Here is a 57671-nt window from a genome sequence, read left to right on the forward strand (position 1 = left end):
GATCACCGCTTGCCCGAAACCGGACCAGTAGCTGCCGGTGTCGACGGTGACCAGCCCGGTGACGCAGACCGCAGAAGTCGCGGTGAACAGCGCGTCCACCAGGTCAGCCCGCTCACCCGCCCGGGTGGCCACCGGCAGGGACAGCAGACCGGTGCCGACACCAACCGCACTGCCGAAACCGACAGCGATCACCTACGCGGGGTGCCGCAGCCGGCCGCTACGCCGCTGCCATGTCGGTGTTCGGCCTAGCATGCGCCCGCCGCGCCGGGACGAGGGCGTCCTGCGGTCTGTGGCCTCGGCATGGCCGGCGGGCGGGTCAGAAACACAGGGCGCATGCCCTCACGGTGCCGTCACCGGCGATGCGGGGCGGGGCGACACCCTCCGGCGGGGACATAGCTGTCGGTTGCGTCGGGGAAGTACCGGCGTCGGCGGCGACGCCACGTCGCGCCGTCGGTGTTGAGGGCGGACCCTAGACCCGGCGCTGGTCGTCGTCGGGCTGTGGCGGCGGATCGTGGGGTGGGGCCGCAGGGGGTCCTGTTCAGCAGACCGGCGCCGGCGGCGCCGGTGCCGAAGATCGCTGCCACAGCGAGAACGATCAGGACTACGAGTTTGAGGGTTTCCCTGGTGTGTCCTGCCGTTTCAGGGCTGGTAGCGGTAGCCCATGCCGGGTTCGGTGATGAGGTGGCGGGGTCGGGTGGGGTCGGGTTCGAGCTTGCGGCGTAGCTGGGCCATGTACTGGCGCAGGTAGCCGGTCTCGGCCTGGTATTCCGGGCCCCAGACGTCGTGGAGAAGCTGCCGCTGGCTGATCAGCTTGCCCGGGTTGCGCAGCAGGGCCTCCAGCACGCCCCACTGGGTGGGGGTCAGTTTGATCTCGGTGCCGTCGTCGCGGGTGACGGTGTGGGCGGAGAGGTCGACGGTGTGCTGGCCGAGCCGCGCGGTGGGGCTGGCCAGGTCTGCTCCTGTTCCGTGTCGGCGGGTGACGGCGCGGATGCGGGCGAGGAGTTCGTCGACGCCGAAGGGTTTGGTGACGTAGTCGTCGGCGCCGGCGTCGAGGGCGGTGACCTTGTCGTCGCTGCCGGCGCGGCCGGAGAGCACGATGATGGGTACGGTGGTCCAGCCGCGTAGGCCGCGGATGACGTCGACGCCATCAAGGTCGGGCAGACCGAGGTCGAGCACGACGAGGTCGGGTGGGTGGCTGGCGGCGGTTTTGAGCGCGGCGGCGCCGGTGGCGGCGAGGTCGACGTCGTAGCCGCGGGCGCGCAGGTTGATGCGTAGGGCGCGCAGGATCTGGGGTTCGTCGTCGACGACGAGGATGCGTTTCATTCCTGCGGGCCCTCCGGGGGTGGGGTTGGGGTGGCGGCGGGTAGCCGCAGCACCATGGTGAGTCCTCCGCCGGGGGTGGTCTCGGGGGTGATGCTGCCGCCCATGGCTTCGGCGAGGCCGCGGGACAGGGCGAGGCCGAGGCCGACGCCGGTGGTGTTGTCGCGGTCGCCGAGGCGCTGGAATGGCAGAAACACGTGGTCCCACTGGTCCTGCGGGATGCCGGGGCCGGTGTCGATGACGCGGAGTTCGACCTGACCGGAGTGGGCGCTGGCGGTGATGGTGGGCGGTTGTCCGGGCGGGCTGTGGCGCAGGGCGTTCGCGGCGAGGTTGACCAGGACCCGTTCCAGCAGGCCCGGGTCGGCGGCGGCGGCCGGCAGGTCGGCGGGGATGTCGGTGCGTACGTCGGCCGCGGGTGGGCCGAGTTCGTCCAGGGCCCGGGGTACGGCGTCTTCCAGGCCGATGGGTACGGGGTGGACGCCGAGTGCGCCGGCCTGCAGCCGGCTCATGTCGAGCAGGTTCGCGACCAGCCGGCTGAGTCGGTCGAGGGACTCGTCGGCGGTGGCGAGCAGCTCGGCCTGGTCGTCGGAATCGAAGTCGACGTCGTGGCTGCGCAGGCTGGACACGGCGGCTTTGGCCGACGCGAGGGGGGTGCGCAGGTCGTGGCTGACGGCGGCGAGCAGCGCGGTGCGCATCCGGTCGGCCTTGGCCAGGGGTCGGGCGGTGGCGGCCTGTTCGGCGAGGCGTTCCTGGCGCAACGCGACAGCGGCCTGGGCGGCGAACGCCTCGACGATGCGCCGGTCGGCGGCCTCCAGCCGCCGACCGGACAGCACGATGGTGAGCCGGTCGTCGACGGGTACCGTCGTTTCGCCCGCACTCGGGCTGCCCGCCGGCGTGTCGCCGACGCTGGCGACGATCCGCCAGGCGGTGTCCTCGCGGGCGCGGTCCGGGCGTTTCTCCGCATCGGCGGCCAGTTCCAGGACGCTGACCGCGCGCAGCGCGAAGGTCTCCCGGAGCCGGTCGAGCAGCGCCGGTAGGGGGCGCTGCCCGCGCAGCACGCTGCCGGCGACGGTGGCCAGGGTTTGTGCGTCGGCGGAAGCGCGGGCGGCTTCCCGGGTGCGTCGGGCGGCGACGTCGACGACCCCGCTGACGGCGACGGCCACGGCGACGAAGACGCCGAGGGCGAGCAGGTTGTCCGTCTCGGCGATGGTCAGGGTGTAGTAGGGCGGGGTGAAGAACCAGTTGAGCAGCAGGGAGCCGCCGAGGGCGGCGACCAGCGCCGGCCACAGGCCGCCGACCAGGGCGACGCCGACGACGGCGGCGAGGAAGATCAGGATGTCGTTGGTGAGGGTGAGATCGGGTAGGGCCTTGAGCGCCGCGGTCAGGGCGGGCAACCCCAGGCCGGCGAAGGCGAAGCCGAGCAGCCGGCGGCGCCGCGACAGGGCGGCGGGCACCGCGGGGGCCCGCCGGCCGCGGCCGGCCTCGGGGTGGGTGACCAGATGCACGTCGATGGGGCCGGACAGTGCGGTGGTGGTGACGCCGACGCCACGGGAGAACAGGTGCGCGAACCGGCCGCGGCGGCTGGCCCCGAGCACGAGCTGGGTGGCGTTGACGCCCCGGGCGAAGTCGAGCAACGCGGCCGGCACGTCGGTGCCGAGGACGTGATGGTACGTGCCGTCGAGGCTTTCTGTCAGGACCCGCTGCCGGGCCAGTTGGGCGGGATCCGCGCCGGCGAGGCCGTCGCTGCGCGCCACGTGTACGGCCAGCAGGTCGGCGCCCTTGCTGCGGGCGGCGATCCGGGCGGCCCGGCGGACCAGCGTCTCCCCCTCCGGGCCGCCGGTGAGCGCGACGACGACCCGTTCGCGGGCCTCCCAGGTGTCGGAGATCCCCTGCTGGGCCCGGTAGGCGTCGAGTTGCGCGTCGACCTTGTCTGCCAGCCAGAGCAGCGCCAGTTCGCGCAGTGCGGTGAGGTTGCCGACGCGGAAGTAGTTGCCGAGCGCGGCGTCGATCCTGTCGGGGCGGTAGACGTTGCCGTGCGCCATCCGGCGACGCAGCGCCTCCGGCGTCATGTCGACCAGTTCGACCTGTTCGGCGGCGCGGACGACGGCATCGGGGACGGTCTCGCGTTGGATGGTGCCGGTGATCTGGGCGACGACGTCGTTGATCGACTCCAGGTGCTGGATGTTGACCGTGGTCAGCACGGTGATTCCGGCGTCGAGGAGTTCCTGGATGTCCTGCCAGCGTTTCTGGTGGCGGGAGCCGGGCACGTTGGTGTGCGCGAGTTCGTCGACGACGGCGACCTCAGGCCGCCGGGCGAGCACGGCGTCGAGGTCCATCTCGGTGAACTCGGCACCTCGGTAGTCGATCGTCCGGCGGGGCACGGTTTCCAGGTCGCCGATCATCGCGGCGGTATGCGGGCGGCTGTGGGTTTCGACGAAGCCGATGACCACCTCAGTGCCGCGTTCGGCGCGGCGGTGGGCCTCTTCGAGCATGGCGTAGGTCTTGCCGACGCCGGGTGCGGCACCGAGGTAGATGCGCAGTTCCCCTCGTGGCACAGCAGAAGTCCTCTCCACAGCGCGATCGGTGGCTCGGTGGCGGGCGCCGGGCCGGGACATGTCGGAGGTCCCAGACCCGGCGCCATGGTGTCAGCGTGCCGGGAACCTCTCGTCGAGGGCGAGGTTGAGCTCCAGCACGTTCACCCCGGGCGAGCCCATGAAGCCGAACGTCCGGCCGGTGGTGTGCGCCCCGACCAGCCTCCGGATCTCCGCCGGGTCCGTGCCCCGCTCCCGCGCCACCCGGGCCACCTGGATGCCGGCGTACGCCGGGGAGATGTGCGGATCGAGGCCGCTGCCGCTGGCGGTGACCGCGTCGGCGGGCACCGGCGGCTCGCCGGGGGCGTCACCGCGGATCGCAACGATGGTGGCTCCGGCGGCCCGGTAGTCCTGGCCGGGCTCGGCGAGCTCCACCGGCACGCCCCGGTACTCGGCGAGGAAGGGGGTGGCGGGTGCGGTCTGGTTGACGCTGACCACCCGGGTGACCGGTCCGGTCAGGCCGTCGGCCCGGAAGACCGCGAGCACCGCGCCGACGCCGTCGGCGGTGCAGTAGGGGCGGCGGCCGTCGACGCCGTCGAGTTCCCCGACGGCCTTGCTGCGGGCGCAGACCTGGGTGAGCAGGCTCTGCGTCGAACCGGCGGGGTCGGCGGCGGTGGTGTCCACGATGTCCTCCGGGCCCAGGTTGCTGGCGCTGGTGGAGGTGGGGTCGTAGCCGTCGCCGGCGGCCGACGGGCGGGACTGGAAGTAACGCGGGACGGGGTTGCCGTCGGCGTCGGCGAACGATTGGCCGATCAGGCTGCTGCCGACGGTCTTTCCGCCGGCGGTGACGAGCGAGCCGTCGGCCTTGCCGTCGAGACCGGGGATCCGGCCGACGGCGACCAGCGCGAGCGGGTAGGCGAGGCCGAGCAGGACGGTGAAAACGAGCAGCGCGCGTAGCGCGGCGAGGTGCTGGGCGAGCCAGGCGGGTAGGCGCATCACGAGACCCCTGGGATGAACTGGATGAGCAGGTCGATGAGTTTGATGCCGACGAACGGCACCACGATGCCGCCGAGGCCGTAGACCAGCAGGTTGCGGCTGAGCAGCTTCGACGCCGCCCCCGGCCGGTAGCGGACACCCCGCAGGGCCAGCGGGATCAACGCCACGATGACCAGGGCGTTGAAGATGACCGCGGCGAGGATCGCCGACTCGGGACTGGACAGCCGCATGACGTTCAACGTGTCCAGGCCCGGGTAGATGCCGGCGAACATCGCCGGGATGATCGCGAAGTATTTCGCGATGTCGTTCGAGATCGAGAAGGTCGTCAGGGCACCACGGGTGATCAGCAACTGCTTGCCGATCTCCACGATCTCGATCAGCTTGGTCGGGTCGGAGTCCAGGTCGACCATGTTGCCGGCCTCCTTCGCCGCCGACGTGCCGGTGTTCATCGCCACGCCGACGTCGGCCTGGGCCAGCGCCGGGGCGTCGTTGGTGCCGTCCCCGGTCATCGCGACCAGCCGGCCGCCCTCCTGCTCCTTGCGGATCAGGGCGAGCTTGTCCTCCGGGGTGGCCTCGGCGAGGAAGTCGTCCACCCCGGCCTCGTCGGCGATAGCCTTCGCGGTACGCGGATTGTCCCCGGTGATCATGACGGTGCGGATGCCCATCGCGCGCATCTCGTCGAACCGCTCCCGCATGCCGGCCTTGACCACGTCCTTGAGGTGGATCACTCCGAGGGCACGGGCCGGCTGGCCGTCGACGTGCTCGGCCACCACCAGCGGGGTGCCACCGAGGCCGCTAATCTCGTCGACGATCTGGCCGACCTGCTCGGTGGGGTGGCCGCCGTTGTCGCGTACCCACTTCATCACGGCGGCGGCGGCACCCTTGCGGATGCGGCGGGCACCGCCGGCGCCTCCCTGCGCGCCCTGGTCGACGCCGCTCATCCGGGTCTGCGCGGTGAACGGCACGAAGGTGGCGTGCGGCATCAACCCTGGCTCACGCTCGCGTAGTCCGAACTCGTTCTTGGCCAGCACCACGACCGAGCGGCCCTCCGGGGTCTCGTCGGCGAGGCTGGACAGTTGCGCGGCGTCGGCGACCCCGGCTGCGTCGAGGCCATCGACCGGCAGGAACTCGGCGGCCTGCCGGTTGCCCAGCGTGATGGTGCCGGTCTTGTCCAACAGCAGGGTGTTGACGTCACCGGCCGCTTCGACGGCCCGGCCGCTCATCGCCAGGACGTTGCGCTGCACGAGGCGGTCCATACCGGCGATGCCGATGGCCGACAGCAGCGCGCCGATGGTGGTCGGGATGAGGCAGACCAGCAACGAGACCAGCACGATCCCGGTCACCCCGCCGTCGGTGACCGCGTTGGAGTCCGGCGCGGCGGCCTGGAAGTTCTTGGAGAAGATGGCCAAGGGTTGGAGGGTGACCACCGCGAGCAGGAAAATGATCGTCAATGCGGATAGAAGGATGTTCAGCGCGATTTCGTTGGGGGTCTTCTGCCGGTTGGCGCCCTCCACCAGATTGATCATGCGGTCGATGAAGCTCTCCCCCGGCTTCTGGGTGATCATCACGACGATCCGATCGGAGAGCACCTTCGTGCCGCCGGTGACCGCGCTACGGTCGCCGCCGGACTCCCGGATCACCGGCGCGGACTCGCCGGTTATCGCGGACTCGTCGACGCTGGCGATGCCCTCGACCACGTCACCGTCGCCGGGGATGGTCTCGCCGGCCTCGACCACGACCACGTCGCCCTGCCGCAGTTGCGGCGCGGGGACGCTCTCGGTGCGGTAGGTGCCGGGGGCGGCGCCCCTGCTCCAGTCGAGGGCACGGGTGGCGACGGCGTCGGTCTTCGCCCGACGCAGGGCGGCGGCCTGGGCCTTGCCGCGTCCCTCCGCGACCGCCTCGGCGAGGTTGGCGAAGATGACGGTCAGCCACAGCCAGACGGTGATCGCGAGCGCGAACACCGACGGGTCGGCCACCGTAAGGACGGTGGTGAAGGCCGCGCCGATCTCGACGATCAGCATCACGGGGTTGCGCCACAGGGTGCGCGGGTCCAGCTTGCGCAACGCGTCGGGTAGCGCCCGGAGCAGCTGCCTCGGGTCGAGCAGGCCACCGCCCCGGTTGCCCTGGGTTGCCGGCGTGCCGGCGGTCGCCGCGTCGGCGGTGCCGTGCGGCGCCGGCGTGGAGGTGGTCATGGCCTTTTCTCTCATGGTGGTCACAGCCCCTCGGCCAGCGGGCCGAGCGCGAGCGCGGGCAGGAAGGTCAGCGCGACCAGGATCACCGTGACGCCGACGACCATCCCGACGAACAGCGGCCGGTGGGTCGGCAGGGTGCCCTCGGAGGCGGGGGTCGGTTGTTGGCGGGCCAGCGAGCCGGCCAGCGCGAGGACGAGAATGATCGGCAGGAACCGGCCGAGCAGCATGCACAGGCCCAGGGCGGTGTTCCACCACGGGGTGCTGACGGTGATGCCGGCGAGGGCGGAGCCGTTGTTGTTACTCGCCGAGGTGAACGTGTACAGCACCTCGGACATGCCGTGTGGGCCGACGTTGAGTGCGGTGGAGTTGTTGCCGGTGGCGAATGCCGCCGCCGTGCCGATCAGCACCAGGGCCGGGGTGACCAGGAAGTACAGCGAGGCGAACTTGATCTCCCGGGAGCCGATCTTCTTGCCCACGTACTCCGGGGTGCGGCCGACCATCAGACCGGCCACGAACACGGTGATCACCGCGAGGATCAGCAGGCCGTACAGGCCGGCGCCGACACCACCGGGGACCACCTCGCCGAGCATCATGTTGACCAGCAACGTGCCGCCACCGAGGGCGGTGTACGAGTCGTGGAACGAGTTGACCGCGCCGGTCGAGGTGAGCGTGGTGGCGGCGGCGAAGGTGGCCGAATTCGACACGTCGAACCGGACCTCCTTGCCTTCGAGGGCAGCGCCGACCGCCTGCGGAACGGTGCCGTTGCCGGTCAACTCGAAGACGTTGGTCAGGGTGATGCTGGCCAGCGCGAGGATCGCCATCACCGCGACGATCGCGTAGCCCTGCCGGTTCTGCCCGACCATCCGGCCGAAGACCCGGGGCAAACTGAACGGGATCAGCAGGATCAGGAAGATCTCGATCCAGTTGGTCCAGGTGGTCGGGTTCTCGAACGGGTGGGCGCTGTTGACGTTGTAGAAGCCGCCACCGTTGGTGCCCAGTTCCTTGATCACCTCCTGGCTGGCCACCGGCCCGCCGGTGATGGTCTGGGTGCCGCCGGTCAGCGTGGTCACGTCGGTGCCGCCAGAGAGGTTCTGCACCGCCCCGCCGACCATCAACACGACGGCGCCGAGCACCGCGATCGGAAGCAGGACCCGCAGCAGGATCCGGGTCAGGTCGACCCAGAAGTTGCCCAGTTCCCCGGTGCGGCTGCGGGCGAAACCCCGGACCAGCGCCACCGCGACCGCGATGCCCACCGCCGCCGAGACGAAGTTCTGCACCGCCAGCCCGGCCATTTGCACCAGGTGACCCATGGTCGACTCACCCGGATACCACTGCCAGTTCGTGTTGGTCACGAACGACACCGCGGTGTTCCACGCGCCGTGGGCGATCACCGGGTCGAAGCCGAGCGACAGCCACAGGTGGTTCTGCAGCCGCATGAACCCGTACAGGAACAGGATCGAGACGGCCGAGAAGGCCAGCACGCCGCGGGCGTACACGCCCCAGGACTGCTCGGCAGCCGGGTTCACCCCGACCAGGCGGTAGATGCCTTGCTCGACGCGGGAATGCCGGGTACCGGACACCACCCGGTACAGGTAGTCGCCGAACGGCTTGTGCACGGCGACCAGCGCCGCCAGCAGCGAAACAATGAACAGCACACCGGCTGTCGTCACGGTCATCAGAAGCGCTCCGGGAAGAGCAGGGCGACCACCAGGAACACGGCCAGGCCGATCGCCAGCACCAGACCGATCGCGTTGACGGCGCTCACAGCTTCTCCACACCCCTCACCACGAGGGCGAGCGCCGCGAACAGCGCCACCGTCAACACCACGAACACCACGTCAGACACGTCTGACTCCTCATGTTCCGCACTCGTCCGTCACGGCCGCCGACCGGCCGCACCGGGCAATCACAACGCCACCCGCCCCTCAACGGCAGGGGCTATAGCGCGACCATCACGGCGAACCGGCGATTCTTAACGCCCTTTTCACGCGTTCCCACGATCGGGTGACCCCGGCCACACGGTCGTGCGAATCAGGCGGGCCGTCCCCAGGACGGCAGCGGCGGCGGCAGGCGCGCGAGCATCGCCGTCGAGCCGCGTCCCCGGCATGCCTCGCGGGGCTCACCCGGCACGGTCCGGCCGTACTGGTCGGGCAGGCCCCCCCATCGCCGACCAGGCGAAGAGCCCGCGGCGGCGCGGGAACGGTGTCTGCGGCACGGGTGACGGTGCACAGATGCGTCCAGTCCTCACCGAGGTCGAATACGTAGGCGAACGACTGACCAGGGCGCAGCAGATCCAGCCGGCGGGACCGGCCGTCTCGGGTGCCCGGGAAGGCGGGACCGGCCGCCAGGCTGACCAGCTCACCTCCACCCCGCCGGGCAGGACGAGCATCCGCAGGTGGCCCAGGTCCAGCGGCCGTAGGCGACATCGACCGCCTCGGCGAACTCGGCGAACGTGTGCGCCGGGCTGGCCGCGAGAACCCGACCGGGGCCGCGGCCACAGTCCCGTCCCGGCCGCGCCCGGTCACCAGCTCCACCGCAATCGACAACCCTGCCGTCGATGCCTCCCCGCCGCGCGCGCCTGGCCCTACGTCAGCCGCCATCCGGCGCACCAAGACCTGCGGCCGGGCGGAGTCGCCACCGTGTTCGTCTCCGAGAGGCAGGGTCGAGGCGTCGGCGCAGGCCGCTGCTCATCGACAGACATCGTCGTGCGCCGGTAGCTGGCGCGCCGAGAACCGCGTCGGCGTTCGTCGGTTCCGGTTCCCGCCTGAGGTGATCGTGCTGGCGGTCCGTTGGTATCTGCGGTTCGACCTCTCGTACCGGGATGTGGAGGAGTTGCTGGTCGAGCGGGGTGTCGAGGTGGATCACGTAACGGTCTTCCGGTGGGTGCGGCGGTTCACCCCGCTGCTGGCCGACGCTGCCCGGTTCGCTCGTCACTGTCCTGGTGACCGTTGGTTCGTGGACGAGACCTACGTCAGAGTCAACGGGATCTGGCGGTACGTGTACCGGGCCGTCGACCAGCACGGGCAGGTCATCGACGTGCTCGTTTCAACGCGCCGGGACGCCGCTGCGGCCCGGCGGTTCTTCCACCGGGCGTTGACCACGCTGAAGGTCACACCCGGCGAGGTGGTCACCGACGCGAACCCGGTCTATCCGAGGGTGCTCGATGACCTGGTCCCGTCGGCGTGGCACCACGTCGGGCGGCACGCGAACAATCCGATCGAGGCTGATCACCGCCAGCTCAAGCACCGGCTCAGACCGATGCGCGGACTTCGTTCCGACCGCACCGCCCAGACGATCATCGCCGGTCATGCCTTCGTGCAGAACCTCCGACGCGGGCACGACGAACTCGCCACTGACGTCTGGCCCTCGCTGCGGGTGGCCGCCGCGTTCACCGAACTCGCCCGAGCGATCTGACCAATACCGCTGACGCGGCTCGGCGTGCCCGCCGATCCGCCAACGCAACAGCGCCGCGGCGTTGCCGCTAAGGCCGGCGGAGCCAGACAAGCGCCGCTGTCGTCAACGCCTGGATCCCGGTGGGCAGGGCGAGTGCGGCGTACGGGGCGTACCTCGACGAGTGGTTGGCCGGAATCTGCGCGATCTTGGCCGCGGCGGTGCCCTCGGCGGCACGCCACTGGGCCGGCCCGATCGTGCCCAGCATCCAGTAGCCGGCCGGCACCCCGTCGGTGGCGAACAGGGGGAAGTCCTCGGCGGCGAGCGACGGCGGCCAGCCGGCCACCCGAGCGGTGCCGAAAGCCTCGGTGTGTGCCGCCCGCAGTTCTGCGGTGACCTGCGGATCCGGGCGGTTGACCGGAGACTGGGCGACCACGGTAATTCGGGGCTCGCCCGGAGTGCCGGCGGCCGTGCACGCCGCCCGGACGACACGTTCGACAGCCTCTCGCATCCTGGTCAGGGTCGCGGCCGAGTACGCCCGCATCGTGACGCCGATGACCGCGCTCTCGGCGACCACGTTGGCGCGGGTGCCGGCGGAGATTCGGCCGACGGTGAGCACGGCCGGTTCGGCGGGGTCGACCTGCTGGGTGCGGATGGTCTGCAACTGCACCACGATGAGGGCGGCGGTGACGATCGGGTCGACGCACAGATGGGGCATCGCGGTGTGCCCGGCACTGCCCTCGATCGTGATGTCCAGGGTCAGGCAACCGGCGGTCATCAGGTCGCCGTGTGCCACCATCCCGGCGGGTAGCGGCGCACAGTGCTGGGCGAGGGCGACGTCGGGCCGACCCCACCGACGGTAGAGCCCGTCGTCGATCATGGCTGCTGCGCCCTTGAGGGTCTCCTCGGCCGGCTGACCGACCGCCAGAAGCGTTCCCTGCCAACCCCGCCGGTCGGCGGCGAACCCCTCGGCCGCACCGGCGAGTGCGGCCAGGTGCAGGTCGTGTCCACAGGCATGCATGACCGGGGTACGGAGACCGTCCCCGGTCTGAGCGACCACCTCGCTGGCGTACGGCAAACCGGTCCGCTCGGCGATCGGCAACGCGTCCAGTTCGGCACGCAACAGGACGGTCGGTCCGTCACCGTTGCCCAGCCGACCGACCACACCGTGTCCACCGACACCGGTGGTGACCTCGAAGCCGACGTCCCGCAGCTTGGCCGCGAACGCTGCGGCGGTCCGTTCCTCCGCCCCCGACAGCTCAGGATAGCGGTGTAGCTGCCGGTAGAGCTCCAGCGCCTTCCGGACGACGTCGTCGCGCACCGGCCCGGCTACCGACTGCTGCGCCGAGCGTGCATCCATCCCGGCAGCATGATGCGCCGCGCTCACAGATCGCTGACAGCGGCTGCCAGCGTCGTGTAGCCGATCCGTGAGCGGGACCGGCTGCACTGGGGTGGCCCGAACCGCCGGGCTCCCGGTCCAGCCCGGTCGGGATGACACGAAGGAGCACAACATGAGTGGTCAGGCAGATCTCGACCTCATCGCCCAGGAGATTCTGGAGCTGGAGACGGAGACCTTCGCGATCTCCGACTACACCGACGTCACCGAAGCGGTCCTCGCCTCGACGTCCAGCTCCGCCACCACCTCCACCACCAGCAGCACGACGTCGAGCACGAGCACGGCTTCCTCCACGTCGTGCTGCGGCTGACCTGCCTGCCGGCACGGTGATCGGCACGGTGACCGCTGCCGCTGGCCGGCGGCGGTCACCACCACCACCGCACCGCCGGGTGGCCTTTCGGGCGAAATTCACCAGACGGTACGGAAATTGGCGCAGCACGGGCAAGGGTAGACGGTTCTGCGTACTTGACCGTTGATCAATACGTCCAGAAGATGTTGTTCATGAATTGCTCGGTCGACACTTCGAGCTGGGCCACCGATTTTGGCGCTTCTTTAGGCTCGAATTACTCCCCCGGGGTCGCGGTGGTGAGCGGGCCTGCGGAAAATGCTCGACAGTGCCCTGCAGTGCGAATGTCGCGCACCGTTGTGATGGCCAGGGAAATTGACTGCGCCCGGTTCGCGAGCAGTTCCGCCAGAAGCGGAGGACGGCAGGTCATCCCGGCGGCGGCACCGATGGTCCCCGGCCGCGCCAGCCGTGCGGGCCGCCGAGGATCGACGCTTGGGACGGCCTGCCAGCCGCAGGGTTGCTCGAAGTGATCTTCCGGGTGCTCGGTCCGCTGGCGCTCGCGCAGGGCCAGGATTCCGTCGTGCTGCCGCCTTCCAGGGTGACCACGATGCTGGCGGCCCTGCTCGTGCGCTCCAACGAGGTCGTCTCGGTAGGTGCCCTGCAGGAGGCGATCTGGGGGGACGAACAGCCGCTGGCAGCCAAGGCGGCCCTGCACACCTGCGCGATGCGGCTACGTCAACTGTTCGTCCGCCATTCGATCATGGCATCGTCGATCGAGACCGTGCCGGGCGGCTACCGCTTCAACGCTTCCGGCCAGACGGTGGACCTGGTCCGGTTTCGCGAGATGGCCTCGGCGGCGGAGTCCGAACCGCAGGCCGACCGGCAGTTGGTGCTGATGGAGGGCGCGCTGTCGCTCTGGCGCGGCCCGGTGCTGGCCAACGTGCCGTCGGAGAGCCTGCACCGTGACGCCGTGCCCCGGCTCAACGAGGAGCGGTTGTGGGTGCTGGAGCGACTCTGCGAGCTGAAGATACGGCTGGGTTTCGCCGCGTCGGCCATCGTCCCGCTCTGGGAGGCCACCCGTTCGAACCTCGGCAACGAACGGCTGACCGAACTGCTCATCGAGGCGCTCTACCGGACCGGGCGGCAGCCCGAGGCGCTGGCCGAGTACCGCCGGGTGAAGGACTTCCTCGCCGACGAACTGGGGGTGGACCCCGGGCCGCGGCTGCGTCAGCTCGAACTGAGCATCCTCAACGGTGAGGGCCGGACGGAGCCGCCCCCGCTCGCCGGGGCGAGGGCGGTGGCCGCAGCACCGGCCGGCCTTGTCGCGCTGCCCGCGATAGCCTCGCCACAGGGGTTCGTGGGCCGTCGCGCACTGGTCGACGCCGTCGCCACCCGGCTGCGGGCCAACGCGGGTGTGCTGGTGCTCACCGGCCTGCCCGGCGTCGGCAAGACCGCGCTCGCCCGTCGGGTGGCGTCGCTGGTCCAGAGCGACTTCCCCGCCGGCCAGTTGCTGATCGGCATGCGAGACGCCGACGGCCACCCGTTGAGGGTGGCCGAGCTGGCCGGGCAACTCGAACGTTGGCCCCGCGCCGACCCGACCCGGCGCGGCCTGTTGATCCTCGACGACGTCGCCGACGTCCAGCAGGCGCTGGCCAGTGCGCCGCTGTGGACGCCGGGGGACGCCGTCCTGCTGACCAGCCAGTTCGGCCTGGGCGGGGTGGTCGCGCGGTTCGGTGGCTGGATCGAGCGGGTATCCGGGCTCAGCGCGGCGGAGGCGACGGCACTCCTGGGTGCCCTCATCGGAGCGGAACGGGTCGATGCCGAGCCGGCGGCGGCGACCGCTCTCGCCGAGCTCTGCGGTCATCTGCCGTTGGCTCTGCGTATCGCCGCTGCCCGGCTACTGACCAGGACGACGAGCCTGGCCGAGTCGGTCACCTGGCTGCGCGAGAACCCGATCGCCAGGCTGGCACTGCCGGGCGACCCGGACATGGCGCTGCTCGGCCGACTGGACACGGCGGTGAACCGGCTGGAGCCACCGCTCGTGGACGCCGTCCTGCGCCTCGGCGCCCAGGAACTGGATCCCCTCGACCTGTCCACGGTGGCCCGACGGCTACAGGTCGCCCCGCACGTGGCGGAGGTGATCCTCGACCAGCTCGCCGACGCGAGCCTGCTCGACGAGCACGCCGGGAAATACCGGATGCTCGATCTGTTGCGGCTCTATTCTCGTGGCGCCATCAACGGTCGCCGCCCGATTGTCGACGCCAGTACCACTCTTTCCGCATCCGGAACGGAGTTCTGATGAGCACTGTATTTGAATCGGTTGCCGCCGCCCGGCCACGGATCCACCGGGATGTGCTTTTCACCGCGGCCCACGACGGTGTGCTGTTCCACAATTCGGGGGGCGGCTTCAAAATCACATCGCCCAGCGCCTACCGGCTGGCCAGCCTGCTGGTGCCGGTCCTCGACGGGCGTCGGACGGTGGCCGAACTCTGCGCGAAACTGCCCGACCCGCAACGTGCCATGGTGGGTGAGCTGGTCAGCGCGCTACTGTCCCGCAGCTTCGCCCGGGACGTCCCAACCGACGAGGTGGATCCGGCGACCGTCCTCGGGGCGGCGGTGGCGAAGCGGTTCGCCAGCCAGATCGGTTACCTCGACCACTACGCGGCGGGTGCGCCGCGACGATTCGCCGCTTTCCGCGACAGCACCGCGGTGGTCGTCGGCAGCGGACCGATCGCCCACATGTGTGCGGTGAGCCTGATCCGCAACGGGATGGCCCGGGTTGCGATCGTCGGTGACAGCGACGGAGCAGCCGCCGCGGAGGCGGCCGAGTTGGACGCCACCGGCGTACCGTCCGCCGTACTCGACTGGCGGCCCGCCGGAGACGAGCCCACCTGGGCCGATCTGGCCGGTGCCGACATCGTGCTGGTCGCCGGCGGTGACGGCGCTGCCCGGCTGACTCACCGCCTGCTCGCCGCCGGCGTTCCCGAGGGAAAGACGCTGGTGCCGGCCTGGACGTTCGGCCGGTGGGCCATCGTCGGGCCGGCCGGCGGCACCGACCGCAGGGGGTGCTGGTACTGCGCCATGCTGCGGCTCAGCGCCAACGACTCCACTCCGGCGGCGGCAGAGGTGTGGCGGGGTGTCGCGGTCGCCGGTGCACCGCCGGCCGGTCCGGCCGGCCCGACGGGGCCGTTGGCCTCGATGATCGGCAACCTCCTGGCGTTCGAGGTGTTCCGGCTCACCACCGGCGCCCTGCCCGCCGAGACCGACGGCAAGGTGACCGTCCAGGACCTGGAATCGCTCGATGTGGTCAGCGAGCAGTTGTCCCCGCACCCCCGCTGTGTCTACTGCCGCCAGGAGCCGACCCCGATCGCACTGGACGCCGCCGCCCTGGACGCCGCACCGCAGCAACCGCCGGGGCCCGACGCGGCGACCGACGCGGCAGCGGCGCAACTGTCGGCCCGGGACGGGTTGGTGCAGCCGCACACCGGGATCTTCCGGCGCTACGACGACGAGGACTGGGACCAGACACCGGTCAAGATCGGCACGGTGTTGCTCACCGATCCGGCCGGACGGCGACGACGGGTCAGCGCTTTCGACGTACACCACGTGGTGGGGGCCCGGACGAGGGCGCTGGCGCGTGCCGCCGTCGCCTACGCCGACCAGCTCGGAGCCGGGGCCGGCAGCGTCGGGGCGGTCACCGGTACGTCGCTGGTCACCGGCCGTCCCGTCGAGGTGCGGAGGGCGGCGGTGGAGCCGTTCGGCACCGCCAACGCCGACCGCCTGGTCGAACCGACGGCGGCCGGGGCCGGAGCGGGTTTCGACCCGGCGGCGGCGGTCCGTGACGGGCTCGCCTCCGCCCTGGCGTTCGTCGCGTTGCGAGGTGCCATCGCGGGTGCGCTGCCCTCGCGGGTGCCGCTCGACACCTGCGACGACGATGCCGAGCTGCGGTTCCTGACCCGGTCGGCGGCGAACCTGGGGACCACCGTCGAGCTGCTGGACCTGGGTGCCAGCGTACCCGCGGGGGTGCACGCGCTGCTGGCCCGGTGCACCGAGCCCCGCAGTGGGGAGAAGCTCTGGACGATCGCCGCCGACCCGTCCTGGCGCACCGCCGCCGTGCGGGCGCTGTGCGATCTGGTCGGCCAGGTGCAACTGCGGCAGCAGTCCACCGATCCGCAGGCCACGGACGGCACCGACCCCGTGCTGGTGGACTACCACCCGGACACCCTCGCCGTGGCCGGCACCGCCGCCGCGCGGACCGCTGCCGACGGAAGGTGGCAACAGGTGCTGGCCGGGCTGGCCGAGGCCGGCACGGACGTCGTGCTGGTGCCGATCGGAGGCTCCGACCTGCCGGCTGGTGGCCTGTTCACGGTGCGCGTGGTGCTCCAGGAACGGTCGCGCGGATGAGCCTGCCGGTCATCGATCCGGGGCGTCGGATCACCGAGGCGCTCGGCGCGTTGCTGACCGCCCCGGACGAGCAGCCCCTCGCGGTGCATCCGCTCGGGGTGCGCGACGAACGGGCCGCCGACGTCGCGGCGCCACCCGCTCGGGTGCTGGTCTACGGCCGGCACGCGCTGCTCGCCCCGCAGCCGGGCCGGGCCGGGTGCGCCTGCTGCCTGGCCCGCCGGTGGCAGGCGGTGCGGCCGCCGGAGATGCGCGACGCGCTGGAGTTGGGCGGTGAGACGACGCCCGTCGGTGACTGGCCCTACGCCATCCCGTTCGTCGGCGACGCCCTGCGGGCGCTGACCGCCGCGGTCGACACCGCCGGACCCGACACCGGACCACCGGCCGTCTACCACCTCGACGTGGACACCCTCCAGGTGGGCCGGGTGCTGTTGCTCGCCGATGCCGACTGCCCGGTGTGCGGCCAGGTGGAATGGGACGCGGCCAGGGCACCGGAGTTGGCGGCCAGCCCCAAGCGGGCACCGGACTCGTTCCGAGCCCGGGACGCGACGGAGTACCCCCTGTCGCCGACCACCTTCGTCAACCCGGTCTGCGGCCCGCTCGGCGCAGCCCTCTGGCCGGACCTCACCTCGACCTCGACATCCCCGGTGCACGGCGTCTTCCAGCCGAGATCGGGGAAGTTCCTGCGCGAGATGCTCTTCGGCGGCCACGCCGACGGGTACGCGCGCAGCGTACGGCTGGGGCTGCTGGAGGGGTTGGAGCGGGCGGCCGGCCTGCGGCCCGTGCGCAGGCGTACCGCCGTGGTCGCGACCCTCGACGAGTTGGGTGCCGACGCTCTCGACCCCCGGGTGTGCGGTTCGTACACCGACGAGTTCTACCGGGTGAACCGCCACATCAGGCGATTCGCGCCGGACCGGGCGATCGCCTGGGTCTGGGGCTGGTCGATGCGCGACCAGCGGCCGATCCTCGTGCCCGAAGTCCTGGTCTATTACCACAGCGCGCCGCTGCAGGAGCGCTTCGTGCAGGAGAACTCCAGCGGCTGCGCCTCGGGCGGCAGCCTGGTGGAGGCGATCTACCACGGTCTGATGGAGGCGGTCGAGCGGGACGCCTTCATGCTCGCCTGGTACGGCAGACGCCCCCTGCCGGAGATCGACCCCGCCACCAGCAGCCGCCTCCAGACCCGGCTGATGGTGGACCGGCTGGCGATGTACGGCTACCGGGCCAGGTTCTTCGACACCAGGTGCACCTTCGACTTCCCCGTCGTCACCGGGGTGGCCGAGCGGGTCGACGGTGGCTTCGGCACGTTGGCGTTCGGTGGCGGGGCGAGCCTGGATCCGGAGACCGCCCTGGCCGCCGCGCTGTGCGAGATCGCGTCGGACTCGGTGCTGGCCGGAATCCGTGCCGCAGCGGACGAGCCACGGCTGCGCGAGATGGTCGACGACTACGACAAGGTGTGGCGGCTGCACGACCATCCGCTGCTGTACGGGCTGCCGGAGATGCGCCGGCACACGTCCTTCCTGCTGGACTCCGGCTCACCGGCGCGCCCGGTGAGCGAGGTCTACGCCGGTCTGCACGCTGTCCACCCGCTCGGCGACGACCTGCGCGACGACCTGGACCGCTGTGTGCGGACGGTCGCGGCGTGCGGCTTCGACGTGATCGTGGTCGACCAGACCACGCCCGAGCAGCATGCCCTGGGTCTGCACACGGCCAGCGTCACGGTGCCGGGACTGCTACCGATCGACTTCGGCTGGCAGCGGCAGCGGGCGCTGAACATGCCCCGGCTGCGGACCGCCCACCACCGGGCCGGGCTGGTCGACCACGACCTGCGCGACGACGAAATCCACCTGGTCCCACACCCGTACCCCTGAGGTGAGGCGATGAACACCACGACTGACAGCTACGCCCACGAGTACGCCTCGATGATCCTGCGACGCAACCGGGTGCCGCTGCCGCCGGCCGACTTCGTACCCAACTGGGCGGACAAGCCGCGGCCGACGAAGCACTATCCCGGTGCCCTGGCGTTCCCGCTGCCCGACGCCCCACCACCGCCGTCGGCGACGCTGGACGCCGGCATCGCTGCGGCGCGGCCCGGCGACGAGGCCGCCGGCACCGGTGTGGCGCAGCCCGGCGACGAGCCGTTCGACCTGCCGGTGCTGGGTGCCATGCTGCGCGACTCGTACGGGCTGGTCGGCCGGCGGCTCGCCATCCAGGCCAACACCGACGTGCACGGCTACCCGTGGTACGCGCGGGCCAACTGGCACCGGGGCACCGCCTCCGGTGGCGGCCTCTACCCGTGCAGCATCTACTGGGTCGCCGGGCCCGGGGCGGGCCTCTGCCCGGGGGTGTACCACTACGCCTGCCGGCCGCACGCGATGCAGCGACTGCTCGCCGGCGACGTCACGGGCCGGGTACGCGCGGCCCTGCGGCTGCCGACCGATGCGACCCAGTTCCTGGTCATCGGCGTCAAGTACTGGGCGAACGCATTCAAGTACAACAGCTTCGCCTACCACGCCGTGTCGATGGACGTGGGCACGCTGCTCCAGACCTGGCGGCTGTGGGCCGGCAGTCAACGGCGGCGGATCCAACCCCACTTCTGGTTCGACCAGGCAGCGCTCGGGCGGCTGCTCGGGCTGCCGGCCGACGAGGAGGGCCTGTTCGCGGTGGTGCCGCTGTCCTGGGCGCCACCCCCGGCGCACCACGCGCCACCCCCGCCGCAGGAGGTCCCGGACGATGACGCCGTCGCGGTGCGGCGACGTGACCAGGAGAAGTCACGGGTCGTGCTGACCTTCGAGACGACCCGACGCATCCATCGGTCGACAGCGCGGGCGGCCACCGACCGGCCGGCCGTCGGCGCGCTCGCCGACGCAGCGGCCAGCGCGACGCCGGAGGGTGGTGACCGGGTCGCCCTGCCGCCGCCGAGCCCGCTGGCGATGCCGGTCCGCGCCGCGTTGCGCCGCCGCCGCAGCAGCTTCGGCCGGTTCGACGGAAGCACCCCGCTCGGGACGGCCGACCTCGCGGCCCTGCTCGCGGCCACCCACGGCGCGCAACTGCCCACCGAGGTCGCGGACGTGGCCGACGGGGCGCTGACGAAGTTGTACGTCTTCGTCAACCACGTGCAGCAGACAGCTCCGGGCAGCTACGAGTACGACCCGGCCCGCCACCAACTGCGCGCCTGCCGGCCGGGGCCGCCGGGCATGTTCCTCCAGCGGAACTACTTCCTGCCCAACTACAACGTGGAGCAGGCGGCGGTGGTGGTGGTACCTGCCATCCGGGTCGGTGCGGTGTTGGACGCGGCCGGCCCCCGGGGCTACAACGTGGTGAACGCCACGATCGGTGCCGTGGCGCAGACCTTCTACACCGCTGCGGCGGCGCTCGACCTCGGCTGCGGGGTGGCACTCGGTTTCGACGGCGTCTCGTACGTCGAGGAACTTGAGCTGGCGGCGGCGGGTGAGGTCCCGCTGCTCATCATGCTCGCCGGCCACGAGCGGGCACTGCCCAGCGACTACCGGCACGAGTTGCGGTGAGGCGACGATGACCATCCTTCCCAGCACCGCCGAGCGGTCCAGCACCGCCGAGCGGCCCGCCACCACCCAGCGGTCCGGGTTGCCGGCGCGACGACTGGGCCGGTACTTCGCGGTCCGGGTTGGTGGCCTGCCGTACGACACCGTGACGGGGTTGCGGTGCGGACGGGCCGCCGAACGGGCCGACGAGGTCCTCGATCTGGAAGCCGCCCTCGCCGCGGAGGCCGCCACCCTCAGCGACCTATTGCACGACCTCGTCGGAGCCAACGAGGACGGCGACTCGCGCCGACGTCTGCTCGCGTTGCGGCGACAGGTCTTCAAGGGGTCGCTCCCGGCCGACCTTGATGCCGCGCTCGCCACGGTGGCCGAGGTGGCCCCGACCACGGTTGCCCCGCTCCGCGACTGGCTGACCCGGCGGCAGCAGTTGGCGCAGCGGCTGCGAGAGCTCGACCTGCTGCTCGGTGAGGAACTCGCCAGGTCCCGCACGGAGCTGTGGCGGCTGTCCGGCGATCCCCGGTTGCGGGCGGGCATGCAGGTCGCCTCACCGGCGCTGGACCAGCAGTTGGTGTCCTTCGCGGGACGCGACGGCGCCCCGCCGGCGAAGAAGCTGCGCCGGGTCGAGCGTTCCGTCCTGTCCTACCTCTACCGCACCGCGTGCAAGACGAGCCCGTTCAGTTCGTTCACCGGGATCGGGGTGGGCGAGTTCACGGCCGGCGCGACCGAGGCGGACCTGCCCGGGGCGGGGCCGTGGCACGGGTATGCCCGACTCAACGTGGTGGCGCTGACGAGGATCGTCGAGGCCGTCTGCGCTGACCTCGACCGGCGCGGCGACCTACCGGTGGCGCTGAGCCCCGGCCTGCGGCAGGACCCGGAGCGGGTGCGGTACGTGCGACGGTGGATCACCCCGGGTGACGACAGCGTCTCGGTCAGCTTCGACTCCATCCAGGACGGGCTGTTCTACCTGCGCCGCAGCGGACTGCTCGACCAGCTCACCGGCCTGCTGCAGGGCGGCACCCGGCGCTGCGCCGAACTCGCCGGCTGGCTCCATGAGCAGACGCAGGCGAGCCCGCAGCGGTGCGAGGAGTATCTGACCATCCTGCTCCGGCTGGGCATCCTGCAGATCGACGGTTTCGCCGTCGACGTGCACACCCCCGACCCGCTTCGGCAACTGCACGACTTCCTCACCACCCTGCACCGGGCCTGGGCCGACGACCTGGCCCTGCGACTGGCCGAGCCGATCGCCCTGGTGGAGACGTTCCGGCAGGGCGACCTCGCCGACCGACGCCGCGCCATCCAGCGGCTGCGGGAGTCACTCCACGACATCCAGGTGCACCTGGGCGTCGAGTCGGCGTCCCTGCCGCAGGCGTTGCTCTACGAGGACTGCCGGATCGACCAGCGGCTGACCGCACCGGAGGACCCCTGGCAACGGCTGGTCGGGCACGACCTCGCCGCCGTGGAGGCGATCCTCCCCGCCTTCGACCTGACTCTGCCGCACCGGATCACGTTCCACGGCTTCTTCCTGGCCCGCTACGGCGTCGGTGGGCGCTGCGACGATCTGCTGCGCCTGGTCGAGGACTTCCACGAGGACCTGTACGACCAGTACCTGGCCACCACCGCCGACCGGCGACCGTACGCCGACGACGGTTCCTACCAGCCGGAGGAGAACTGGCTCGGCCGGCCGGAGCTGTCCGAACTTGACGGCCTCCGGCAGGACCTCACCGCGAACCTGCGGGCGGCCGTGCACGCGGCACCCGATGCGGCAGAGATCCGGCTCGACGTCGAGGCACTGCACGGGATCGGGGACCGGCTGGGGGACCTGCTCGGCGGATTCCGGCCGCAGAGCCACCTCGTCCAGGTGGCGCAGAGCCCGGACGGGCCGCTGGTGGTCGTCAACCAGTCGTTGGGCGGGTTGTCGTTTCCGTTCAGCCGATTCACGCACTGCTTCGACGACACCGTGCCGCCGCTGTCCGGGCAGCTGCGTGGCCAGGCCACCGAGGTGTCACCGCCGGGTGCGGTGTTCGCGGAGGTCACCGGTGGCCCGGCTACCACCAACCTGAACCTGCACGCGCGGCTCACCGAATACGTCATCGTCTGCCCCGGTGAGACGAGCCTGGTGCCGGAGGAGAACCAGCTTCCGCTGGCCGACCTCTACCTGCACCACGATGTCGACACCGACCGGGTGGTGCTGCGCTCCACCCGGCTGGGGCGCGAGGTGATCCCGGTCTACCTGGGCTACCTGGTGCCGATGGCGCTGCCACAGCTGCACCGCGCGCTGCTGCTGCTGTCACCGACCTCGATGGCCGTGGTCGACGTGTGGCGCGGCGTGCCCGAGTCGCCGGACGCCGGCGGGGTCACCCGACGCCCACGGGTGCGGGTCGGTGACGTCGTGGTCAGCAGGCGGAGCTGGTCGATGACGGGCGTGGCTCTTCCGCGTCGCACCGAGGGCGACACCGATGCCGCCTGGTTCCTCGGCTGGCAGCGGTGGCGGCGGGCGCACGGGCTGCCCGCGCGGCTGTTCGCGACGGTGCACGCCGGTGCCGGCGGCCGGGTGGCGGGCCGACCCAAGCCGCAGTACGTCGACTGCGACAGCTACCTGTCGCTGCTCGCATTGGAGGCGCTGGTGACCGACGGTGACCAGCGGGTGGTGTTCCGCGAGATGTTGCCGTCCGGCGACGGGCTGACGGCGGGCTCGGACCACGGTCGGCACGTCACCGAGTTCGTCATCGAGACATTCCCCCCCACCCCGACGCTCGGAGCTGTCCATGACTGAGCAGTCCGCCACCGCCGAACCGGGTCAGTGGCTAGGTATCCACATCTTCTACGGCGCCAACGCCAGACCGATGGTGGTCGAGTGCATCCGACCGCTGGTCGACGAGCTGACCGCCCAGGGCCTGCTGGACTCCTACTTCTTCATGAACTACTGGATGGAGGGCCCGCACGTCCGACTGCGGCTCAAGCCGCGCACGCCCGCCGACGAGCCCGCCGTACGGGCCACCGCCGAGGCGGCGATCGGGCGTTTCCTGGCCGACCGGCCGGCGCTGTACGAAATGGATGCCGGTTTCCGTGGCGAACTGCACGAGCGGCTGTTCCAGTTGGAGTACCCGCAGGGCACGCCGGACGGGCTGACCGGCCCGGACGGCCGGGCGAAGATGCAGCCGAACAACTCCTTCAGCTATCGACCCTACGAGCCGGAGTACGGCAAGTACGGCGGGGCACGGGGGGTCGCCCTCGCCGAGTGGCACTTCCGCTACTCCAGCGACCTGGTCATCGCGATGGTGCGGACCATGAACCTTCACCTGCGGCCGGTGACCCTGGGCATCGCGGCCCAGCTCATGCTGGTGATGGCGGGCACGTTCCTGCCCGACCGCGACGCCCTGGTGGCGTTCTTCGACTCGTACCACCAGTTCTGGCACCGGGCGTTCGGCGGGGCCGGCTTCGTCGACAACATCGACTACGAGCGGATGTACGAGCGGATGTCCGGTGACCTGGATCGCCGGTTCCGGCCGATCCTGCACGCGCTCGACCACGGCGAGCAGCATCGGCTGCCGGTCTTCCTGCGTGGCTGGGCCGAGCACGCCGAGGAGCTGCGCGGCAGGGTGTCGGCCCTGGCCGAGTCGGCCGCGCTGACGTTCGCGTACCCGGAGGGCGCGGTGCCGGTCACGGTCACCGACGCGCACGAGGCTTCGGTACGACTGCTCTCGCCGTACCTGCACATGACCAACAACCGGCTGTACATCACCCTGCGTGACGAGGCGTACCTGGCGTACCTGGTGGCTCGGGCGCTGCGCGAGACGTTGGCAGCCCGGTGACCGACAGCACGACCACCGATGTCGCGTCGTACCTGTCGACCGTCTTCGGCGACCGGCCCCGGGTCCGGCCCGACCTGCTGATCTCCCGGGAACTGGGCCGTGGCCCGGACCGGATGCACCTGTTGAAGGCACCCGGCGGCAGGACGTTCGAGGTGACGGCGAAGGAGTGCTTCCTGATCCGAGGGCTCGACGGGAGTCGGTCGCTGACCGAGCTGGGCACGGCGTACGCGGCGCGGTTCGGCCGCCGGCTGGGGGCGGCGCAGTGGTCGCAGTTGCTCTGGCTGCTGCGCCAACGCGACCTGCTGGAGACGGCCTCCCCGGCGGGCACGGTGCCGGCGCCGGCCGCACCGGCCACCGGGCCGGCGGCCCTCCCCGCAGGCTCGCCGGCGGGCGGCTTCGGGGGCGGGATGCGGCGGCTGGCCGCCGCCTTCGGCTGGGCTTTCTCGCTTCCGGCCGGTGTCGCCGTCGGACTCGGCCTCGCAGCGATGTACGCCTGCGTCGCGGCGCAGTTCCCGACGCTGTGGCAGGACGCCCGTCCGGTGTTCGGCGACTGGCGCTGGCTCGCGGGGATCGTCGTGGTCAGCTACCTCAGCGCGATGCTGCACGAGTTGGCGCACGGCGTGGCGGCCGTCCACTTCGGCTGCGCCGGCGTCCGGATCAACCTGGTGGCGCTGAGCTGCCGGGTGGACGAGTACCAGTTCCTGCCCTCACGCGTCCGGCAGGTCGTCATCGCGGCGGTGGGCGGGGTGCTGAACAGTCTCGTCGTCGCGCCGTTCCTGCTCGCCTGGTTGCTCGTCACGCCCGGCTCGGCGGTGCACCGGTTCACCGCCGCCGTGGTCCTGGTGGGCACGGTGCAGAGCCTGGCCAACTACGTACCGATGGCGCCGCTGGACGGCTACAAGATGCTCAGCCACCTGCTCGGCATGGTGGCGCTCGCTGCGGAGAGCCGCCGGTACCTCTGGTCACGACCGCGCCGGTGGGTGTTGCGGCACGGCGCACCGTATCCCTGGCGGGCCCGGCTCGCGCTCGGGCTCTACGGCGTGGGGTGGCACGTGGCCACGGCGGCGACCGGGGTGGGTGTCGCCTACGCCGGTGGCCGGCTGCTCGAACCCTCGTGGGGTCGTGTCGCGTATGCCGCGTCGGCTGCCCTGGTCGTGCTGACGATCACCCTGTGGCTCGCCGGCCGCCCCCGCCGTCAGCTCCGGACCCCACCACATCAACCCACCACATGAGAGGCGAGGCGATGCAGGACAACGCAGAACCAGCTATTGAGGTCGATCGGCTGAGCAAGTCGTACGGGGCGGTGCGGGCCGTGGACGGGGTGACCCTGACGGTGCCGCGTGGCGAGTTCATCGGACTGCTCGGGCCCAACGGTGCGGGCAAGACCACCCTCATCGAGATCATCGAAGGACTGCGGACCCCCGACACGGGGACCGTGACCGTGCTCGGCCACCACCCGCATCCCCGTAACCGGGCGCTGCTGCCGCTCATCGGGGTGCAGACCCAGAAGTCGGCGTTCTTTCCGCACCTGACCGCCAGCGAGCACCTGGAGACGGTGGCCGCGTTCTACGGGCTCGACCGGCAGGCCGCACACCGGGCGTTGGCGCAGGTCGGGCTGACCGACTCCGCCGACGCCCGGGTGACGAAGGTCTCCGGCGGTCAGCGGCAGCGGCTGGCCATCGCCACGGCGCTGGTGCACCAGCCCGAGGTGATCTTCCTGGACGAGCCGACCGGAGCACTGGACCCACAGGCCCGGCGGGACCTCTGGGCCGTGCTGCGCCAGCTGAAGGGCGCCGGCAAGACCATCGTCTACACCACCCACCACCTCGAGGAAGCCGAGGCCCTCTGTGACCGGGTGGCCATTCTCCACCGGGGCCGGGTCGTGGCGCTGGACACGCCCCGTGAGCTCATCAGCCGCGCCGCGGTCGGCACCCAGGTGTTGCTTCCGGTCGGTCAGATCGCTCCGGAGCAGGCCAGCAGCCTCGACGGGGTCGACTCGGTGACCGTCGACAACGGCACGCTGACGCTGCACACCCAGCACCTGACCAGGGTCCTGGCTGCCCTCGGCGCCAGCACCGACCTGGACGGGGTGCAGACCAGAGCGGCCACCTTGGAAGACGTCTACCTGGAACTGATCGGAGCGCAGTCATGACCGTCTTCACCGCCCTGACCCGGGCCTCCTACAAGGCGAACACCCGCGACGCGGTCACGATCTTCTTCACCTTCGCCTTTCCGCTGGTCTTCCTGGTCATCTTCGGCCTGATCTTCAAAGGGCAGGAGGTGGTGGAGACCGGAAACGGATACATCGACTTCATCGCTCCCGGGGTGCTGGCCTGGGGGCTGGCCAACGCCGCCGCGTTCGGGGTCGCCTTCACGCTGATGCAGTGGCGCCGGGACGACCTGCTGCGCCTGATCCGGCTCACGCCGGCCCGGATCTCCGAGGTGGTGCTCGCCCGCCTCGCGGTGGCCGTCTGCATCGGCGTGGCCCAGTGCCTGCTCTTCATCGGGGTGGCGACGATCCCCCTGTTCGGCATGAACGTCGCCCCGCGCTGGCCGCTCGCCCTGCCGATCATGCTGCTGGGCATCGCCACCTTCCTGGGGGTCGGGCTGATCATCGGGGCGATCTCGAAGACCCCCGAGGCGGTGAGCGCCATCGGCAACTGCGTGGTGATCCCGATGGCGTTCCTGTCCGGCGCCTTCATTCCGGTGGAGCTCATGCCGGACTGGTTGCGCAGCGTCTCGTACGCGATGCCCCTGCGCTACATCCTCGACGGCCTGGTCTACGCGCTGGCCGGCGCGGGTGAGGTGGGTGACTACTGGCGCGCGTGCCTGGTGCTGGTCGGATTCGCCACGGTCTTCACCGCGATCGGTCTGCGGTTGTTCACGTGGAGCAACGACGAATGACCCGGTCAGCGGCAGCCGGTGCGGGTGTCCCCATGGGTGCCGCCGCCGGCCAGCTCCAGCGGGACCTCGACGCCCGCTGGTCGGCGGCCCCGCCGGCCGGTGGGCGACCGCCGGTCGTGGTGACGCTCGGCGCGGCCGACGTGATGGGGACCGCCGACCCGGCCCGACGCCGCGCCAACGTGCACCTCTCCGCCCGCGCCGTGTTCCTCGGACCGTGGGGCGCGGCCGAGGGCCGGAGCGAGCCGTGCGGACACTGCTTCGCCGTCCGGTGGCAGCGGCTACGGGGACGCACCGAGCGCGACGCGCTGGAGGTCGGCGGCGGGCTGACCGCGGTGAGCGGCTGGCCCGAGCTGCCGGAGTGGGTCGTCGACGCGGTGTGGTCGGCGTTCCGCGTCGTGGCGCAGGCACCGCCGACGGTCGGCGTCCTTCTCGACCCGGACAGCGCGGCGTTGAGCCGGATGACCTCGGTGGATCTGGGCAGTCTGCGTGCCCTGACCGTGCCGGTCATGCCCGAGCCGAGGTGCCCGAGCTGCGGGACTGTCGTACCGGACGAGCCGACAGTCTTCGAGGCACCCCGACCACGCCCCAAGCCGGCACCGGACCGCTACCGCCTGCACGGCGTGCACGACTACCGGTTACCGGTCGGCGCGCTGGTCAACCCGCTGTGCGGCGTCATCGGTGCCGGGGCCCTGTTGAATCCGACCCTGCCCACCACCGCGGCGGTGACCGGCGGGGTCTTCATCCGGGGCTACGCGGGTCTGCTCGACGTCGCCTGGAGCGGGCACGCCAACGGCTTCGCCGACAGCCTGCGGCTGGCCTACCTGGAAGGGCTCGAACGCTACGCGGGCACCCACCAGCGCCGCGCTCGCGCCCCCGTGGTCGCCGCCTATGCCGACATCGCCGACCAGGCCCTCGACCCGACCAGTTGCGGCAGCTATCCCGACGGAACCTACGACGCCGATCCGCTGGTGCAGCCCTTCGACCCCCACCAGCCGATCCCCTGGGTGTGGGGGCACGTGGTCGGCAGCGGCGAACCGATCCTGGTGCCCCGGCGGCTGTGCTTCTACAGCTCCGGGGCACCCGGCGACAATTTCGTGCTGTCCTCGTCCAACGGCTGCGCCACCGGTGGCTGCCTGGAGGAGGCGATCCTGTTCGGGCTGCTCGAACTCATCGAGCGGGACGCCTTCCTGCTCGGTTGGTACAGCCGGGACCGGCCGCGCCGCATCGACCTCGACTCGTGTGCCGACGCGGCGATCCGGATGATGGTGGACCGGGGCACCCTCGCCGGCTACGAGGTCCTGGCCTTCGACAGTCGTACCGACCTGTCCGTGCCGGTGGTGACCACGCTGGCGGTGCGCCACGACGGCGGGCCCGGCCTGCTGGCCTTCGCGGCCGGGGCGCACCTGGCCCCGGAACAGGCGGTCGCCGCCGCGCTCTCCGAGACCCTGTCCTACATTCCGCTCAAGGCCGGGAGGACCCGGCAGCGGTGGGACGAGCTGCGGGCGATGGCCGACGACTACTCACTGGTCCAGACGGTGCACGACCATGCCGACCTGTTCGGCCTTCCGCAGATGAGAGCGCACGTTGAGGAGTATCTCGCCGACCGGCCGCTGGAGTCGATGACCGAACTCTACGGTGCGCCGCCGCCCACCGAGGACCTCCGCCAGGACCTACAGGGTGTGCTGGACGAACTGCACGCCAAGGGTCACCGCGTCATCGTCGTCGACCAGACCACACCGGAGCAGCTCACGATGGGGCTGCGGACGGTGGCGACGATCGTGCCCGGCCTGGTGCCGATCGACTTCGGCTGGCTGCGCCAGCGTGCCCTGACGATGCCCCGGCTGCACGAGCGACTCCGCGCGCAGGGGCGGGCCGACGACGGGCCACGGCCGGTGCCCCATCCATTCCCGTAGCACGCCTGCGCTACTCGCCGACGGGTGGGTGGTTGCCCGGCCCGCGTAGCCGTTCCCGGCCGAGGGCGTCCTCCCGGATCCGTTCGCCGTACTGGCCCCGGTGTCGGATCGGCCGCCCGACGTCGGCGTACTTCTGCTTTGCCCGCTCCAGGTGGGTGCGGACCGTGCCGGCGGCGATGCCCAACTGCCGGCCCACCGCGTCCACGGTCATCCCCCGGCCGTACGCCACCAGCACCTCGTGCTCACGCGGCGTCAGCTCCGGCCGGTCCGGGCGGTTGTCGCGGCCCAGCCAGAAGGCGTGCTCGATGGTCAGCGGGGAATCGCCGCGCGCCACCGCTCGGATGACGTCGGCCAGCACGGTGAGGTTCGCGGTCTTCGAGACGTACGCCACCGCGCCGGCCTCGGTCGTCGCCAGGATGTACGACAGGTCCGGCACCACCGTGATCACGATGACGGTGAACCCGGTGTCGACCAGGGTCGCGACGTTCTCCACCGGGTCGGTGAAATCCTCGAGGTTGAGGTCGAGCAGCACGATCCGGGCGGTGACCGTCTGGCTGAGGAAATCGGCGACCGACCGCGCGGTCGCCGTCAGCCGGATGTCCGGCACCGAGGCGAGCCAGGTCGCCATACCCTCCAACAGCATCTGGTCGTTGTCTATCGCGGCGACCTCGATCAGTTGCTCCACGTTACCTCCACCACCGTGCCGTGGCCCGGACTGGATGTGACGTCCACGGTGCCACCTGTCTCGATCACGCTGTGGCGCAGTTCGCGTATCAGCCCCCGGCCGGTGGGCACCGCCTCCTGCTCGAAACCGACCCCCCGGTCCACCACCACGATCCGCACTCCGTCGCCCTCGCCCACCGCGGTCAGCCACGCCTCGTCGACGTTGGCATGCTTGGCCACGTTGGTGAGCGCCTCCCGGGTCGCCCCGAGCAGCATCGACGCCGCTGCCGGGGGCAACGTGGCCGGCAGGGCGTGGAACTGCGAGTTGACCCGGAGCCCGAGGGCCTGCTTGTCGCGGACCACCCCGGCCAGCGCCCCCACGAAGTCACTCGGCCCGGTCTCGGCGGCCCCGCTCATCAGACCGCGCAGGAACTCGGCGTCCCGGGCACACAGCGCGCGGACGGCCTCGTCCCGGTGGTCCAACCCGCCCCGCGCGATCTTGCTCAGCGTGCTGAGCACGGTGTGGTGCAACACGTCGTACTGCCGGGTCCGCTCGTCGTAACGGGCGCGGGCGGTGGCCTCGCGGGCGCGTGCCTCGATCGCCTCGGCGGTGGCCAGGTCGACCTGCCGGGCGGAGGAACGGAGCATCCAGGCGCACAGCCAGGCCAGCAACGCGAAGCCCAGCATGAAGAACACATTCACCGCCACCGAGCCGAGGGCGTCCGGCGCCGGCATCCCGGACCGGCTCACGTGCTCCCAGATACCCAGCACGTACGCCCCGACCACGACGAGCGTGCCGACGGCCGCGATGCCGATCTGGATGAAGACCATGGCCAGGATGATCGATCCGATGGCGGACGGCACGGTCCACAGTTGCCAGCCGCTGGCGCAGGAGGTGACACACATCTGTGGGACGGTGATCAACCACATCGCCGCGAGGGCCAGATCGACCAGCACCCAGGCCAGCGAGACCCGTCGCCGGCGCAGCATCACGGTGAACAGCACCGCCGACCAGACGACCGCCGACAGGTGGCTGCCGACGATCGCGGTGGTGGAGCGGAAGTCGTCGAGTCCGCCGAAGAGCAACACCGGCAGGCCCACGGAGAGCTGCACGGCACGGAGCGCGCCGGACGCCTGGATGAGTAGCAGCTCTGCCCGACCGCGTGCTCCGTGGACCGTCTCCGCTGGTGAAAGCACGTATAAAACCTCGCATATCGATGCAGGTCCAGGGTAGTACGCAGAAGTGACGACTAGCGCCAGCGGCAGACAGGCTTCCCCGGTCGAGGCCGGTTCACCTGCCAGGAGCCGCACGGTCGCGCCCACCGGACATCTTCCTGCCGGACAGTTGATTGATGGATACCGTTGCAGAGTTGACCGTTGTTCGTCACGGGCAGAGCGTCGCCGAGGCCACGCGCGTGGGCAGCACGGCTGGACCTGTGGATGCCGAAAACCCCATCCACCCTGGCCACAGCCACGTGATCACCAAGCATTGGAGCGGCCGGTCCTGGCGCGGAGCAGGCCGGGCTGAAGCGCGGCAGTGGTCGACGTCGTGTGCCGCATGACGATAGGGGTGTGCTGTTTCGACTGGCGTACCTCGGTGTGACCAACGCTCTGGCCCTGCTGCGGCTGTTGCCGATGAGCGACCGCGGCAAGGACGCCGAAATCCTGGCGCTGCGGCACCAGACCCTGGTGCTCGAACGGCACCTGCACGGCGACCGGCCCCGGCTCACGCGAGCCGACCGGGCCTGGCTCGCGGCCCTGCTGCACCCGCTGCCACGAACCACACTGAACCACCTACGGCTACTGGTCCACCCGGAGACCGTACTGCGCTGGCACCGCCACCTGATCGCCCGCCGACCCGCCCGGAGTTCCCGGCCACACCGGGCCGGACGGCCACGAACGATCCGGTCGATCCGCCGACTCGTCCTGCGCCTGGCCCGCGAGAACACCACCCGCCGGATCCGGATCCTCGGCGCCACCGCCCATCCCACCGCCGCCTGGGTGACCCACACCGCGCGCAACCTGGTCATGGACCTCGAAGACACCGGATGCCAGGTGAAATACCTGATCCGCGACCGAGATCGTCAGTGCCCGGCACTGTTCGACACCATCCTCACCGACGCCGGGATCGGCGTGATACTCACCGGGTACGGATACCCCGGATGAACGCGATCATGGAACGCTGGGTACGGACCCGCCGCCGCGACCGCCTCGGCGGTTTCCTCCACGAATACGAACATGCCGCCTGACCTGCCCGGATGACATTCTCGGCAGGTACAGGGCTGCGGCGGCGGGCGGCCCGTCGTTGACCAGACCCCCGCTTCCGCGATCGCGGCCCATCCTCCGAGGGTATCCCTGAACGCGTGGCACGCCGGGTCCCGCCGTGCCTCGGTGTCGGTCTCGGGACGACAGGGTGACGACGACCTGCGGGAGAGACGCCTGGCAGTCAGCTACCGGTGCGGGCCGGTCGAATGACGGTGAAGACGGCTCCCGCCGGGTCGGCGAGCGCGCAGACCCGACCGGTCACCACGTCGCGCGGCGGCACCAGCAGTCGGCCACCGCCGCGCTGGGCCCGCTCGGCGACGTCGTCCGGGTCCGCCACGGCCAGATAGACCATCCAGCCGGCGGGCAGCAGGGTATCCAGCGGCGGAGGCGTGGCGAGCCGGCCGGCGACCGGCGCGACGTCGCCGACGAGCAGGGCGTACGAGTCGTCGGGGGCGCCGGGTGGCACGCTGGACCGCAGGCCCAGGGCGGCGGTGTGGAACCGGTCCGCTCCGGCCGGGTCGGTCGTCATGTACTCGTACCAGCAGGGCCGACCGAGGCCAGGGAGCACCGGGGCCGGTACGGTGCGCAGCCGGAAGCTCCCGCCCAGCGGGTCGTGCACCTCGTCGCCGGTCAGCCGGGCGCCGGCCGCGCCGGCGGCGGCCCGGACGGTGGCCTCGTCAGCGGCGCCGAAGACAGTCCACCAGCGGGCCGGGGCAGGACCGAACCGCAGATCGGCGGCGGGAACCCCGTCGGCGGACGCGGTGCAGCCGTCGGCGGTGGCCTGGTACGTCCAGCCCAACAGGTCCTGGTAGAAGCTACGGGCAGCGTCGAGATCGCTCGTGACGAGTTCGGCGCCGGTGGGGAACGGCCTTGTCCGGGGTGCGTTCACCTGAGTCTCCAAACCGGGACGGTTGATCAGGGTTCAGGATGCCCCACGACTGTCCCGGCCGCCCCGCCGCCCTGCCGCGAGTCGAACGTTCGACCGAGTAGTTCGTCCAATGGGGCCGGTCGGCCCAGGTGGTAGCCCTGGCCGGCGTCCACGCCCAGCATCCGCAGCGCCGGCACCAGCGCGGCGCGCTCCACCGACTCGGCGACGGTTCGCATGCCCAGGCCGTGCGCGGCGCGGACGACCGCGTCGATGAGCACGGGATCGGCGCCGCCGTGATCCGCCTGGCGGACGAAGTCGCCCGCGATCTTGACCGTGCTGAAGGGCAGGTGCTTGAGATAGGCGAACGAGCCGAACCCGGCGCCGAAGTCGTCCAGGCTCAGCCGGCAACCGGCGTCGCGCAGGGTGCTGGCGAGGTGCCGCACCGCGGCGACATTGGTGATCGCCGCGGTCTCGGTGATCTCCAGGCCGAGCCGGCTCGCGTCGATACCGGCCGCGCGCAGGGTGCGCACCACCCAGTCACCGAAGCCCGGCGATTCCAGGGAACGAGCCGAGATGTTGACGTCGAAGCACATTCCCGCCGTCATGGCCTTGGGGTGGGCCAGCGCCTCCGTGGCGGTGGACACCACCCACCGGTCGAGCTCACCGATGAGGTCGTCACGTTCCACCGTCGGCAGGAACTCCGCCGGTGACAGGCTGGGCTCGCCGCCGTCCCGCAGCCGGATGAGCAGCTCGCGGCTGACCACTTCCCCGGTCGACAGGTCGATGATCGGCTGGGCGTCCAACCGCATCCGGTTCTCGTCGAGGGCCTTGCGGACCCGGGTCACCACGTTGACGCGCTGCACGGCGTGCCGGTACTGCTCCGGCAGGTAGAGCCTGGCCCGGTTGCGGCCGGCGTTCTTCGCCTCGTACAGGGCGAGGTCGGCGTGGGCGAGCACGGCGTCGCGGGTGTCGCCCGGTTCCAGCGAGGCGGCACCGATGCTCAGGGTCACCCGCAGTCCGGTGCCGGCCAACGGCACGGGCGTGCGGACACTGGCGTCGCAGAGCCCCTCGGCGACGGCGAGGGCGTCCTCGGCGTACGCCCCCGGCAGGACGACCGCGAACTCGTCGCCGCCCAGGCGGCCCAGCACCGTGCCGTCGGGCAGCTCATGCAGCAGCCGCCGCGCCAGGACGCGCAGCACGTCGTCGCCGACCGCGTGCCCGTGCACGTCGTTGATGTCCTTGAAGTTGTCGATGTCGATCAGCAGCAACGCCGCGGACCGTTCCCGCAGCTCGGCGATCAGGTCGTCGAGGCGGGACAGCAGGGCACGGCGGTTCGGCAGATCGGTCAGCGGGTCGCGTTCGGCCAGCTTGGTCAGCTCGTCCTGCACCCGCCGCATCGCGGTGATGTCGTGGGCGGTGCCCAGGACGCGCGCCGGCGCCCCAGCGGCATCGGGGAAGACCTCGCCGTAGCACTCGAAGACGCGCAGTGTCACGCCGTCGGCGAGGTACATCCGATGCGTGTAGGAGAACGAGCCGCCGTCGCGTAGGGCCTCCTCCAACGTCCCTTCGATCACCGCGACGTCGTCCGGGTACAACATCTGCCGGTAGGAGTCGTAGTCGAGGTGCGCATCAGCAGCCAGACCGAACATCTGCAGCAGCACGTCGCTCCAGACGACCTCACCGGTCAGTACGTTCCACTCCCAGGTGCCCACCTTGGCGAGTTGCTCGAGGTGGGCCAGCCGCCACCGGTAGTTGCGCCCACGGTCGCGTTCCTGCCGCTCGGCGCTGACGTCACGCAGCTCGTACAGGCGCAGCGGTTGCCCCTCGTGCTCCATGCCGTGACATCGCACCCGTAACCACCTGGTGGCCCCGTCGGCACCTCGCACCGGGTGGTCCACCGCGGGCCCGTCGGGCCCGATCTGCCCCAGCGGCAACTCTGCCAGCCCGACACCCAACCGGTGACCGGCCGGGTTGCACCAGAGAAAGCGGCCGTCCGGGGCCATTATCGCCAAGGCGGTGGAGGCGGTGTCCGCCGCGAGTCCCGGCAGCGTGCTCACCTGGGGCCACCACTTCCCTTCGCCGAGCAGGGCGCAGCACGGCCACGGCTGACAGACGGTCATCCTGTCGCGACGGGCAGTCTAGCGGCCGTCCGGACGGTCCGCTCAGGGCGTCGGCGGCGAGAGCGGCGGGACCGGTCGCGATGCTGGTCGATCGGGCTCGTGGTGACGGGTTGAAGCTGACCGGTGAGGGCGGGCTGTTGCCGCAGTTGACCGAGCCGGTCCCGGAGTCGGCGTTGGACGGACGGTCGCGTGACCGTGCCGCTGGTCGGTGCCGTACCGTGCCGGTGATCATGAGGGGGCACCCCATGGTGGTCGGCCGATGGCACGTCCGACGGTTGGCTCGCGCAGGAGCGGGCGTTCCGCGCCTTCCAGCAGCGCAACCGTGAGGATTGGGTGGTGGTCTGGACCCCCTGGCTGGTCCGCGTCCGGCTCACCATCGCGTTCGCGGGCACCGGCGACGGCGTCGCCGCAGGCAACCTGGACAGGGTCCTCGAACGGGCGCTGTTGCGTTGGCGGATCGGTGGGCACGCCGAGCCGCGTCAGCGGTATTGGTCAGATCGCTCGGGCGAGTTCGGTGAACACGGTGGCCACCCGCAGCGAGGGCCAGACGTCAGTGGCGCGTTCGTAGTGCCCGCGTCGGAGGTTCTACACGAAGGCATGGCCGGCGATGATCGTCTGGGCGGTGCGGTCGGAACGAAGTCCGCGCATCGGTCTGAGCCGGTGCTTGAGCTGGCGGTGATCAGCCTCGATCGGACTGTTCGCGTGCCGCTCGACGTGGTGCCACGCCGACGGGACCAGGCCGTCCAACACCCTGACGTAGACGGCGCGGCGTCGGTCACGACCTCGCACCGCCGGAGTCCCGAAACGTGTGCCACAGACGTGACTCACACGACCCCAGGAGAGATAGCCATCCGGCTGACTCCCCTGGTCAAGTTGGTGCACCCGAAGGGACTCGAACCCCTAACCTTCTGATCCGTAGGCCGGGCCGGCAAGCCGGACAGGGCGCGGGTGGCCTCGGTGTGCGCCCATGAACGATCAGCCCAGCACGCTCCTGGAACCGCCGATCGCCGATCCCGAACGCCTCACCCGTTCACTGTCTGTTGCAGTACCCGTGGGCCACGCAGCAGGCCGGCGACGCCACGGATGCTGTAGGTGCTCATGAAGTCGTAGACGTCGAGCGCTTCGCCGAACTCGTCCTCGATTTTCGAGAGGATCTCGACCGCCACCATCGAGTCGCCGCCGAGGTCCAGGAAGTCGTCGTGCACGCCGACCCACCTCAGGTTCATGGCGCTGCCCCAGATCGACAGGAGTCGCTCCTCGACATGATCGACCGGCCCTTCGAACAGGGTGCACGTGCCGGCGATGACGGCGGACCGGACGTACTCGATGTCGAGCGCGTCACCGGTGAGCGGCATGGCGTCGACGAGTAACACGCCGTCCAATCCGCAGTCCGCACCGAGCCGGTCCCACACATAGCTCCGAAGCTCCGGCCCACTCACGTACTGGGAGAACTCGACCACGCCGATCGTGACGTCCCGATCGTCGTGGCGTATCGCCGTCACCTGAGCGTGACGCACGGCCGAATGCCCCCGCAGGGTGGATGTGAGCTCTGCCAAGCCAACCATCAACCGCTCCTTCATCAACGGCGGCAGTCCGAGCCGTCGCACGGATCGACAACAGTCGCCAATGTGTCACGGAAGCCCGAGTGGTTGCAGAGACGGATCGGCAGAAATTCCGGAAGGGGCCGACCGCCGTTGCTTCTTCCCGCTCCCTCTTGCCCACTGCTCTCGAATATGACCACAATTCACGCCGACGGGTGGCGAGTCGGTGGCCGATCGCTATTCGACGTCACATTGTCGTCGGCCCAGGGGGTGGTGCACGATGAACGAAATCAGCCACGCACAGTCATCGCTCGTCGAGGAGGACGTGCCGAGCACCGCTACGGAGCGGACCATCGCCGAGGTGTGGACCGAGGTACTGAACCTCGACGAGGTCGGACGGCACGACAACTTCTTCGACCTCGGAGGTCATTCGGTGCTGGCGACGCAGGCCGTGGCCAGGTTGTGCGTCGCTCTGAGCCGGCAACTGCCGGAACGAGCCCTGTTCGACTGGCCGACCGTCGCGACCCTGGCCTCGGCGCTGCCCGACTATCCCGTCTCCGACCAGAACAGCCGCATCACGCGCAGGTGAGCGGCCGGCCCGGTGGGACGCCGGGGGCCGAAGAAGCACTGCTCCGCAGCCCGAACGGCACGCCTGTGAGCGCGTACGGGAATGCGCGGCGGGTACGCCTGACGCCCGGTTTCTCCCGGGCGCCGGCGGCGGCGTGCCCGCCGGTCGGTCGGTCACCACCGTCGCCGGCTGCGCCTGGACCAGGGTCACCGCGTTGTCGGACAGGTGCTGTTCACGGCGGTAATGAGGTGGTGTGGGCGGCGGTTGGCGCGTCGGATGGGGCGGGCGATGTTGACCGCCACCGTTGGTGTGGTGGTAGCCGATCGAGGTGTGGCGCAGGGTGGCCAGGACGGCGGGTCCGGTGCCGGTGCCGGTGCGGGGCCTGGTGGCAGGTCTTCACGGGTGGCGACCTGCTCGGCGTGGGCGGTGCGGGTGTGCCGCGCGTCGGCGATGAACAGCAGGCCGGTCCGCCCGGGAGGAGCCCGCTCACCCGCGACGCAGGACACCCGACCCGCACCTCGGCGGACAAAACGATCATGCCGGAATCTCACGACATCGATCGACAGGAAAGCATTCGATGCATTATCACGAGATTTCGCCCGCATGCCGTGGCAATAATGGTATTTATGTGTCGACACGCTATTACCTGACGAACTGAGGCTATGGCCCGACAGGCAAGCCGGCGCCCCCACTCGAGTCCGCCCGCTTGCCACCCGAACGACGGCCAAGCAAAATGGGATTGACGTCCGTCGTTCGCAAGATCCCGTATGCTACCAACATGGTACGAATCGAGTTCCGGGTTCTTGGAACATTGGAAGCCGTGGTCGATGGTTCCCCCGTGCCGATAACCTCACCGCGACAGCGTATAGTGCTGGCCAATTTGCTGATGGCCGCCAACCATGTCGTGACCGTCGAGAAGCTGATCGGTGCCGTATGGGACGCTTCCCCGCCGCCCAGCGCGCGTGGTCAGATCCAGATCTGCATCTCCGCGCTGCGCCGGGCTCTCGGCAGTCCGGAGAGCATCGACACCAACTCGCTCGGGTACTCCATCCGGGTGGCCCGCGAGCAGCTCGACCACCTCATGTTCGACGACGCCCTCGCCCAGGGCCGGTCCGCCGCGGCCAAGGGACAGCTGGACGAGGCGCTGGCATACCTGGACCGTGCGATCGGCATCTGGTCCGGCCCGGCGTTGGGCGGAGTGCCCGGCCGGGCCGCGGAGGTCGCCGCCCACCGTCTGGAGGAGCGACGGATCATGGCGCTGGAGGACCGCGCCGAGATCCGTCTGCGCCTGGGCGGTCACCGCGAGCTGGTCGAGGAACTGGTCGCGTTGACCACGGAGTATCCCCTGCGGGAACGCCTGTGGGGGTTCCGGATGCTCGCCCTCTATCGTTCGGGACGACAGGCTGAAGCGCTGGCGACGTACCGCACGGCCCGCACCAACCTCGTGGGCGAACTGGGCATCGAACCGAGCCAGTACCTGCGCACGCTGGAACGCGCGATCCTCAGCCAGGACAGCAGCATCAGCGGCGACGTGGACGACGGCGGCGCGGGGACGGCCACCAGCGTGCACCGGCCGCAGGAGTTGCCCGCCGATCTGCCGGACTTCGTCGGCCATGCCGCGCTGATCGACGCGCTGACCGCCACCCTGACCAGCGAAGACACCACGCAGGTACCGATCGCGGTCACCACTGGCGCACCGGGCTGCGGCAAGACCTCGCTGGCCCTGCACGTCGCCCACCTGTTGCGCGGCAAGTTCGTCAACGGCAGCCTCTACGCCTGCCTGTACGGGAGCACCGCGCAGCCACGTTCGACCGACGCGGTGCTCAGCGACCTCCTGCACGGACTCGGCGTTGCCCCGTCGGCGATTCCGGTCGCGCTCAGGCAGCGGATCAATCTGCTCCGCAGCCAACTGGCGGCCCGACGGCTACTGATCGTGCTCGACGATGTCGGTAACGAGGAGCAGATCGCCGACCTGCTCCCGGGCGTGCCCGGCCCGGCGGTGTTGATCACCAGCCGCCGCAGGCTCGCCGGCATCCCGGGTGCCCACGCCGTCGATGTCGACATGATGTCGGCCGACGAGAGCCTGACCCTGCTCGGTCGGATCTGCGGGGAGCAGCGGGTCGCTGCGGCACCCGACGCCGCAGTGGAGCTGACCCGGATGTGCGGCGGCCTGCCCCTGGCGGTGCGGATCGCCGCGGTGCGACTGGCTGCGCACCCGCACTGGGCGGTGGGCACGCTGGTGGACCGGCTACGCGACGAGCGGTCTCGGCTGGACGAGCTCTCGCACGGCGATGTCGCGGTCCGGTCGCTGCTCGCTGACGTGTACGAGTCACTCACCGCACCGGCGCAGACCCTGTTCTGGCTCCTCAGCTCCCTGGAGATACACGAGTTCAGCGCGTGGACCGCGGCGGCCCTGCTGGACTGCGAAACGAGACAGGCGGCGGCACTGCTCGACGAGCTGGCGGACGTCCGGCTGTTGGAGGCCCACCTCTCCGCGCTCACCAGTCAACCCCGCTACCGGTTCCACGAGCTGGTACGGGTGTTCGCGACCGAGCTCCGGCTGACGCATGGCGACCAGAGGGTATGCACGGAGGCGGTCACGCGGTCGATGGGTGCCCTGCTCGCCCTGGCCGAGGAGGCTCATCAACGGATCTACGGGGGGCGTTTCGCGGTGCTGCACGGGACGGCGCCCCGGTGGGCCGGCGCACGCGCCGAGTTCGACAGGTTCCTCAGCGATCCGACGGCCTGGTTCGACGAGGAGCGCATCACGCTGGAGGTGGCGATCCGGCAGGCGGCGGAACTGGAGTTGGACGAGCTGTGCTGGGAGCTGGCCATCGTGTCGGTCACCATGTACGAGAGACGCGGCCTGTTCGCCGAGTGGCGTACGACGCACACCATCGCGCTGGAGGCCACCAGCAGGGCCGGTAACCGCCGGGGCGAAGCCGCCATGCTGGCGTCGCTCGGTTCGCTGGGCGTCGCCCAACACGCCGAGGACGACGGCGAGAACCTGCTGCACGCCATGGAGTTGTTCGATGCGGCAGGCGACGAGGCCGGCTCGGCCCTGACGCTGCGCAACCTTGCTCACCTGGACCGGATCCAGGGGCGGCCCGCCCGGGCGGTGCGGCGTTACGAGCAGGCCCTGGAGAAGTTCCGAAAGGTGGGCGACCTTGGCGCACAGGCACACGTCCTGAGTGGACTCGCGCGCTGCCAGCTGGATCTCGGTTCCCCGGAACGGGCTGAGACGCTGGCGAAGGAGTCGCTCGCCCTGGGCGAGCAGCTCGGTAACCGGCGTCTTCAGGCACAGGCGCTGTACCGGCTCGGTGAGGTCTTCGCCGACTCCGGTCAGTCCTCGACTGCCAAGGCCGTCTTCCAGTCGGCGCTGGATCTGGCCCGGGCGCAGGACGACCGTGTCGGCCAGTCCTACGCCCTCAACGGCCTCGGCACGGCCATGTTGGAGCAGAACGAGTTCACCGCGGCCGAGATCCACTTCAGTGAGGCGGTCGAGCTCTGCCGGGTGACGCACGAGCGGAACGTGCACGCGCACGCCCTGTTCGGGCTCGGTCGGGTATACCTGGGCCGGGGTGAGTTCGACACCGCGGAACAGTTCTTCGTGCAGGCCGCGAACGCATTCGCCATGCAGGAGAACACCCCGTGGCACTCGCGTTCCATCGAAGAGCTGGGTGCGTTGCGTCAGGCTGCCGGCAGGCTACCTGCGCGGGGTGGCAACGAGCCGACGGCAGGGAGGTGAGAACCGGGCCGCGAGCTCAACCCCGTTGGCCGGCCAGCCGCCAACGTTCGAGCTTCCCGGCGGACGAGCGTGGTACCTGGTCGACGAACGTCACCCGGGTCGGCACCTTGTAGTTGACCAGACCGGCCCGGCAGTGCGCCATGAGCTCACCGCTGCTGACCGAGGCTCCCGGCCTGCGGACGACATAGGCGCCGACAGTGGACCCGAGCACCTGCTCCTCGGCTGCCACCACCACGGCGTCCAGCACTGCGGGGTGCTCCAGCAACTGGGCCTCGACCTCGTTGGGATAGACCTTCTCGCCGCCCACGTTGATCACGTCGTGCCGCCGGGGGGCGAGGAACAGGTAGCCGTCCTCGTCGAGCCAACCGAAGTCGCCGACGCTGGCGAAACCGTCGGTTGTCGTCTCCAGCAGTTGGCTGCCCAGGTATGCGTCTCCTCTGGAGACCCGACCGGCGCGCATGAACACCTTGCCGGTCTGTCCCGGGCCGAGCCGGTTCCCGGCGTCGTCCCTGATGCTGATCTTCGTGAAGAACCCGCGACCCACCGTCCCGGGTCGCTGTAGCCACTCGTCCCCGCGCACCAGGGTGCCGCCGATGTTCTCGGTCGAGCTGTACACCTCGTACAGATGCTGTGGCCCGACCAGCTCGATCCACCGCTGCTTGGTGAACGAGTCGCACGATGCGGCCGTGTGCATCACCGTGCGGACGCTGGCGAAGGACGCCGGGTCGGGCTGGAGAAGCAGCAGGATGGTGCGCATGTGCGCCGGGGTGAGCTGGATCCACTCCACTGCGTGGCGCTCGACCAGCTCCACCGTCCAGGCCGGCAGGAAGTACGGCGGCAGAATGGTGGTGTTGCCGTCGAGGAGCCCGTCCAGCAGCGTGGTGAACGGGGCCGCGTGGTGCAGGGGGCCGAGGATCAGTTGCCGCTGACCGGATCGCCAGCCCGCGCGGCGGCGCAACGGCAACGGCACCTGGTGCGGATCGTAGGTGAGCGGCCCGGGGCGGATCGCGATCTTCGGGTGGCCGGAACTGCCGCCGGTCGGCAGCAGATAGCCGATCCGGCTGGCCGGCGACGCCGACGACCACCCCGGCCGATCCGCGTCGGCATCGGCGTCGGCATCGGCATCGGCATCGGCATCGATGAGCCGAGCCCGGCCGAACGTCCGGCGGATGAAGGTGAGCAGCTTGTCCCGCTCGGGCCCGGGCGAGGCCGGGTTCAGCGGCAGCAGCGGCAGCTCCGCAGAGAGGACGGCCACGATGTCGACCACCGTCTGGATCGTGTTGTTCGCCTCCACCGCGACCACTTCCGGGTCGGTGCGCCGGGCGGCGGCGGCCACGAGTGCGGCCGCCCGCCGGCCGCTCCGCTCGGCCAGTTCCCGCCACGTCAGTACCTGCTCGACGCAGTTCTCATCGAAACCGACGACCGCGGGCTGGTCGCTGGACGTCGCCGCGATATCGGTGATCCGCTGGCGGATCGATACGCTCATTCGGGCCTCCCACGATCGAGTGCGTCGTCATCCATCCGGCGGTCGACGACCGGCCGGACAGGCCTGCCGGCCGGAACGCGGGCCCGCATGGCAGCCCTCGGGGCGCACACCTGATGGACGCCTGACGATGATGTCCGGTAGGGCCCGGGCAGCCGCAGGGAACAACAGGCAGAACAACGCACACGATCCGACCCGTGAGTCGCTGCCGGTCCTTCCCTACTGCCCGGCACGGGCGGCTCAATAATGTGGCGCACATGGTCTCACCAGGGCACGTCGACAGTGCCGCGTCGAGCAGTCGGACGATGCCGACCCGCCAGGCAACCCGTACCCGCGGTCTCCTCCGCCGGGGGCGGTCGGTGGGCCTGGTCCCACGACCATCGGTGACCGTGCGGTTCAGCGGGACGCGATCGGCCGAGGGGCCGCTCAACATCGGCCAGTACAACATCCTGCAGTGGCTGCGCGGCGAGTCGGAGCAGTTTTTCGCGGCCGTCGCGGGGGAACTCGACGTTCCTGCCGCAGCCGTGGTCGACGATGTCGCCGAGGCACTTGCGGTCCTGATCGGACGACACGAGGGACTGCGTACGACGTACGTCGACGGCGTCACGCCACGGCAGATCGTGCACGCCACCGGTGACCTTGTCGTGGAGGTCTACGCGATCGAGGCCGCGGAACCGCAACTCGTCGACCGGGCCGGCCTGTCCAGGGACCTCACCCGGCGGCTGCGTGCCGCGGGCGCCTACCGCATCGGCGAGTTGCCGGTCCGGGCCGCCCTCGCGGTGCTGCCGGGTGACGCGTCCACCAGCTCCGCCCCGGTGGTGCAGGCCGCGGTGCTCGGCTGCTCCCACCTCGCTGTCGACTACCAGGCGATGGAGATAGTCAAGCGGGAGTTCGCGGACCTGATCCGGGGTCGCACCGCACCGCCGGCGGGCGGACCTCCGATCCAGCCGTTGGACCTGGTCGCCCTGGAACGCACACCCAAGGCACTGCGGCACGAGGAATCGGTGCTGGGTTACTGGGGCGACCGGTTGTCCCGCATGCCACAGTGCCTGTACCCGGTCCCGCGACGCACAGCCAGCAACGAGCCGCCCCTGCGGGGCACGAACGACCCCGGATCGGTAGCCGTCGAGCTGACCTCCACCGCGGCCGGCATGGCGTTACGGGCGGTGACGGCACGCACCAGGACGAGCCGCGCCAGCGTCGTGCTGGCGGCGATCGGCGCAGTGCTCTCGCACCGGACCGGCACCCGGGATCTCGTGCTCCCCACCCTGTCCGCCAACCGCTTCGAGCCGTACCTCAGGCACCACGTCGGCAGCCTCGCGCAGCTCGCGTTGATCACGCTCACCATCGGTGACACCACCTTCGACCGGCTGGTCCGGCAGGCGTGGACCGCAGTGGTCGCCGCGAGCAGGCACGGACGCTACGACGTGGACAGGCAGCGTGCCGTCGCGGGCCGCGTCGAACACCAGCGCGGCATCGTGTTCGACTGCGAACCGTTGTTCAACAACCTCGTCATCGAGTCGGGTCCGGCGACCGGCAGGGCCACGGCACCGGTACCCACGCCGGGTGAACTGGAGGCCGCGCGGTGCGCGACGCAGGTCCGGCGGCAATCGATGCCGATCGGGACCACGCTGATCCGGTTCGATCTCTACGGGACCGACGGAGAGCTGCGTCTGGGCTGTTGGAGCAGCGACACCGACCGCATCTGCGACGACGAGGCCGAATCGCTGCTCCTGGCGGTCGAGAACCTGCTGATCGCGGCGGCATCCGGTGACCTCGACGCCCGGGGGATCCGCGGCTCGATCCCGCTCAGCCCGGTGGAGCGGGGCCCCGGCTGGCTGTTCGTGGACGGCTGCTGGGTCGAGGTGGCCGAGGTGCAACGGCTGCTCGACGACGCGCTGGCGTCCACCGGTGCCAGGGTCTTCACCGCCGTGCACGGCGTACCGCTGGCCGCTCATCTGGCACGGACCGGGGCCGTAGGCACACCCGGACAGGCCCATGCCGCCTGCATGGCGGCGCTGAAGGCGTATCCGACGGCAATGGCACCACAGCACTACGTCATCTGCGAGCGCATCCCGGGTGACCCCGACGACCCGGCGGCGTGGATCGACGTGTGTTGTCAGGGATCCGGCCGAGAGGGAGTCGACAGTTGACCACCAGCAAGATCACATCCCCACGCCCCGTTCCCACGACGACAGCCGACGAGTCGGCGCTGCCCGCCGTGCTGACCGCGCCCACCGCCGGCGAGCCGACTGCGAGCTATCTCGCCAGGGTCCGGGATTCGGTCCGTCGGCAGCTGCGCACCCACGGCGCGGTCCTGCTGCGCGGCTTCGACATCGGCGACGTCAGCGGCTTCGAAGGAGTTGTCCGGGCGATGTCCGGTGCACCGCTGTCCTACGCTGAGCGGTCGTCACCGCGCAGCACCATCGCGGGCCAGGTCTACACGTCGACGGACTACCCGCCGACCGAGGAGATCTTCCTACACAACGAGAACTCGTACCAGGCGACCTGGCCGTTGACGTTGTTCTTCTACTGCATCACCCCGCCCGACACGCGGGGTGCCACTCCGCTCGCCGACACCCGTCGGGTTCTACGGTCGATCGACCCGAGCGTACGGGAGGAATTCACCCGGCGCGGCTGGACCGTGGTCCGCAATTTCACCGAGGGCTTCGGCGTGCCGTGGCAGCAGGCGTTCGGCACCACCGACCGGGCCGAGGTCGAACGCTACTGTGCGCGCAGCGGTGTGGAGGTCACGTGGATCGGGCGCACCGGCCTGCGCACGACGGCCCGCCGACAGGCGGTGCATCAGCACCCGGTGACCGGCGAGTCCGTCTGGTTCAATCACCTCACGTTCTTCCACGTGACCACGCTGCCCGAAGAGGACTGCGAGGGCTTGCGGGAGATGTTCGACGAGGCGGACCTGCCCACCAACACGTACTACGGAGACGGCGCGCCGGTACCCGACGAGATCGTGGCGCACCTGCGCGACTGTTACCGCGCCGCCCAGCGACGATTCGACTGGCAGCGGGACGACGTGCTGATCGTCGACAATATGCTGTCCGCTCACGGCCGTGAGCCGTTCACCGGACCACGCAGAATCGCCGTGGCGATGGCCGAGCCGTTGCCGGGCGCGTAGCACCCGGTAGGTCGCGGAGGGTCACCTCCGTGGTGGCCCTCCGCGACCTACCGGGGAAGCGACTCTTCAGCCCCACGGAGTATCGCCGGGGACGGCGACCACCGAGGTCGACGGCATCGTGATCGGGTGCGAACCGGGAATCAGTGACGCTCGCAACTCGGTACCCCTTTCCTGCTTCGACTATCGTGCCGGCGGCCGCCGACAGAACGAAGCTATTGCCGGCCGTTTTCGGCTCCCCATCATGTTGCTTTACCCGCCGGCCGGGACACGCCCTGCCGGTGATAGTGACATGGAGGTGCCTGGAACGACGATCGAGCAAGAAATGCCCACTCTCCGTCAACGAAGGCGACCTTCCTCATGGCCTCATGGTGGAACCCACGGACCGATACGCCGCACGCCGACACCACGACGCTGATCTGCATGCCCAGCGCAGGCAACGGCGACCTCCAGTTCGACAGGTGGCCCGCCACCGTCGGCCCGTGGTGTGTCGTCCGCACGCCGACGATGGGCGGCCCGGGCGGCGAAGCGGTGGCGACGGCCTCGGCGGGCCCGGCCCCACCGGCACCGGCGGGGCTGCCGGAGCGGGCCGCGGAACTCGTGGCCGACCTGATGCGCCGGGGGATCGAGAGGTTCGCGTTGTTCGGCCACGAGAGCGCCGCGCTGCTCGGCTACCAGGTCGCGGTCGAGTTGAACCGGCGGGGCGCGCCGGCGCCCCTGCGCTTGTTCGTGTCAGGTTGTCCCGCACCCCACTATCTCAGGCGATATGCCGGCGCAGCGCACACCGAACCGACCGACGACGAACTGACCGAACGCGTGCTGGCGACCACGATGGCCATGGGCGGCAACCCGATGCCGTGGGTCGTCGCGACCGGCGTGCGTGCACTCCGGGCCGAACTGGCCACGTTGCGGGCCTACCGGATACCCCGCCCGACGCCGCTACGCTGCCCGTTGACCGCGATTCGGTGGCTCGACCAGGACATCGCACCGGAGGCGCTGGCCGGCTGGTCGGCGTACGGGGACACCGAACTGGTGCAGTTGCACGGATCCAGGTTGAGCTATGCGACCGAGCCGGCCGACCTGTTGCGGGTCATCAGCGAGCGGGCGACGGCCGATGACCGCCGGCGGTCGGCCGAGGGGTGACGGCGGCCGACCGGACCGACCCGGGCGACGGGCACCGTCGGCCCTCCCCCACCCGGTCGTCGCGCCCCACCGGTGGCCTGCCGCGGACGACCGGCTCAGATCAGCCCGGCCGCTACCCCGCAGGCCACGGCGTGGGCGCGGTTGCGTACCTGCAGTCGCCCCATCATGTCGTAGATGACGTTCTTCACCGTGTGGTTGGAACACAGCAGCGACCGGGCGATCGTCGCGTTGTCCTGGCCCTCGGCCATCAACGCGAGCACCCTCGTCTGCCGGGGCGTCAGCGGTGACCGGCCGGCCACCCGGGACGTCCCGGCCGGGTCCGGCGTACCGGCGCCACCGAGCACCCCTACCAGCACCTCGTGCGGCAACCGCACCTCGCCGTCCCGGGCAGCCTGCAACGCGGCGGCCAGTCGGCTCGGTGTGGCGTCGGTGAACCGGAGCATCACCAGGATCCCCGAACGTAGTACCCGTGCCACGTCCGTCGGCGAGAAGCGGTCCGCGATCACCAGCGTCCTCCGCGGCCCGGACCACGGCTGCGGCGGGCATGCCACGAGCGCCTCACTCACCGCCGCGACCGCGGTGACGACGACGGTGTCCGGTGATCCGTGCGGCTCGGGCACCGACGTAACGCCAGCCTGCCGCAGGACGGCCAGCACCTCGGCCCGGATGGCCGCGTCCGGGGCTACCAGGTGTGCGGTCGGGAACGCCGTGCGCCCCTCCTGTTCGCCGTTCACAACATGCCGGCCCGTAGGGCGAAGGCCACCGCGTGGGCCCGGTTGCGCAGCCGGAACCGCCGCGTGATGTCGTGCACGACACTCGTCACGGTACGGGTCGAGTAGCACAGCTCCTGCGCGATCTCGCCGGTCTCCCGTCCGTCGGCGAGCAGCCGCAGCACCGCGCGCTCGCGGTCGCTGATGTTCGACGCGAGGGTCCCGGCGGGAACGGTCGGCGCGGCGAGCAACCGGTCGAGCATGTCCGGCGAGACCGTGCAGTCCCCCTCACCGGCGGCCAGCACCGTACGGGTGAGTCGGTCCGCGGTCGCCTCGCGGCGCCGGAGCAGGCCGCGGGCACCGGCCGCGATGGCCCACAGCGCCTCGGCCGGCTCCACCTCGGGCACGACGAGCACCACCTCCGGCCGGTCCGCCCCGGCACGCACCGACCGCACCGCGTCCAGCGCCTCCCGGCCCAGATGGTCGACGACCAGGACCGTGACCACGGCCCTCTCCCGCGTCGTCACCACGGCGATGTCCGGACACCCGAGCAGCGCGCTCGTCACGCCCGCCTCCAGCACGGGGTCGGTCGCCACGACGTTGACCCACATCGGTTCGCCCATCACGCCTCCTTCGTCGCCGCGCCGCGGCGTGGCGTGGCGTGGCGTCCGGAATCTCCTGGGCGTACGGTTCCGCGACGAGCTAACTGGTCACTGTCGGCGTGCTGTCAGCCGGCGGCGGCTGCCGATAGTGGACTATCGACTTTCTATCGTCGGGTCGCGCCGGTCGTCGCGCCCTGTGCCGACCGGCCGGCCCGGTCGGCAGCCGGCCCGGTGGCCGCAGTTCGTCCCAGGGTGGTCGGCCGGGTCGCGCCCACCATCCTGCGGCCGACCGGTCCGCCGGGCGACTCCCTGCCCGCGACCCGACCGACGAACGGGCGCAGGCGACCGGAAGTAACGACGACCGACGCCTCTCACAGGTCTGCCGTTTCTTCTCTGCAGTCGACAGGGCTCCCGTGGAACATTGACAACCGTTGCAGATCCGTGCCGGAAAGGCGGATCGCCGCCGTGACCGAAGGAGCGGCTGATGAACGGCTCGGCAGGGCTCGCATCCACTCTGACAGCGTGTCCGAGCCCCCCTGCCTGACCGCGTCCCGCCCGCCGGTCACCTCGGGAAACGAGGGGGCGGGCCGAAGCTCCGCGGCTCGACCCCACCCGCAGGACCCGGCTTCCTGTGTGGACGGAAGCGGAGCGAGAACAGCAAGGGCCGTTACCGGACAATCGCCGAACCGGCGGGACGTGGGGTGCACAAGTGATCAGTTCTGATGTCAGTGGGATCGCTGCGGATCTTGCTGCGAACGCCACTCTTCTGGAGATCGCCGAGAATCTGGGGCTCTCCCCGCTTCTCGATCGTGGGATGCCGTTCACGCTGGCCGAGGCGACTACCGCGGCCGACGTCGCCGAAGCGCGCATCCTGCCCTTCCTGCGCGCCACGGTCGCCGCCGGTCTGCTCGAGCACGACGCCGGGACCGGGCTGTTCGCGCCCTGCGCCGAGTTCGCGGCCCGCAGGTACGAGGCGGGCTACCTCTCCTGGTCGCTCAACGCGAACCGGCCGTACATCGATCACGCCGTGCAGTTCCTGCGCGAGCCGGAAGCGGCCGGCGGGCAACACCAGCGCGACGGCCGACGGGTGGCGGTCTCGTCCCGCTGGATCGGCTCGCGCGGCTTCTATCCCGGGGTCTTGTCGGAGATCATCCACCGCAAGCCCCGACGCATCGTCGATCTCGGTGCCGGCGCGGGTGCGCTGCTGATCCGGCTCCTGACCGAGCTGCCCAACAGCACCGCCGTGGCCCTGGACCTCAGCTCGGGGGCGTGCGCGGAGGCCGAGCACGCCGGTCGCCGCGCCCAGGTGGACGATCGTCTCACGGTGGTCAACCGGTCCGTCGAGACACTCGTCAACGACCCCGGTCCGCTCGCCGGCGCGGACATCGTCCACGCCGGCTTCGTCATGCACGACGTCGCCCAGACTCCCGAGGTCTTCGCGGGTGTCCTGCGGACGTGCCGGGAGCAGCTCTCCGACGGCGGTTGCCTGGTGGTCACCGACGCGGTGCCGTACGTGAACACTCCGGGTGAGCGTGCCTTCAGTGCCCTGTTCAGCTACCTCCACGAGAGTTCGATGGGCGTGCGGCTACCGGCCGAGGAGCAGTGGTGCGAGCTTTTCCGGCAGGCCGGCTTCTCCGACGTGACGAGCACCCCACTGCCGATGCCCGGCAGCCGCCTCTTCGTGGCCACCCGATGAGCGGGATCGAGGGATCACCCGCCCTGGCGGAACACGACACCGAGCAGATGGCCATGGCCCTGTACCAGGCGCGGCGGAGACGCGTACCGATCGCACCGTTCACCGATGCCCGTCCCACGCTCGACGCGGTGGGCGGATACGCCGTCCAGCGTCGGCTGACCGACCTGCTGGTCTCCGACGGCGAGCGGGTGATCGGTTACAAGGCGGGGCTCACCTCCGCCGCGATGCAGGAGATGTTCGGGGTCGACGCCCCGGACTACGGCCCGGTGTTCGCCTCGACCGTCCGTCCGGACGGTACCCGTGTCGCCCGTGACGACTTCATCTCGCCGAAGGTGGAAGCCGAGATCGTCTTTCGGCTGGCGAGCCCGTTGGCCGGTCCCGGCGTCACCGTGGAGCAGGCCCGCGCGGCGATCGGAGAGGTCGTCGCCGGTCTGGAGGTGGTCGACTCCCGGATCACCGATTGGCGTATCCGGCTGGGCGACACGATCGCCGACCTCGCCTCGAACGGCGCCGCCGTGCTGGGACGCCCGATCCGGGCCCGCCCGGACCTGGACTACCGGCTCGTGCGCATGGCCTTCCGTCGCAACGGGGAGCTGGTCGCGTCCGGCCGGGGTTCCGACGCCCTGGGCGACCCGGTGGCGGTGGTGGCGTTGCTGGCGAACCTGCTTGGCGAGAACGGCGTCACGCTGGAGGCCGGGCAACTGATCATGACCGGTGCCCTGCACGCCGCGGTCCCGTTGCGTCCAGGCGACACCTACACCGCCGAATTCGATCATCTGGGTGCGGTCAGTCTGCACGTGGCGCATGAGTAGTCACGACCCGGATAGGAAGGCGATCCCCTCGATGAAACCAGAACGACGGCTGTCAGTTGGGGTGCTCGGCGCCGGGCTCATCGGCGTCGACCTGGCGATGAAGGTCGAGCGGTCCGCCGCGCTGGCCCTCCACCTCGTCGCCGGCCGGACGGCCGAGAGCCCGGGGCTCAAGCGGGCCGCCCGGCTGGGCCTGCCGGTCACGAGCCGGGGCCTACCCGCACTCGCCGACCTCGACGAACCGCTCGACGTGGTCTTCGACGCCACCGACGCCGGCTCGCACGCCGAACACGCCGAGGCGCTGGCACCGCTCGGCACGCTGCTTGTCGACCTGACGCCGAGCCGGATCGGACGCATGGTCGTCCCCACCGTGAACGGCGCGGACGTCACCGGCCACCGCGACCTCAACATGGTGAGCTGCGGCGGACAGGCGTCGGTGCCGATCGTACGGGCGGTGGCACGGACCCACCACATCGACTACGTCGAGGTGGTCGCGACCGCCGCCACGCTCAGCGTCGGCCGCGGGACCAGGCTGAACCTCGACGAGTACGTGGAGACCACCCAGGACGCGCTCCGCGAGTTCACCGGCGTCGGGGACGTCAAGGCCATCCTCAACATCAGCCCCGCCCGTCCTCCGGCGACCTTCCGGGTGGCCATCTCCCTGATCGGCGAGGGGCTGACCTCCGATTCGGTACGCCCCCTCGTGGCGGAGGCCGCCGCCGACGTCCGTGCCTTCGCCACCGGTTACACCGTGACGAGTTGCGTCGTGGAGGACGACAGCAGGGCATTCATCGCCGTGGAGGTGACCTCCACCGGCGACCAGATACCCGCCTACGCGGGCAACCTCGACATCATCAACTCCGCAGCGATCCGGGTCGCCGAACGCTGTGCGGTGCAACGCCGACCGACCGAGGTCATGGAGGTGGCATCATGAGCCAGCAGGCCGCGGCGGGTCCGCCGGGACGACCGATCCTGATCCACGACCCGACGTTGCGCGACGGGCACCACGCCGTCCGCCACCAGCTCGGGCGCGAGCAACTGCGGGCGTACGCCGAGGCCGCCGACGCGGCCGGGATACCCGTCGTCGAGGTGGGGCACGGCAACGGCCTGGGCGCCTCGTCCCTCCAGGCCGGCCGCGCCCTGCTCAGCGACGCGGCGATGCTCTCGGTGGTCCGGGACGCGTTGTCCACCAGCAAGCTCGGTGTGTTCATGCTGCCGGGGTGGGGCACGACCGAGGACATCCGGCAGGCCGTCGCGCACGACGTCGACCTGGTCCGGATCGGCACCCACTGCACCGAGGGCAACCTGGCCGAGCGGCACCTGGGGCTGCTGCGCGATGCGGGCGTCGACGCCCATGGCGTGCTGCTGATGAGCCACATGGCGACTCCCGAGCGGCTGGCCGAGGAGTGTGCGCAGCTCGTCGGGTTCGGCGCGACCGGAGTGGGCATCCTCGACTCCTCCGGCTACTACCTGCCGACGGACGTGACCACACGCATCGCGGCCATCCGGTCCGCCGTCGACGTGCCGGTGATGTTCCACGGGCACAACAACCTCGGTATGGCGGTGGCGAACTCGATAGCCGCCGCCGAAGCGGGCGCCACCATCCTGGACGCGTGCGCCCGGGGGTTCGGCGCGGGGGCCGGCAACACGCAGCTGGAAGTCCTCGTGCCCGTGCTCGAACGACTCGGCTACGACACCGGCATCGACTTCTACCGGCTGCTGGACGCGGCGGACATCGCCGAGCGGGAACTGATGCCCGCGCCGCCCACCATCGACTCGATCGGCGTGGTGAGTGGTCTCGCCGGGGTGTTCTCCGGATTCAGGAACCGGGTGCTGGACGTCGCCGCCCGCGAGGGAGTCGATCCACGCGACGTCTTCTTCGAACTGGGCCGCCTGCAGGCGGTGGCCGGGCAGGAGGACCTGATCGAGGACGTGACGCTCACGTTGCGGGCCGGGTCCACGGGGCGGGACGAACGGACGGCGAGCCATGTTTGACCAACTCAAGGCCATTCTGGTCGAGGATCTGCAGATGCGGACCGAGGACGTCGTCGCCACGGCCGATCGCGCCGAGGTGGGCCTCGACTCCCTCACCGTGGTCGAGTTGTCGGCCCTGCTCAGCCAGCGGCTGGACATCCAGGTCTCCGACTACGAACTGCTGGAACTCGCGACCGTCGGCGACATCGCCGATCTGGTCGCGGAGCGCTGTCGTGCCTGAGGGCGCGGGACCGACCGCCGGACCGTCGCACGCCGTCACGCGGGCCCTGTCGGGCAACGAGTCACCACACGATCCGTCACCCGGGATCCTCGCCACGGTCGCGGCGAGCGGCCGGATCGTCAACCGCTATCCCGACCCGGCCTGTGCCGACCTGATCCTGGCGCGCGCACACCGGCAGGGTGTGGAGCCCGACCGCCTCACCGCCACCCGGCTGGTCGTCATTGGTCATCCCCGCAACCCCACCGGCACTCTGGTCGGCCCGGACGAACGACGCGCGTTCCTCGACCGCACCCCGCCGACCTGCCTGGTCGCCCTCGACGAGGCGTACTTCGAGTACGTCGACGAGCCCGTCGGAACCGGCGGCCTCGCCCTGTGCGACGAGTACCCGAACCTGGTGGTCCTGCGCACCTTCTCGAAGGCGTACGGCCTGGCGGGGCGCCGGGTCGGCTACCTCGCGGTACGCCGGCGGCGCAACCGCGGGGCACCGCAATTGCTCACGACTGGAGCGGTGGGATGATGCCGGAGAACACAGCCCCTTCCCGGAAGGTGGTCGTCGCGCCGGGGATGTGCAGCGGTGGCTCACTGATCTTCGGGCGGATCGGCGACTGGACGTGGGAGTCGGTGGCCGAGGCCTGCGGCACCAACGTGCACGCCGCCCGTACCGCCGAGGGCCAGCCGACCTACCTGTCGTTCTACTACTACCGGGTGCGCGGCGGGAAGGTCGTCCACCCGCACGGCTTGACCTTCGGCGACGAGCTCGACGTGACGTCGAGGGTCTTCCAGTTCGGCGGCGGCTCGGTTCTCACGTTGCACCGGCTCGCCCCCGCCGGTTCCGGCCTCGGCACCGCGGTCCTCGATCCGGCGGAGGTCTACGAGACGCCGGACCCGGAGTGCATGTACGCGGAGACGCTCAACCGGTGGATCGCCCGTGGCCGTCCGGACAGCAACCGGGTCCTCACCGAAACGGTCCCCCACGATTTCGCGTACGCCGACCTGCCGCGACTTCCCAACCGGTTCTCACCGCGTACGCTCGTCGGCCGCGCCCGTCATGCGGGCAGCTTCTGCGTTCCGGGGCCGCCCGGATTCACGGTCGCCGGGGAGGAACGGTCCTTCACGTACGCGCTGGACGCCGTGCGGGACATCAACGGCGCCGGGCTGGTCTACTTCGCCTCGTACTTCTCGATCTTCGACACGGCGCTGCTGCGACTGTGGCGCGGGCTCGGCCGCAGCGAACGGCAGTTCCTCCAGCGGCGGGTGATCGATCAGAAGGTGGGCTTCTTCGGCAACGCCGACCTGGGCTCGCTCTTCACCATCACCGCGCGGAGATGGCAGAACGTCGCCGACCCGCTGTCCGAGATCGCCGACCTGGAACTCCGCGAGTCCACCACCGGTCGGCTGCTGGCGGTCGCGGCGATCGAGACGGAGACGCCGTCGACGCCGGCATAGGAGGCGGTGTCGGTCCGGCACGGCACGGCACGGCACGGCACGGCATCATCGCACGGGTACGGTCGCGAACCGGCGACCGTACCCGTGCTGTCGTGGCTGACGTAGCGCACCGTGCGGTCGCGACATCCCGGGCGACCGCACGGGTGGGTGCGGACCGTCCAGCCGGACGGCCCGCACCGGATCGCACCGTTCCGGCTCGGTCACCGGGCCCGAAGCGGGCTATCGTGCCGCTGTCGCCACCGGCTGTTCGCTGGTCAGCGTCGCCGGACCGAACCGCCGCAGTGCCACCACGAGGTTGACCGCCGCGAGGGTGGACAGGACCGCGAGGACGAGCAGCGTCGCCGTCACCCCGAAGCGGCCGATCGCCATCCCGCCGGCCACGAAGCCCAACGGGCCGGCGATGTTGCTGATGGTCATGACCGCCTGGATCACCTTCGCCCGGATGTCGGCCGCGAACCGGGTGGCCAGGATGCTGAAGAACGGCGCGTTGGACAACGGCAGCGCCGCACCGGACACCGCGAGCGCGCCGACCAGGACCGGCACCGGCACGTCGAACAGCAGCACCCACCAGGGAAGGACGAGTTGGAAGGCGGCCAGGCCGAAGACCAGCATCGGGGACAACCGGCTGCCGATCAGGTAGCTGACCGCCGCCCCGGCGATGGCACCGGCACCGAAGCCCGAGAGCAGCAGCCCACCGACCTTCGCATCGCCGCCGAAGCGGTCGAACGCCAGCAGCGGCAACGCGAGCATCAGGACCCGCATGAGGAAACCGAAGCTGACGGTCGAGACCATCACCCGTCGGAGGAAGTCGTCCCCGAGCACCGCGCGGACCCCGGCCAGGACTCCCGTGTGGGTCGCGCTCTGCTGCTCCTGCCGGGCAGGAGGCGGCAGTTCCGTGCGCGGCGTGCGGGGGACGAACCACCACAGCAGCAGGCCGGACAACGCGTAGGTCGCGGCGTCGAACCACAGCACCTGCTCCGCACCGAGCGTCGCGATCAGCACACCCGCCACGGCCGGACCGGCGAGCGCGGCGACGTTGAAGCACCCTTCCAGCACACTGTTCGCCCGCATCAGTGCCTTCGGGTCCGGACCGACGAGCTCGGTGGCCAGGTCGCGCTGTGCGGCGAAATAGGGCACCCCGAGCACGCCGATCACCGCCACCACCGCCAGGATCAGGGGGAAGCTGAGTAGGTCCAGCGCGGCCAGCACCGGTATCGCCGCGATGGCCACGGCCTGCGCGAAGTCGGCGACCACCATGGTCCGGCGGGCGCCGAAGCGTTGGATCACCTCGCCGCCGGCGAATCCGAGCAACGCCATGGGCAACACCGACACGGCGAAGACCAGACCTGCCCGCGGCGCCGAATCGGTGCTCTCCAGGACCAGCCACGGCAGGGCGAGCATCGTCATCTGGCTGCCGAAGGCGGAGCCGCTGCCAGCGACGTACACCGCCGCGAGTGCCCGTCGGGCGGGCGCAGGCCCGGGCGGTGGCACGGTGCGCACCCCGCTCACCGTCGCCCGGCCGGCTCGTCGATCAGCGCCGTCACGATGCGGGCGAGGTCCGCCACGTACTCCTTCATGACCGAGAAGTGTTCGCCCTTCATCCGGTGGACCGCCACCCCGGCGGTCCGTTCCCGCCACCGCTGCAGGTAGTCGTCGAAACTCTGTCCGGAACTGACGACCTCGTGCGCGCCGAGCGCCAGCTCGTCGCTGACGATCAGATCCAGGTGACCGGCGTACGGGCGGTCACGGTAGGACAGCACCATCTCCATGACCTCCTCCCACATCCGCGCGGCGGGCAGCCACATCGTTCCCGCGCCACGCTCGGGCAGCGTGATCCCGTCGTTGCCGACGATGTCGTCCACGATGTGTTCGAGCAGCGCCAGGGTCTCCTGCCGAAGTTCCGAGGTGTCCTCGTCCGGCGCCGCCGCATCGAGCCCCTCCAGGTTCGTCACACACTTCTTGATCAGGGCGTACTCGTCCCAGAGGTGCTCCTTCTGCCAGGCGTCCTGCCCCGGGTCGAGCAGGATGAAGGTGACCTCCTCGCCGTCGTTCCTCAGCCTGGTGGCCATCTCGCTGCTCACCCCGCCGCCGCCACACCAGCTGAAGATCCGGTACGGCCCGTGCGGGACGGCCGCCCGTAGCTCCGCGACGTAGCGGGCCGCCATCTCCTCGGTGGACGCGACCGCGTCGGTCGACGGGTCACGGCCCGGCCACTCGAACGCGACCACCGGCAGGTCCGGGTCGAGGTGCTCGGCCAGCCGCCGGTACCAGTGCGCGCTGCCACCGCCGGGATGCACGCACACCAGCGGGGGCTTGTCACCGGTACGGCGCAGCCAGAGCAACGCCGTGGCCGGTCGCCGCCTGCGATCGATCGACTCGGCGAGCGCCGCGAGCGTGCGGTGCTCGACGAAGGACCGCACCGTGGTCTCGATGCCGTGCCGGTCCCGCAGCATCGCGATCGCCCGCAACGTCAGCAGTGAGTGCCCACCGAGGTCGAAGAAGTCGTCGTCCCGGCCGACCCGGGGCAGGTGGAACAGCTCGGTCCAGACCTCGGCAACGGCCAGTTCCGCCGGCGTGCGCGGCGCGCTGTACTCCCGTGCCGACGTCCCCGCCACCGGCCGGGGCAGCGCGCTGCGGTCGAGCTTGCCGTTGTTGTTCAACGGAAGCCGGTCCAGGCGCACCCAGGCCGTCGGGACCAGGAAGCCGGGCACCCTGCTCCGCATCTGGTCGCCGAGCCGGGCGGGGTCGGCCGGGCCGTCCCCGTCGAGAACGACGTAGCCGACGAGCTGCTTGATCCCGTCGACGCCCTGGTACGCCGCCGCCGCAGCGGCCCTTACCGAGGGCAGCTCCGCGATCGCGACCTCCACCTCGCCCAGTTCGACGCGGTGTCCGCGGATCTTCACCTGGTGATCGCGCCGCCCGACGAAGTGGACCGTGCCGTCCGGGTCCTGGCGGACGATGTCCCCGGTGCGGTAGAGCCGGGCCCCCGGCGTGTCTCCGGACGGGTCCGGTACGAAGCGTTCGGCGGTCAGGTCCGGGCGGCCGTGGTATCCCCGGGCCACGCCCGGACCGCCCAGCAGCAGCTCACCCGGCACACCGAACGGGACCGGGTCGAGGTTCCCGTCGACGACCCGCACGTGGGTGTGGTGGATCGGCTTCCCGATCGGGATGGCAGCGGTGAGCGCGGGCAGCGGGATCCGCGGGTGGACGGTGGCGAACGTGGTGCTCTCGGTCGGGCCGTACCCGTTGCTGACCAGCACGCCGTGCGCCATCGCCGTACGCACGTGCAGCGGCGACAGCACCTCACCACCGACGACCACCTCGCGTACCCCGGCCAGCGCCTGCGGCCGGACGTCCAGGATGGTGGTGAAGAGGCCGGTGGGCAGGCACAGCACGGTCACCCCGTGCCGGCTCAGGATCTCCTCGAGCTCAGCTGCGGTCGGCGTCTGCGGGGCGACGACCAGCCGTGCCCCGTTGCACAGCGCGCCCCACACCTCGAACGTGGACGCGTCGAAGGCGAGCGTGCCGGCCTGCAGCAGGACCTGGTCGGCGTCCAGCCGGGCGTAGTCCTGGCCGTGCACGAGCCGTACGACGCCGCGGTGCGGGACCTGCACGCCCTTCGGGCGTCCGGTGGATCCCGACGTGTACGTGAGGTAGGCAAGGTTCTCCGGTGACAGCGTCACCTGTGGCGCGGTGGTCGGCCGGCTGCTGTCCGACCACCAGCCGGGGTCCAGGCTCAGCGTGGTCAGCCCGGGACGCGCCGCGAAGCGGTGGGCCTGGCCCGGCCCGCCCAGCATGAGCCGGGCGCCGGAATCGTCGAGGAGGTACTCGATGCGGCTGTCCGGGTACTTCGGGTCGAGCGGCAGGTAGCAGGCGCCGGCCTTGAGGATGCCCAGCAGCGCCACCACCGCGTCGATCCCCCGGTCCATGCAGACCGCGACGGGCGTCTCCGGGCCGGCGCCGTGCTCACGGAGCGCCCACGCCAGTTGGTTGGCCCGGGCGT

Annotated in this window: 42 protein-coding genes and 1 pseudogene (1 of these 43 cut by a window edge); 26 read left to right on the forward strand and 17 right to left on the reverse strand. The window is 70.9% G+C overall.

Annotated features, from left to right (window positions below; genetic code table 11):
- Positions 1-639: 639 nt before the first annotated feature.
- From GA0070216_RS18120 to kdpF, 6 genes are all read right to left on the reverse strand, one after another.
- Positions 640-1323 carry a response regulator gene (locus GA0070216_RS18120; protein ID WP_091247300.1) on the reverse strand — a complete coding sequence of 228 codons (684 nt, stop codon included), beginning with the start codon at positions 1321-1323 and terminating at the stop codon, positions 640-642.
- Complete coding sequence (locus tag GA0070216_RS18125; RefSeq protein ID WP_091247302.1) at positions 1320-3875, reverse strand: sensor histidine kinase; 2556 nt, start codon at positions 3873-3875, stop codon at positions 1320-1322. The genes GA0070216_RS18120 and GA0070216_RS18125 overlap by 4 nt, the downstream gene beginning before the upstream one ends.
- A 90-nt stretch (positions 3876-3965) precedes the next feature.
- Positions 3966-4847 (reverse strand): potassium-transporting ATPase subunit C, encoded by an 882-nt coding sequence (locus GA0070216_RS18130; protein ID WP_091247304.1) that lies wholly within the window; start codon positions 4845-4847, stop codon positions 3966-3968.
- The gene (gene kdpB, locus GA0070216_RS18135; RefSeq protein WP_091247306.1) at positions 4847-7039 is read right to left on the reverse strand and encodes a potassium-transporting ATPase subunit KdpB; all 2193 of its coding nucleotides are present in this window, start codon (positions 7037-7039) and stop codon (positions 4847-4849) included. Before kdpB ends, GA0070216_RS18130 begins: the two co-directional genes overlap by 1 nt.
- A gap of 20 nt (positions 7040-7059) precedes the next feature.
- Positions 7060-8715 (reverse strand): potassium-transporting ATPase subunit KdpA, encoded by a 1656-nt coding sequence (gene kdpA / locus GA0070216_RS18140; RefSeq protein ID WP_091247308.1) that lies wholly within the window; start codon positions 8713-8715, stop codon positions 7060-7062.
- Positions 8715-8804 carry a K(+)-transporting ATPase subunit F gene (gene kdpF, locus GA0070216_RS18145; protein WP_091080931.1) on the reverse strand — a complete coding sequence of 30 codons (90 nt, stop codon included), beginning with the start codon at positions 8802-8804 and terminating at the stop codon, positions 8715-8717. Before kdpF ends, kdpA begins: the two co-directional genes overlap by 1 nt.
- Before the next feature lie 985 nt (positions 8805-9789).
- Between kdpF and GA0070216_RS18150 the strand changes: the two are divergent.
- Positions 9790-10452: pseudogene (locus GA0070216_RS18150) on the forward strand (IS6 family transposase); the annotation flags it as partial.
- Positions 10453-10519: 67 nt separating this feature from the next.
- On the opposite strand, the gene GA0070216_RS18155 reads toward GA0070216_RS18150, so the two are convergent.
- A complete protein-coding gene (locus tag GA0070216_RS18155; protein ID WP_091247314.1) occupies positions 10520-11788 on the reverse strand; it encodes an amidohydrolase in 1269 nt (422 codons plus the stop codon).
- Positions 11789-11939: 151 nt separating this feature from the next.
- Here GA0070216_RS18155 and GA0070216_RS18160 point away from each other — a divergent pair, with 151 nt between their 5' ends.
- The 11 genes from GA0070216_RS18160 to GA0070216_RS18210 all read left to right on the forward strand — a co-directional run bounded on the left by GA0070216_RS18160 (position 11940) and on the right by GA0070216_RS18210 (position 28658).
- On the forward strand, positions 11940-12134 hold the full coding sequence (locus tag GA0070216_RS18160) for a thiazolylpeptide-type bacteriocin (protein ID WP_091247400.1): 195 nt from the start codon (positions 11940-11942) through the stop codon (positions 12132-12134).
- 502 nt (positions 12135-12636) lie between these two features.
- Positions 12637-14409 carry an AfsR/SARP family transcriptional regulator gene (locus GA0070216_RS18165; RefSeq protein ID WP_091247402.1) on the forward strand — a complete coding sequence of 591 codons (1773 nt, stop codon included), beginning with the start codon at positions 12637-12639 and terminating at the stop codon, positions 14407-14409.
- Positions 14409-16514, forward strand: coding sequence for a TOMM precursor leader peptide-binding protein (locus tag GA0070216_RS18170; protein WP_091247316.1), 2106 nt, complete (start codon positions 14409-14411; stop codon positions 16512-16514). The genes GA0070216_RS18165 and GA0070216_RS18170 overlap by 1 nt, the downstream gene beginning before the upstream one ends.
- The gene (locus GA0070216_RS18175) at positions 16511-18379 is read left to right on the forward strand and encodes a TOMM precursor leader peptide-binding protein (protein WP_091247320.1); all 1869 of its coding nucleotides are present in this window, start codon (positions 16511-16513) and stop codon (positions 18377-18379) included. The genes GA0070216_RS18170 and GA0070216_RS18175 overlap by 4 nt, the downstream gene beginning before the upstream one ends.
- A gap of 9 nt (positions 18380-18388) precedes the next feature.
- Complete coding sequence (locus GA0070216_RS18180; protein WP_091247323.1) at positions 18389-20035, forward strand: nitroreductase family protein; 1647 nt, start codon at positions 18389-18391, stop codon at positions 20033-20035.
- 7 nt (positions 20036-20042) lie between these two features.
- Positions 20043-22802: a lantibiotic dehydratase gene (locus tag GA0070216_RS18185; RefSeq protein ID WP_091247325.1), complete on the forward strand. Its 2760-nt coding sequence runs from the start codon at positions 20043-20045 to the stop codon at positions 22800-22802.
- Positions 22795-23841: a lantibiotic dehydratase C-terminal domain-containing protein gene (locus GA0070216_RS18190; RefSeq protein WP_091247327.1), complete on the forward strand. Its 1047-nt coding sequence runs from the start codon at positions 22795-22797 to the stop codon at positions 23839-23841. Before GA0070216_RS18185 ends, GA0070216_RS18190 begins: the two co-directional genes overlap by 8 nt.
- A complete protein-coding gene (locus tag GA0070216_RS18195) occupies positions 23838-25073 on the forward strand; it encodes a zinc metalloprotease (protein ID WP_245722566.1) in 1236 nt (411 codons plus the stop codon). Before GA0070216_RS18190 ends, GA0070216_RS18195 begins: the two co-directional genes overlap by 4 nt.
- Positions 25070-25993 carry an ABC transporter ATP-binding protein gene (locus tag GA0070216_RS18200; RefSeq protein WP_176739024.1) on the forward strand — a complete coding sequence of 308 codons (924 nt, stop codon included), beginning with the start codon at positions 25070-25072 and terminating at the stop codon, positions 25991-25993. Before GA0070216_RS18195 ends, GA0070216_RS18200 begins: the two co-directional genes overlap by 4 nt.
- Complete coding sequence (locus GA0070216_RS18205; RefSeq protein ID WP_091247331.1) at positions 25990-26745, forward strand: ABC transporter permease; 756 nt, start codon at positions 25990-25992, stop codon at positions 26743-26745. The genes GA0070216_RS18200 and GA0070216_RS18205 overlap by 4 nt, the downstream gene beginning before the upstream one ends.
- Positions 26742-28658: a TOMM precursor leader peptide-binding protein gene (locus GA0070216_RS18210; RefSeq protein ID WP_091247334.1), complete on the forward strand. Its 1917-nt coding sequence runs from the start codon at positions 26742-26744 to the stop codon at positions 28656-28658. Before GA0070216_RS18205 ends, GA0070216_RS18210 begins: the two co-directional genes overlap by 4 nt.
- Before the next feature lie 10 nt (positions 28659-28668).
- On the opposite strand, the gene GA0070216_RS18215 is transcribed toward GA0070216_RS18210, so the two are convergent.
- Both GA0070216_RS18215 and GA0070216_RS18220 read right to left on the reverse strand, forming a co-directional pair.
- Positions 28669-29343: a LuxR C-terminal-related transcriptional regulator gene (locus tag GA0070216_RS18215; RefSeq protein ID WP_245722567.1), complete on the reverse strand. Its 675-nt coding sequence runs from the start codon at positions 29341-29343 to the stop codon at positions 28669-28671.
- Positions 29331-30518: a sensor histidine kinase gene (locus tag GA0070216_RS18220; RefSeq protein WP_141723130.1), complete on the reverse strand. Its 1188-nt coding sequence runs from the start codon at positions 30516-30518 to the stop codon at positions 29331-29333. Before GA0070216_RS18220 ends, GA0070216_RS18215 begins: the two co-directional genes overlap by 13 nt.
- Positions 30519-30893: 375 nt before the next feature.
- Between GA0070216_RS18220 and GA0070216_RS18225 the strand changes: the two genes are divergently transcribed.
- Positions 30894-31487, forward strand: a complete 594-nt coding sequence (locus GA0070216_RS18225) for a hypothetical protein (RefSeq protein WP_245722568.1) — start codon at positions 30894-30896, stop codon at positions 31485-31487.
- 280 nt (positions 31488-31767) lie between these two features.
- Here the strand turns inward: GA0070216_RS18225 and GA0070216_RS18230 are convergent, their stop codons facing one another.
- On the reverse strand, positions 31768-32475 hold the full coding sequence (locus GA0070216_RS18230) for a VOC family protein (protein WP_091247337.1): 708 nt from the start codon (positions 32473-32475) through the stop codon (positions 31768-31770).
- A 26-nt stretch (positions 32476-32501) separates the two neighbouring features.
- Positions 32502-34511, reverse strand: a complete 2010-nt coding sequence (locus tag GA0070216_RS18235) for a putative bifunctional diguanylate cyclase/phosphodiesterase (RefSeq protein ID WP_176739025.1) — start codon at positions 34509-34511, stop codon at positions 32502-32504.
- Between the two features lie 399 nt (positions 34512-34910).
- On the opposite strand from GA0070216_RS18235, the gene GA0070216_RS36620 reads away from it, so the two are divergent.
- Positions 34911-35486, forward strand: a complete 576-nt coding sequence (locus GA0070216_RS36620) for a hypothetical protein (RefSeq protein ID WP_425413164.1) — start codon at positions 34911-34913, stop codon at positions 35484-35486.
- Between the two features lie 110 nt (positions 35487-35596).
- Here the strand turns inward: GA0070216_RS36620 and GA0070216_RS18250 are convergent, their stop codons facing one another.
- Positions 35597-36154: an acyl carrier protein gene (locus GA0070216_RS18250; RefSeq protein ID WP_091247345.1), complete on the reverse strand. Its 558-nt coding sequence runs from the start codon at positions 36152-36154 to the stop codon at positions 35597-35599.
- A gap of 241 nt (positions 36155-36395) precedes the next feature.
- Between GA0070216_RS18250 and GA0070216_RS18255 the strand changes: the two genes are divergently transcribed.
- Both GA0070216_RS18255 and GA0070216_RS18260 read left to right on the forward strand, forming a co-directional pair.
- Positions 36396-36704: a phosphopantetheine-binding protein gene (locus GA0070216_RS18255; protein ID WP_091247348.1), complete on the forward strand. Its 309-nt coding sequence runs from the start codon at positions 36396-36398 to the stop codon at positions 36702-36704.
- 865 nt (positions 36705-37569) lie between these two features.
- Entirely contained in the window at positions 37570-40431 is a 2862-nt protein-coding gene (locus GA0070216_RS18260; RefSeq protein WP_176739027.1) for an AfsR/SARP family transcriptional regulator, read from the forward strand.
- A gap of 16 nt (positions 40432-40447) precedes the next feature.
- Here GA0070216_RS18260 and GA0070216_RS18265 read toward each other — a convergent pair whose 3' ends face one another.
- Positions 40448-41917, reverse strand: a complete 1470-nt coding sequence (locus GA0070216_RS18265) for an AMP-binding protein (protein ID WP_091247352.1) — start codon at positions 41915-41917, stop codon at positions 40448-40450.
- A gap of 194 nt (positions 41918-42111) precedes the next feature.
- Here GA0070216_RS18265 and GA0070216_RS18270 point away from each other — a divergent pair, with 194 nt between their 5' ends.
- From GA0070216_RS18270 to GA0070216_RS18280, 3 genes are all read left to right on the forward strand, one after another.
- Positions 42112-44067 (forward strand): condensation domain-containing protein, encoded by a 1956-nt coding sequence (locus GA0070216_RS18270; protein ID WP_141723131.1) that lies wholly within the window; start codon positions 42112-42114, stop codon positions 44065-44067.
- Positions 44068-44126: 59 nt separating this feature from the next.
- Positions 44127-45050 (forward strand): TauD/TfdA family dioxygenase, encoded by a 924-nt coding sequence (locus GA0070216_RS18275; RefSeq protein WP_176739031.1) that lies wholly within the window; start codon positions 44127-44129, stop codon positions 45048-45050.
- Positions 45051-45470: 420 nt separating this feature from the next.
- Positions 45471-46190, forward strand: coding sequence for a thioesterase II family protein (locus GA0070216_RS18280; protein ID WP_176739028.1), 720 nt, complete (start codon positions 45471-45473; stop codon positions 46188-46190).
- A gap of 95 nt (positions 46191-46285) precedes the next feature.
- Here the strand turns inward: GA0070216_RS18280 and GA0070216_RS18285 are convergent, their stop codons facing one another.
- On the reverse strand, positions 46286-46924 hold the full coding sequence (locus GA0070216_RS18285) for a helix-turn-helix transcriptional regulator (RefSeq protein WP_245722569.1): 639 nt from the start codon (positions 46922-46924) through the stop codon (positions 46286-46288).
- Positions 46921-47523 carry a response regulator transcription factor gene (locus GA0070216_RS18290; protein ID WP_091247358.1) on the reverse strand — a complete coding sequence of 201 codons (603 nt, stop codon included), beginning with the start codon at positions 47521-47523 and terminating at the stop codon, positions 46921-46923. The genes GA0070216_RS18285 and GA0070216_RS18290 overlap by 4 nt, the downstream gene beginning before the upstream one ends.
- A 688-nt stretch (positions 47524-48211) precedes the next feature.
- On the opposite strand from GA0070216_RS18290, the gene GA0070216_RS18295 reads away from it, so the two are divergent.
- From GA0070216_RS18295 to GA0070216_RS18320, 7 genes are read left to right on the forward strand one after another with little or no spacing between them, the layout of a single operon-like run.
- Positions 48212-49198 (forward strand): class I SAM-dependent methyltransferase, encoded by a 987-nt coding sequence (locus GA0070216_RS18295; RefSeq protein ID WP_141723132.1) that lies wholly within the window; start codon positions 48212-48214, stop codon positions 49196-49198.
- Complete coding sequence (locus GA0070216_RS18300) at positions 49195-50010, forward strand: 2-keto-4-pentenoate hydratase (protein WP_245722570.1); 816 nt, start codon at positions 49195-49197, stop codon at positions 50008-50010. Before GA0070216_RS18295 ends, GA0070216_RS18300 begins: the two co-directional genes overlap by 4 nt.
- Before the next feature lie 31 nt (positions 50011-50041).
- A complete protein-coding gene (locus tag GA0070216_RS18305) occupies positions 50042-50941 on the forward strand; it encodes an acetaldehyde dehydrogenase (acetylating) (protein ID WP_091247360.1) in 900 nt (299 codons plus the stop codon).
- Entirely contained in the window at positions 50938-52002 is a 1065-nt protein-coding gene (gene dmpG / locus GA0070216_RS18310; RefSeq protein WP_091247361.1) for a 4-hydroxy-2-oxovalerate aldolase, read from the forward strand. The genes GA0070216_RS18305 and dmpG overlap by 4 nt, the downstream gene beginning before the upstream one ends.
- On the forward strand, positions 51995-52222 hold the full coding sequence (locus GA0070216_RS35570; RefSeq protein WP_245722571.1) for an acyl carrier protein: 228 nt from the start codon (positions 51995-51997) through the stop codon (positions 52220-52222). Before dmpG ends, GA0070216_RS35570 begins: the two co-directional genes overlap by 8 nt.
- Entirely contained in the window at positions 52215-52739 is a 525-nt protein-coding gene (locus GA0070216_RS18315; RefSeq protein ID WP_245722572.1) for an aminotransferase class I/II-fold pyridoxal phosphate-dependent enzyme, read from the forward strand. The genes GA0070216_RS35570 and GA0070216_RS18315 overlap by 8 nt, the downstream gene beginning before the upstream one ends.
- Positions 52739-53668, forward strand: a complete 930-nt coding sequence (locus GA0070216_RS18320) for an LnmK family bifunctional acyltransferase/decarboxylase (protein ID WP_245722573.1) — start codon at positions 52739-52741, stop codon at positions 53666-53668. Before GA0070216_RS18315 ends, GA0070216_RS18320 begins: the two co-directional genes overlap by 1 nt.
- 219 nt (positions 53669-53887) lie before the next feature.
- Here GA0070216_RS18320 and GA0070216_RS18325 read toward each other — a convergent pair whose 3' ends face one another.
- Both GA0070216_RS18325 and GA0070216_RS18330 read right to left on the reverse strand, forming a co-directional pair.
- The gene (locus GA0070216_RS18325) at positions 53888-55168 is read right to left on the reverse strand and encodes an MFS transporter (RefSeq protein WP_245722574.1); all 1281 of its coding nucleotides are present in this window, start codon (positions 55166-55168) and stop codon (positions 53888-53890) included.
- 5 nt (positions 55169-55173) lie between these two features.
- Positions 55174-57671 carry the final stretch of a non-ribosomal peptide synthetase gene (locus GA0070216_RS18330; RefSeq protein WP_091247364.1) on the reverse strand. It continues 4657 nt past the right edge of the window, so only the last 2498 of its 7155 coding nucleotides appear in the window; its start codon lies beyond the right edge, outside the window — the gene reads right to left on this strand; the stop codon is at positions 55174-55176.

This window comes from Micromonospora matsumotoense (genome assembly GCF_900091525.1).
GTDB lineage: Bacteria > Actinomycetota > Actinomycetes > Mycobacteriales > Micromonosporaceae > Micromonospora > Micromonospora matsumotoensis.

Bases quoted from the DNA above. Each gene is read 5' to 3' on its own strand.
- GA0070216_RS18120 (WP_091247300.1), bottom strand. From the start codon at position 1,323: ATGAAACGCATCCTCGTCGTCGACGACGAACCCCAGATCCTGCGCGCC.
- GA0070216_RS18130 (WP_091247304.1), bottom strand. From the start codon at position 4,847: ATGCGCCTACCCGCCTGGCTCGCCCAGCACCTCGCCGCGCTACGCGCG.
- kdpB (WP_091247306.1), bottom strand. From the start codon at position 7,039: ATGACCACCTCCACGCCGGCGCCGCACGGCACCGCCGACGCGGCGACC.
- kdpA (WP_091247308.1), bottom strand. From the start codon at position 8,715: ATGACCGTGACGACAGCCGGTGTGCTGTTCATTGTTTCGCTGCTGGCG.
- GA0070216_RS18155 (WP_091247314.1), bottom strand. From the start codon at position 11,788: ATGGATGCACGCTCGGCGCAGCAGTCGGTAGCCGGGCCGGTGCGCGAC.
- GA0070216_RS18160 (WP_091247400.1), top strand. From the start codon at position 11,940: ATGAGTGGTCAGGCAGATCTCGACCTCATCGCCCAGGAGATTCTGGAG.
- GA0070216_RS18170 (WP_091247316.1), top strand. From the start codon at position 14,409: ATGAGCACTGTATTTGAATCGGTTGCCGCCGCCCGGCCACGGATCCAC.
- GA0070216_RS18175 (WP_091247320.1), top strand. From the start codon at position 16,511: ATGAGCCTGCCGGTCATCGATCCGGGGCGTCGGATCACCGAGGCGCTC.
- GA0070216_RS18180 (WP_091247323.1), top strand. From the start codon at position 18,389: ATGAACACCACGACTGACAGCTACGCCCACGAGTACGCCTCGATGATC.
- GA0070216_RS18185 (WP_091247325.1), top strand. From the start codon at position 20,043: ATGACCATCCTTCCCAGCACCGCCGAGCGGTCCAGCACCGCCGAGCGG.
- GA0070216_RS18190 (WP_091247327.1), top strand. From the start codon at position 22,795: ATGACTGAGCAGTCCGCCACCGCCGAACCGGGTCAGTGGCTAGGTATC.
- GA0070216_RS18200 (WP_176739024.1), top strand. From the start codon at position 25,070: ATGAGAGGCGAGGCGATGCAGGACAACGCAGAACCAGCTATTGAGGTC.
- GA0070216_RS18205 (WP_091247331.1), top strand. From the start codon at position 25,990: ATGACCGTCTTCACCGCCCTGACCCGGGCCTCCTACAAGGCGAACACC.
- GA0070216_RS18210 (WP_091247334.1), top strand. From the start codon at position 26,742: ATGACCCGGTCAGCGGCAGCCGGTGCGGGTGTCCCCATGGGTGCCGCC.
- GA0070216_RS18250 (WP_091247345.1), bottom strand. From the start codon at position 36,154: ATGAAGGAGCGGTTGATGGTTGGCTTGGCAGAGCTCACATCCACCCTG.
- GA0070216_RS18255 (WP_091247348.1), top strand. From the start codon at position 36,396: ATGAACGAAATCAGCCACGCACAGTCATCGCTCGTCGAGGAGGACGTG.
- GA0070216_RS18260 (WP_176739027.1), top strand. From the start codon at position 37,570: ATGGCCGCCAACCATGTCGTGACCGTCGAGAAGCTGATCGGTGCCGTA.
- GA0070216_RS18265 (WP_091247352.1), bottom strand. From the start codon at position 41,917: ATGAGCGTATCGATCCGCCAGCGGATCACCGATATCGCGGCGACGTCC.
- GA0070216_RS18280 (WP_176739028.1), top strand. From the start codon at position 45,471: ATGCCCAGCGCAGGCAACGGCGACCTCCAGTTCGACAGGTGGCCCGCC.
- GA0070216_RS18290 (WP_091247358.1), bottom strand. From the start codon at position 47,523: ATGGGCGAACCGATGTGGGTCAACGTCGTGGCGACCGACCCCGTGCTG.
- GA0070216_RS18300 (WP_245722570.1), top strand. From the start codon at position 49,195: ATGAGCGGGATCGAGGGATCACCCGCCCTGGCGGAACACGACACCGAG.
- GA0070216_RS18305 (WP_091247360.1), top strand. From the start codon at position 50,042: ATGAAACCAGAACGACGGCTGTCAGTTGGGGTGCTCGGCGCCGGGCTC.
- dmpG (WP_091247361.1), top strand. From the start codon at position 50,938: ATGAGCCAGCAGGCCGCGGCGGGTCCGCCGGGACGACCGATCCTGATC.
- GA0070216_RS35570 (WP_245722571.1), top strand. From the start codon at position 51,995: ATGTTTGACCAACTCAAGGCCATTCTGGTCGAGGATCTGCAGATGCGG.
- GA0070216_RS18320 (WP_245722573.1), top strand. From the start codon at position 52,739: ATGCCGGAGAACACAGCCCCTTCCCGGAAGGTGGTCGTCGCGCCGGGG.